The 44,717-nt window shown below is 68.5% G+C and carries 38 protein-coding genes and 1 pseudogene; 38 read left to right on the top strand and 1 reads right to left on the bottom strand.

The genetic code is table 11. The features are described from left to right. Nucleotides 1-220: 220 nt before the first annotated feature. The 36 genes and pseudogenes from VKA86_17155 to VKA86_16980 all read left to right on the top strand — a co-directional run bounded on the left by VKA86_17155 (nucleotide 221) and on the right by VKA86_16980 (nucleotide 41,313). Nucleotides 221-2,020: a tetratricopeptide repeat protein gene (locus VKA86_17155; GenBank protein ID HKK72934.1), complete on the top strand. Its 1,800-nt coding sequence runs from the start codon at nucleotides 221-223 to the stop codon at nucleotides 2,018-2,020. Then, entirely contained in the window at nucleotides 2,007-2,735 is a 729-nt protein-coding gene (locus VKA86_17150; protein ID HKK72933.1) for a hypothetical protein, read from the top strand. The genes VKA86_17155 and VKA86_17150 overlap by 14 nt, the downstream gene beginning before the upstream one ends. A gap of 53 nt (nucleotides 2,736-2,788) precedes the next feature. Continuing rightward, complete coding sequence (locus tag VKA86_17145; protein HKK72932.1) at nucleotides 2,789-3,454, top strand: sigma-70 family RNA polymerase sigma factor; 666 nt, start codon at nucleotides 2,789-2,791, stop codon at nucleotides 3,452-3,454. Between the two features lie 14 nt (nucleotides 3,455-3,468). Next, nucleotides 3,469-4,263: a zf-HC2 domain-containing protein gene (locus VKA86_17140; protein ID HKK72931.1), complete on the top strand. Its 795-nt coding sequence runs from the start codon at nucleotides 3,469-3,471 to the stop codon at nucleotides 4,261-4,263. Between the two features lie 29 nt (nucleotides 4,264-4,292). After that, nucleotides 4,293-5,336: a DUF4837 family protein gene (locus tag VKA86_17135; GenBank protein ID HKK72930.1), complete on the top strand. Its 1,044-nt coding sequence runs from the start codon at nucleotides 4,293-4,295 to the stop codon at nucleotides 5,334-5,336. Then, nucleotides 5,333-6,415, top strand: a complete 1,083-nt coding sequence (gene aroB / locus VKA86_17130; protein ID HKK72929.1) for a 3-dehydroquinate synthase — start codon at nucleotides 5,333-5,335, stop codon at nucleotides 6,413-6,415. Before VKA86_17135 ends, aroB begins: the two co-directional genes overlap by 4 nt. Before the next feature lie 37 nt (nucleotides 6,416-6,452). Continuing rightward, a complete protein-coding gene (locus VKA86_17125; GenBank protein ID HKK72928.1) occupies nucleotides 6,453-7,736 on the top strand; it encodes a tetratricopeptide repeat protein in 1,284 nt (427 codons plus the stop codon). Nucleotides 7,737-7,853: 117 nt separating this feature from the next. Continuing rightward, on the top strand, nucleotides 7,854-8,312 hold the full coding sequence (locus VKA86_17120) for a type II 3-dehydroquinate dehydratase (protein ID HKK72927.1): 459 nt from the start codon (nucleotides 7,854-7,856) through the stop codon (nucleotides 8,310-8,312). 102 nt (nucleotides 8,313-8,414) lie between these two features. Then, complete coding sequence (gene efp, locus VKA86_17115) at nucleotides 8,415-8,972, top strand: elongation factor P (protein ID HKK72926.1); 558 nt, start codon at nucleotides 8,415-8,417, stop codon at nucleotides 8,970-8,972. Nucleotides 8,973-9,106: 134 nt separating this feature from the next. Continuing rightward, nucleotides 9,107-9,559: an acetyl-CoA carboxylase biotin carboxyl carrier protein gene (accB, locus tag VKA86_17110; protein HKK72925.1), complete on the top strand. Its 453-nt coding sequence runs from the start codon at nucleotides 9,107-9,109 to the stop codon at nucleotides 9,557-9,559. Nucleotides 9,560-9,741: 182 nt separating this feature from the next. Beyond that, a complete protein-coding gene (locus VKA86_17105; protein HKK72924.1) occupies nucleotides 9,742-10,920 on the top strand; it encodes a type IV pilus twitching motility protein PilT in 1,179 nt (392 codons plus the stop codon). 143 nt (nucleotides 10,921-11,063) lie between these two features. After that, on the top strand, nucleotides 11,064-12,437 hold the full coding sequence (gene accC, locus VKA86_17100) for an acetyl-CoA carboxylase biotin carboxylase subunit (GenBank protein HKK72923.1): 1,374 nt from the start codon (nucleotides 11,064-11,066) through the stop codon (nucleotides 12,435-12,437). A 247-nt stretch (nucleotides 12,438-12,684) separates the two neighbouring features. Beyond that, nucleotides 12,685-15,180, top strand: coding sequence for a DNA translocase FtsK 4TM domain-containing protein (locus tag VKA86_17095; protein ID HKK72922.1), 2,496 nt, complete (start codon nucleotides 12,685-12,687; stop codon nucleotides 15,178-15,180). Continuing rightward, nucleotides 15,177-16,613: a 30S ribosomal protein S12 methylthiotransferase RimO gene (rimO, locus tag VKA86_17090; protein ID HKK72921.1), complete on the top strand. Its 1,437-nt coding sequence runs from the start codon at nucleotides 15,177-15,179 to the stop codon at nucleotides 16,611-16,613. Before VKA86_17095 ends, rimO begins: the two co-directional genes overlap by 4 nt. Then, the gene (locus VKA86_17085; GenBank protein ID HKK72920.1) at nucleotides 16,610-17,260 is read left to right on the top strand and encodes a hypothetical protein; all 651 of its coding nucleotides are present in this window, start codon (nucleotides 16,610-16,612) and stop codon (nucleotides 17,258-17,260) included. Before rimO ends, VKA86_17085 begins: the two co-directional genes overlap by 4 nt. Before the next feature lie 23 nt (nucleotides 17,261-17,283). Beyond that, nucleotides 17,284-18,195: a hypothetical protein gene (locus VKA86_17080; protein HKK72919.1), complete on the top strand. Its 912-nt coding sequence runs from the start codon at nucleotides 17,284-17,286 to the stop codon at nucleotides 18,193-18,195. Further along, a complete protein-coding gene (bamD, locus tag VKA86_17075; GenBank protein HKK72918.1) occupies nucleotides 18,185-18,946 on the top strand; it encodes an outer membrane protein assembly factor BamD in 762 nt (253 codons plus the stop codon). Before VKA86_17080 ends, bamD begins: the two co-directional genes overlap by 11 nt. After that, nucleotides 18,943-19,539: a nicotinate (nicotinamide) nucleotide adenylyltransferase gene (gene nadD, locus VKA86_17070; protein ID HKK72917.1), complete on the top strand. Its 597-nt coding sequence runs from the start codon at nucleotides 18,943-18,945 to the stop codon at nucleotides 19,537-19,539. The genes bamD and nadD overlap by 4 nt, the downstream gene beginning before the upstream one ends. Then, nucleotides 19,536-22,271, top strand: coding sequence for a DNA polymerase I (gene polA / locus VKA86_17065; GenBank protein ID HKK72916.1), 2,736 nt, complete (start codon nucleotides 19,536-19,538; stop codon nucleotides 22,269-22,271). The genes nadD and polA overlap by 4 nt, the downstream gene beginning before the upstream one ends. Before the next feature lie 9 nt (nucleotides 22,272-22,280). Beyond that, nucleotides 22,281-22,925 (top strand): dephospho-CoA kinase, encoded by a 645-nt coding sequence (coaE, locus tag VKA86_17060; protein ID HKK72915.1) that lies wholly within the window; start codon nucleotides 22,281-22,283, stop codon nucleotides 22,923-22,925. A gap of 57 nt (nucleotides 22,926-22,982) precedes the next feature. After that, nucleotides 22,983-24,072 (top strand): peptide chain release factor 2 gene (gene prfB, locus VKA86_17055; GenBank protein HKK72914.1). Its coding sequence is split into 2 segments (ribosomal slippage): nucleotides 22,983-23,024 and nucleotides 23,026-24,072, totalling 1,089 coding nucleotides; the frame shifts between segments, so codons are not numbered across the junction. Nucleotides 24,073-24,148: 76 nt separating this feature from the next. After that, nucleotides 24,149-25,630 (top strand): lysine--tRNA ligase, encoded by a 1,482-nt coding sequence (lysS, locus tag VKA86_17050; GenBank protein HKK72913.1) that lies wholly within the window; start codon nucleotides 24,149-24,151, stop codon nucleotides 25,628-25,630. Between the two features lie 30 nt (nucleotides 25,631-25,660). Further along, entirely contained in the window at nucleotides 25,661-26,911 is a 1,251-nt protein-coding gene (locus VKA86_17045; protein ID HKK72912.1) for an ABC transporter permease, read from the top strand. A 25-nt stretch (nucleotides 26,912-26,936) separates the two neighbouring features. After that, nucleotides 26,937-27,158 (top strand): annotated as a pseudogene (locus VKA86_17040) (ATP-binding cassette domain-containing protein). Nucleotides 27,159-27,275: 117 nt separating this feature from the next. Then, on the top strand, nucleotides 27,276-27,866 hold the full coding sequence (locus VKA86_17035) for an ATP-binding cassette domain-containing protein (GenBank protein HKK72911.1): 591 nt from the start codon (nucleotides 27,276-27,278) through the stop codon (nucleotides 27,864-27,866). Beyond that, nucleotides 27,863-28,405: a UvrB/UvrC motif-containing protein gene (locus tag VKA86_17030; protein HKK72910.1), complete on the top strand. Its 543-nt coding sequence runs from the start codon at nucleotides 27,863-27,865 to the stop codon at nucleotides 28,403-28,405. The genes VKA86_17035 and VKA86_17030 overlap by 4 nt, the downstream gene beginning before the upstream one ends. After that, on the top strand, nucleotides 28,402-29,478 hold the full coding sequence (locus tag VKA86_17025) for an ATP--guanido phosphotransferase (GenBank protein HKK72909.1): 1,077 nt from the start codon (nucleotides 28,402-28,404) through the stop codon (nucleotides 29,476-29,478). The genes VKA86_17030 and VKA86_17025 overlap by 4 nt, the downstream gene beginning before the upstream one ends. Continuing rightward, the gene (locus tag VKA86_17020) at nucleotides 29,475-31,967 is read left to right on the top strand and encodes an ATP-dependent Clp protease ATP-binding subunit (protein HKK72908.1); all 2,493 of its coding nucleotides are present in this window, start codon (nucleotides 29,475-29,477) and stop codon (nucleotides 31,965-31,967) included. The genes VKA86_17025 and VKA86_17020 overlap by 4 nt, the downstream gene beginning before the upstream one ends. Before the next feature lie 255 nt (nucleotides 31,968-32,222). Next, nucleotides 32,223-34,556 (top strand): outer membrane protein assembly factor BamA, encoded by a 2,334-nt coding sequence (bamA, locus tag VKA86_17015; protein HKK72907.1) that lies wholly within the window; start codon nucleotides 32,223-32,225, stop codon nucleotides 34,554-34,556. Between the two features lie 68 nt (nucleotides 34,557-34,624). Further along, nucleotides 34,625-35,203, top strand: a complete 579-nt coding sequence (locus VKA86_17010) for an OmpH family outer membrane protein (protein HKK72906.1) — start codon at nucleotides 34,625-34,627, stop codon at nucleotides 35,201-35,203. A gap of 93 nt (nucleotides 35,204-35,296) precedes the next feature. Continuing rightward, nucleotides 35,297-36,322: a UDP-3-O-(3-hydroxymyristoyl)glucosamine N-acyltransferase gene (lpxD, locus tag VKA86_17005; GenBank protein HKK72905.1), complete on the top strand. Its 1,026-nt coding sequence runs from the start codon at nucleotides 35,297-35,299 to the stop codon at nucleotides 36,320-36,322. After that, nucleotides 36,323-37,636, top strand: a complete 1,314-nt coding sequence (locus tag VKA86_17000; GenBank protein HKK72904.1) for a bifunctional UDP-3-O-[3-hydroxymyristoyl] N-acetylglucosamine deacetylase/3-hydroxyacyl-ACP dehydratase — start codon at nucleotides 36,323-36,325, stop codon at nucleotides 37,634-37,636. Nucleotides 37,637-37,653: 17 nt separating this feature from the next. Further along, the gene (gene lpxA / locus VKA86_16995; protein ID HKK72903.1) at nucleotides 37,654-38,463 is read left to right on the top strand and encodes an acyl-ACP--UDP-N-acetylglucosamine O-acyltransferase; all 810 of its coding nucleotides are present in this window, start codon (nucleotides 37,654-37,656) and stop codon (nucleotides 38,461-38,463) included. Nucleotides 38,464-38,471: 8 nt separating this feature from the next. Beyond that, nucleotides 38,472-39,605: a lipid-A-disaccharide synthase gene (gene lpxB / locus VKA86_16990; GenBank protein HKK72902.1), complete on the top strand. Its 1,134-nt coding sequence runs from the start codon at nucleotides 38,472-38,474 to the stop codon at nucleotides 39,603-39,605. Between the two features lie 14 nt (nucleotides 39,606-39,619). Further along, nucleotides 39,620-40,297 (top strand): DUF374 domain-containing protein, encoded by a 678-nt coding sequence (locus tag VKA86_16985; protein HKK72901.1) that lies wholly within the window; start codon nucleotides 39,620-39,622, stop codon nucleotides 40,295-40,297. Continuing rightward, the gene (locus VKA86_16980; protein ID HKK72900.1) at nucleotides 40,294-41,313 is read left to right on the top strand and encodes a tetraacyldisaccharide 4'-kinase; all 1,020 of its coding nucleotides are present in this window, start codon (nucleotides 40,294-40,296) and stop codon (nucleotides 41,311-41,313) included. The genes VKA86_16985 and VKA86_16980 overlap by 4 nt, the downstream gene beginning before the upstream one ends. A gap of 77 nt (nucleotides 41,314-41,390) precedes the next feature. Here VKA86_16980 and VKA86_16975 read toward each other — a convergent pair whose 3' ends face one another. After that, nucleotides 41,391-42,008, bottom strand: a complete 618-nt coding sequence (locus VKA86_16975; GenBank protein HKK72899.1) for a hypothetical protein — start codon at nucleotides 42,006-42,008, stop codon at nucleotides 41,391-41,393. Between the two features lie 277 nt (nucleotides 42,009-42,285). On the opposite strand from VKA86_16975, the gene nadB reads away from it, so the two are divergent. Both nadB and VKA86_16965 read left to right on the top strand, forming a co-directional pair. Continuing rightward, nucleotides 42,286-43,926, top strand: coding sequence for an L-aspartate oxidase (gene nadB, locus VKA86_16970; protein ID HKK72898.1), 1,641 nt, complete (start codon nucleotides 42,286-42,288; stop codon nucleotides 43,924-43,926). After that, on the top strand, nucleotides 43,923-44,675 hold the full coding sequence (locus tag VKA86_16965) for a methyltransferase domain-containing protein (protein HKK72897.1): 753 nt from the start codon (nucleotides 43,923-43,925) through the stop codon (nucleotides 44,673-44,675). The genes nadB and VKA86_16965 overlap by 4 nt, the downstream gene beginning before the upstream one ends. Nucleotides 44,676-44,717: the final 42 nt, after the last annotated feature.

The following is a 44,717-nucleotide window of genomic DNA, read 5'->3' as shown; positions in this document are numbered from 1 at the left end:
ACTACGAGCGGAGGATCGAGACACGGGAACTGCCGGTGAACCGCCGACACGAGCTGAAGTACGCGTTCTGAGGGCCGAAACGAGCGGGGCGAGCCGATGGGCCCGCCCCGCTGGGGAATGCACAATCTCGGAGGCACAATGTTCCGATTACCGGGATCGCTCGCCTGTCCCTATCTTGGGCCCCGCGGCACTCCCCTTCGCCCACGATCCGAGGACGCGCATGACCGCACTTCTGCGCAAGACCCTGCGTGGCCGTCTGCCCGCGGGAGCGGGGGCAATGGTCCTGGCGCTGTCTGCGTGCGCGTCCACGTCGACGACCGATGTTCCGCGGACACCGACCGCGCCCAGCCAGGCCACGCTCGACGTCCCCGACCCGGTTCTGCCGGAGGACGTGGCGATCGCCCTGCTCGTGGGCAGTGCACTGCTCGAGTCCGGAGACGCGCGCAGCGCGCTGGAGTACTACCGCCGCGCCCATCGTCTGCTCCCCGAGGACCCCGAGCTGGCACGTCGCTACGTCGACGTGGCGCTGCGCGCCGGCCGCGCCGAGGCCGCACTGACGACGCTCGAGGACCTCGTGGATCGCTTCCCCGAAGACGCGGGTCTGGCGCGGCAGCGGGCCCAGCTGCTGGCCATGACCGGCCGGACGGAGCAGGCACTGACGGCCGCGGAGGAACTCGTCGAGCGTTTCCCCGGCGACGACTTCGGCGCGGAGCTGCGGGTCGAGCTCCTCCAGCAGGCCGGACGGCCACAGGAGGCCCTGGCCGCCGTCGACGCCATGATCGAGCGGGAGCCAGAGGTGGCCGCGTGGAGGATCCGCCGTGGCGATGTCCTGCTCGAGCTGGAACGCCCCGAGGAGACCGAAGCCGCCTGGCGCCGGGCTCTGGAACTCGAGCCGGATTCGGTCGAGGCGATCGATCGCCTCTCGGAGTTGCTGCGTCTGCAGGGGCGGGACGAGGAGCTGTTGACCATGCTCCAGGACCTCGTCGACCGCGACGCACTCGGACCGACCCAACAGGCGCGCCTGGCCGATCTCTATCTGGCCCGCGGAGACCGCGAGCGCACGGTGGAGCTCCTCCTGCCGATGGCTCGGCGCGGGGTGCTGGAACCACGAGCACGCATGATCGTCGCCGACCTGCTCGCTTCGCTCGACCGGCGGGAGGAGGCGATCGCGGTCCTCGAACCGCTGGTGGAGAATCCCGAGGTGGATCCGGCGCGGGTGCGGCGCACGATCGGCGAACTGTACATGGAGCTCGACGACTACGAGCGCGCCGTCGAGGAGCTGCGTCGGGCAGCGGAGGCGGCTCCGGAAGACGGAGGCGCGCACGTGAGCCTCCTGCTGGCCATGTCGCAGGCCGATCCGGGCCTGCTCTCCGGGCGTGCCGACGAGCGGGAGATCGCCGCATTCGAACGCTGGCTCGATCGCACCGCCGACGCCGTGTCCGGGGACAGCGTGCGCCAGAACTACCTCCTGGGGGCCCTTCTGCGGAGGGCAGGGAGCACCGAGCGGGCCCAGCCCTGGCTTCAGCGGGCGGCGGAGCTGGATCAGGAGAACTTCCAGGTGCTCTACGACCTGGCCGTGGTGCAGGAGTCCAACCGCGACTTCGAGGGCGCACGCGCGACGCTGGAGCGCCTCCTGGAGCTGGAACCCGACGACGCTCACCTGAAGAATTTCTACGGCTATCTCCTGGCCGACCAGGGCTGGGAACTGGAGCGCGCGGAACGTCTGATCCGGGAAGCGGTCGCCGAGGAGCCCGACAACGGTGCCTACGTCGACAGCCTGGGATGGGTCCTGTACCGGCAGGGGCACTACGAGGAGGCTCTCGATCGTCTGATCAAGGCCGTCAACCTCCTCGGGGACGATCCGGTCGTCCTCGAGCACGTGGGCGAATGCCTGGCGGCGCTCGGCCGCCACGAAGAGGCGCTGCGCAGCTTCGAGCGGGCGCGCGTGGCCGGCGGCGACACCGAACGCCTCGAGGAGCGGATCGAGGCCATGCGCGAGGCGATGCGTGAGCAGCCCTGACCGTCGCCGATACGTGGTGTTCGCCGTGGCTGCGGCCCTGATCGTCACCGCGGGTTGCGCGACGACGCGCGGGGGCGGAGAGGTCGCCCCACCGCCCCTGTCGGGCACGCGCACGGGGGGCGTCGAGCTCCGGGGCACCGCGCGCGGTCCGTTGCCGGGCATGGGCCCCGAGGCCCGGGTCCACGCCTTCCTGCGCAACGACGCGTCCGCCCGTGTCGAGATCCGCTACCGGCCCGAGGGCAGGGCTCCCGTCCACGAGGTCCTCGTCTGGACCGCGGACACGGCTCTTCTGTTCGATCGTCGCACGGGGCGATTCACCGACATGGGGGAGCGCCCGGGTCGATTCGAGGCCCAGGGCGGGTCGTTCGAGGTCGGAGATCTGGTATGGATCCTGACCGGCCGCACGGTCGGGAACCGAGCGCGCCCCTGGGAGCGCGCCGGCGACGAGATCCGGCGGCGTGGCGAACGGCGCGGATGGAGGCGGGCACGGTCCCGACCGCTGGAATGGGCCGAACTGGTCTGGCGGGTCGACGACGAGGTCCGTACGATCCGAACGGTGGTCGAGGCCCACGAGGGTCCCGGGCCTGATGCTCTGCCACGGCGCCTACGGATCGGAGCACCTGGTGTCGAGGCTCCGATCGTGGTGGACTGGTCCGAGATCCGGACCGTCGCCGCCCTGGGCGATTCGATCCTCGATCCCCTGTGGGAACCCTGACGCACCCACGGTGTAGACCTCCGGGAGTACGGTTGCCCCGGAGGGAGTCCACCATGGGTCTGGCCGAGAAGGTCACGATGCTCGACCCCGATCGTCGGCCGGTCGATCGCACCGAGCTGAGCGACGAAGACCTGATGCTGCGCGTGCAGGCCGGTGAGAAGGCCTGTTACGACATCCTGGTCCGTCGCTACAAGACGCGCCTGTACAACTACCTGCTGCGCTTGGTGAGCGACGGGGACCTGGCCGAAGAACTGGCCCAGGATGCCTTCGTGCGCGCCTATGTGCATGCCGACAAGTACCGGACCATTGCCCGGTTCTCGACCTGGCTCTACACGATCGCCACGAATCTGGTCCGCAACCGCTACCGTCAGAAGAAGCGCCGTCCCCCGGTGCTGTCGATGTTCTTCAATCACGGCGACGGCGACGAGGAAGTGGTGCAGGAGATCGCCGACGAGGCGCCCGATCCCGAGCAGGTCGCCGTCGGCGAGGACCTCGAGCGGATCATTCGCGAGGTCACCGAGCAGATCCCCGAGCGCTACCGGATCCCCTTCGTGCTGCGCGAGGTCAATCAGCTCAGCTACGAGGAAATCCGGGCGGTCACCGGCCTCAAACTGGGGACCGTGCGCAGTCGTATCAATCGTGCTCGGAACCACTTCCGTAAGTTGATCGAACCGATGCTCGAAGACGGTCCAGCCACCCCTGACGGCGAAACCCGCTGAACGAGGACACCACGATGAGCTTCCTTCCTCCTTCTCGTTCCCGTGACTGCCGGCGCGCCCGCACATGGATCTCGCGCGCCCTGGATGACGATCTCGGAGAGACCGAGCGCGTTCGACTCGGCGAGCACATCGGCGCCTGTCCCGAATGTCGGCGTCATCAAGAGGTGCTCGAGCAGGGACGGCAGTGGATGCTGGCGGCTGAAGCCGAACCCTCGGAGAACTTCGAGTGGAAAGTACAGTTGGGGATCCAGAAGGCTCTGCGGGAGCGGGCGGCCGAGGCCACGGATACGGCCATCGTGGGTGAGCGTTGGAGCTTCTGGCGTCCGGCAGTCGCCAGTGCGCTGGCGGTGACGGTCCTCGTGGTCGGAATGGGCGCCTGGTTGCTGCCCGGTGACGGAACGGGCACCATCGGCGATGGTAGGGACGTCGAGGCGCCGGTCGGCGCGACCTCGCTGGTCGGAGCGCGGACGGTGGGCGAAGAGGAACCGGATCTGAGCGGAGCGGTCCGCACGAATCCCTTCGAGATCGACGTCACCGACGGTGACTTCGGCATCCGCACGGTGGGCGGCCCCGGGTTCCGGGACGACCTCTACGCTCCGGTGCGCGAAGGTCGGCGCGGCCTGTGGCCGACGCTGCCGTCGTCGATGCAGACGACGATCATGCAGCACCTGTTCTGGAACAGCCGGGCGGGGGCGGCGCAGGAAGGCGGCGTTCAGCGCTTGAACATGCCGATGCGGCGGTCCACACTGCCGACGTCGGGCGACGTCCGGGACTCCATCGCGACCGGTTCCGCCGGCGAGCGCCGCTGATCCATCCCAACGTTCCTCGGGAGGGCCCTGTGCGCTTGCGTGTTTCCCGGGTGCTCCTCGCCGCCGTCCTGGCCCTGGGGCTGGGCGGGTGTGGAGATTCGTCCCCGGTCCTGAATGCAGTCGGAAGCTATTCCGACGTGGCCATCCTCACCGATCTCGACCTCTTCAATCCCGTTGCGTTCCAGCTGAAGCAGGCCCTCGAGGTCGATGCGAACACGGGGATCCGCCGGGAACCGATGCTGCGTGTCGACATCTTCGACTTCGACGCGAAGGACGACGCGCGGCTCTACAAGAACGTCATCGTGATCGGGTACCTGAAGGGCAAGGACGGCGCGTCCCGGGAGATCCGCCGACGGCTCGGGGGGACCCAGATGAAGGTCATGGAGTCGCGTCACCTCTTCTTCGCCGCTCGCGAAGACGTCTACGCCAACAACCAGAACGTTCTGTTCCTGGCCGGATCCGACCGCAGTTTCATGCAGAGCGCGATCAACCAGGAGGCCCCGGCCCTGCGCGGCCAGATCGAGGAGATGAACCGCGAGCGCGTGATGGAGTACATGCTGGGCCTCGGACGCAACGCCGAGGCCGAGCGGTCCCTGCGCGAGAACGCCGGCATCCGCATGACCGTGCCCGAGGGCTACCGGATCAACGGGATCAAACAGAATGCCGAGGGTGACCTGGGCATGGTCGAGGTCCTCCACGAGAACCCCACGCGTGGCGTGGTGGTGTTCTGGAAGACCCTCGAGGATCCCGAGGCCTTCGACATGGAGGATCCCGAGGCGCTGCTGGCGCTGCGTCGCCGCTGGGGCACCTTCCTCGACGAGGCGCTCCAGGATCTCTACGGCTACACGTGGTCGACCGAGATGTTCCGCGGAGAGCCCCGACCGCAGCTCGCCGGGATGTACGAGGTCCTGTCGGCCCAGGTGGGCGGCCCCTTCCGGACCCTGTTCCTGCTCGACGAACCGTCGCGTCGGCTGTTCGGGATCAACTGGTTCACCTACAATCCGCAGGGCGACAAGCATCCGTACCTGCGAGAAGCGCGTGCGGTGGCGGGCACCTTCGTTCCGCGATCATGAGAAGTGACTCGAAGGTACGGCTGCAACCTCCTTATCCTGTTAGACTTCGGGAAACGTTCGGTGAGGCGTTCAGGGCCCTGCGCGACGACCGGTCGGAGGCGGTCGGTCTGGTCGTCGTCGACCGGCGGGTCGTCGATCGGCACCCACGGGCCCTGGCGGGACTCGACGCCGAAGCCCGGCGCCGGACGGTCGTGCTCAACGGTGGGGAGTCGGTCAAGACGCTGCGCTCCTTCGAGCGTCTCCATCGAGCTGCAGCCGAGTTCGGTATGGATCGCCAATCGCTGGTCGTCGCCGTGGGCGGGGGAACGATCGGTGACCTGACCGGGTTCTTCGCTTCGACGTGGATGCGGGGCGTTCCCTGGTGTCCGATCGCGACCACGAGTCTGGCCATGGCCGACAGCGCGATCGGCGGGAAGACGGCGGTGAACCTGGCGGGGGCGAAGAACGTGGTCGGCACGTTCCACCAACCCGTCGGCGTCTACGGGGTCCTCGAGGCGCTCGAGACGCTTCCCCGCCGGCACACGCGGTCCGGGCTCGCCGAGGTGCTGAAGGCGGGGGTGATCGCGGATGCAGCCTTGTTCACCCGGACGTCGGAGGCGGCCGCGGCGCTACGATCCCTGGATCGCACGGCCTGGCTGGAGGTCCTGGAGGGCGCGAATCGGGTGAAGGCAGACGTGGTCGCGGGCGATCCGCGCGAGTCCGGCGGGCGCGCGGTCCTGAACTTCGGCCACACCGTGGGCCATGCCCTCGAGGTTGCCCACCGACCGCGCCTGACGCACGGCGAGGCGGTCGGGCTGGGCATGATAAGTGCTTCCTGGGTCTCGGAACGCCTCGACGTTGCCCCGGGTGGGACGACCGGCCGCATCGTGGAGGCACTCGGACGGCTCGGACTGCCTCGGAAGGTCCGTGCGATCGACGAGCCAAAGTTCTGGCGCGCAATGCGTTACGACAAGAAGTCGAACGGCGGCGAGGTCAGGCTCGTGTTGACGCACGGAATCGGCTCGGCTACGGTCGGCCACCGCGTGGAGCGGAAGATCCTGCAGCAGTCTCTGACCGTCCTCGGCGAGGGGCCACCGTAGGGGCGGCCGAGGCCGGACCGGCAACGGGGACGGAACCGTGAACGATCGCCAGTCGCTCGAGAACGAACTGCAGCGCCTGCAGCAACGGCAGGTCGAGCAGCCGGAAGGGCGTGTCTTCGCTCCTCTGGCCGACTGCCTGCGCAAGCTCGGCCGCCTCCAGGAGGCCCTCGGGGTCTGCCATACGGGCCTGGCCCGGCATCCGCGCTACTCCAGCGCCTACGTCATCCTCGGCAAGATCCACCTGGAGCGCGGCGACGACGAAGCCGCGCGCGAAGCCTTCGATCGCGTCCTGGAGTTCGACCCCCAGAACCTGCTCGCCCTGCGGCAACTCGCCGAACTCGACGAGTCTCGCGGGGACCTGGTGGCCGCCGCGGAGCGCTGGGAACTCGTCTGCGGGCTCGAGATCGATCCCGCGACGGCCGAACGACGCCTCGAGGCCCTGCGGTCGCAATTGGCCGGCGTCGGCGACCAGCCGGCGGTCGAGACGACCGACGAACCGGCCGGGGACGAGGTCGTCCCGGACGTGGCCGAGGTTCCGGAGGATTCCGACGCACTCGAAGTTGCCGACGTACCGGAAGTCTACGACGCGTCGGACGACGAGCCGATGGAGAGCACGCCGGTCGGCACGGCCGGAATCGAGATTCCCGAACTCGTCGAGGCTTCCGAAGTCGACGATCCGATGACGGAGAGTCGCTGGGGCGAAGATCCGACGGGCGAGAATTCGGAGATCGACCTTCACGACGAGGACGATCCGCCACAGGACGAAGGTGACGCTCCCGAGGACGACGCCGAGGCCACCGCGTCCGCCCCGGCGGTCGAGGTGGGTCCGTCGGAGACCGCGGTTCCGGAGGACGAGGTCGATGTGGCCCCCGAGGCCGTGGAGGTCGCCGCGCGTCCGCGCCCCGTCGACGACAGCGAGATTCCCACGACCGAGATCGCGACCATGACCCTGGCCGAGATCTACGCGGAGCAGGGGTTCCGCGAGAAGGCGTTGGACATCCTCCGACAGGTGGTCGAGCGCCATCCCGACGCCGAGCGCGTCGTGTCCCGCATCGCCGAGCTCGAGGCCGACGACTCCCGTGCCCCGGAGGCGACCGCGGTGGAAGCCGACGACGGCGTCGACGACGAGATCGCACGGACACTCGCGCCCGAGCCGCTCACCCTGAGCGCCACCCCCTCGGAGATCGACGACGACGAGCCCGAGGTCTCGCCGTCGCCGCCGCTCGAGGCCCCGCCCTCGGCCGGGTCGGAGCAGGAACGCGAGCGCGAGCGGTTCGAGCACTTCCGCAATTGGCTGGACCGGATCCGCGTCGACGACTGACGACGTCCGCCCTCTGCTGTATGCTGCGCGGCGAGCGGGCCGGAACGGTCCGCGGGTCGACGTGTTTCCGTGCGGGGAACCCCGGTCGATCGGAGCCCGACGCGGAAGGAGATCGGCGTGAACGTCCTGATCCTGCACGGCCCGAACCTGAACCTGCTCGGCAGCCGGCAGCCGGAGATCTACGGGGATCTGCGGCTCACGGACCTGGAATCGAGACTCGTGCACGTGGGGGTCGAGCTCGGGGTCGAGGTCGATGGCTACCAGAGCAACCACGAAGGTGAGCTGATCGATCGGATCCACGGTAGCAACCACATCGACGGATTCGTGGTCAACGCGGGTGGCCTGACCCACAGCAGCGTGAGTCTGCGCGACGCCTTCCTGGCGATGGACCGGCCCCTGGTCGAAGTCCACGCCTCGAATCTCGCCCGCCGCGAGGACTTCCGGCAGCGGAGTCTGCTGTCGGACATCGCCGTGGGCACGGTCGCCGGTTTCGGGATCGAGAGCTACGAACTCGGCCTGCGCGGTCTGGTCCACGTCCTGCGCGATCGCCGGGAAAGCGGCGGACCGCAGGCCTAGGCACCGCCCTTGCCCCGGCCCGCACTCCATGTACACTTTCGCGGTTCCCGGCCCGGCGTCGTCCGTGGCCGACCACTCCTCGCGTCCAGGGATCCAAGAGGCATGGCCGACACGAGCGACTTCCGCACCGGTTTCACCATGGAGATCGACGGCAATCTCGTCTCCATCGTCGAGTTCCAGCACGTGAAGCCCGGAAAGGGCGGTGCCTTCGTCCGCACCAAGCTGAAGTACGTCGAGTCGGGGAAGGTGGTCGACAAGACCTTCCGCGCCGGCGAGAAGGTCGAAGAGGTCCGGCTGGAGAACCACGAGTACCAGTACCTCTTCAACGACGGCGACATGTACACCTTCATGCACACCGAGACCTTCGAGCAGATCGGCCTGCCGAAGGAAGCCCTCACCGATGCCATTCCCTACCTGAAGGAGAACGACACGGTGACGATGCTCATGCGCGGGGAAAAGCCGATCACCGTGGAGGTCGCCAACCACGTCGAGCTCGAGGTCGCGAAGGCCGATCCCGGCGTGAAGGGCGACACGGCCCAGGGCGGGACGAAGCCGGCCGAGCTGGAGACGGGCCTGGTGGTGCAGGTGCCGCTCTTCGTCGAAGAGGGCGACGTCCTGCGGATCGACACGAGGACGGGCAAGTACCTCACGCGTGTCTGAGCCCTCGGGCTGCTTTGGATGTTGCCCCGAGGGCCCGGGTCCGCGATAGTGCGACCCGAGGCCGGGGCCCCGCGGGCCGCCGAAACCGCATCGAGGACGCGCTCCGAGCGCGCGCCGTCAGCCGGGGAGTGGTGATGGAGCTGGACAAGATTCGCGAGCTGGTGCAACTGGTCGAGGACAGCCAGATCCAGGAGCTCGAGCTCTCCCACCGGGGAGAGACGATCCGGATCGCCAAGGCCGCGACGGCGGTCCCGGCGGCTCCGATGCCCACCCCGGTCGTCCCGGCCGCCGCGCCGGCACCGGAGGCCCCGCCGAGCGAGCCCGAGCCGGCCGCGCCGAGCGCGACGGGGCGCGAGGTCGTCAGCCCCATCGTCGGCACCTTCTACCGGTCGCCGTCGCCGGAGGCCTCGAGCTTCGTCGAGGTCGGACAGCGGGTCGGCGCCGGGGACGTCCTCTGCATCGTCGAGGCCATGAAGGTCATGAACGAGATCGAAGCCGAGTTCGCGGGCATCGTGCGCGAGATCCTCGCCGAGAACGGTCAGCCCGTGGAGTTCGGGCAGGCCCTGTTCGTGGTCGAGCCGGACTGAGCCCCGATGTTTCCGAAGAGCGTCGGGCCGGGAGCGGCCGGGCGCGCCGTGTGACGACGGTCCGGATTGGACCGTCGTTTGCTCGTTCTGCCTCCCGGAGTGACGTGCCCCCGCGGCGCGGAGCGACGCGCAATCCTGCGCTGCGATCGCACTCCACGCGGACCCGGAGGGGAGCGATCACCGTGGCGATCCAGATCAAGAGCATCCTGCAACGCATGATCGAGCTCGAGGCCAGCGATCTCCACCTGAAGGTCGGGGTGGCGCCGACGGCCCGGGTCCACGGCCGGCTCGTGCGGCTCGAGTTCGAGGCCCCGGGGCCGAAGGACATGGCCGAGGTGGTCGAGCACATCCTGACGCCCGCCCAGCGCGACGAGTTCGAGACCACACGCGAGGTCGACTTCGCCTTCGGCGTTCCCGGCCTGGCCCGATTCCGCGCGAACTTCTACGTGCAACGGGGCTCGGTGGCGATGGTCTTCCGCCAGGTCCCCGTCGAGATCAAGGCGCTCGAGGAACTCGACCTGCCGCCGATCGTGCGCGACATCGCGCTCTACCCGCGCGGGCTGGTCTTCGTGACGGGAACGGTCGGGTCGGGGAAGTCGACCACGCTCGCGGGCATGATCGACACCATCAACACCGAACTCACGAGCAACATCATCACGATCGAGGATCCGATCGAGTTCCTGCACCGCGACAAGCGCAGCCAGATCAACCAGCGCGAAGTCGGCACCGACACCTCGAGCTACACGAAGGCGCTGAAGCACGTACTGCGGCAGGATCCCGACGTGATCCTGATCGGCGAGATCCGCGACAACGAGACCATGAAGACGGCCCTGACGGCGGCCGACACCGGCCACCTCGTCTTCAGCACGCTGCACACCATGGATGCGACCCAGACCATGCACCGCATCCTCAGCTTCTTCCCGCCGCACCAGCACCAGGAGATCCGCTATCTCCTGAGCAACACGCTGCGGGCCATCGTCAGCCAACGTCTGATCCCTCGCATCGGGGGTCGGGGTCGCGTGCCCGCGGTCGAGTGCATGATCAACACGAGCACGATCCAGGAGTACATCCGGGAGCCCGAGAAGACCCACATGATCCAGGACGCGATCGCCGAGGGTCACGTGACCTACCGGATGCAGACCTTCGATCAGTCCCTCATGTCCCTCTTCCGCAGCGGCGAGGTCAGCCTCGAGGAAGCCATGCGGGCGTCGACCAATCCCCACGAGTTCAGTCTGCGGGTGAAGGGGATCCAGGGTGCCAGCGACGGCCGATGGGACACCTTCGAGAAGGGTGGCGAGAAGGCCGCCGCGACCGACCCCGGGGGTCCCACTCCCGTACAGGGCGACTATCTGGAACTCTGAGTCCGCGCGGAACCATCGAGCCCGTACCGGACCGTCCGTCGACCGTTCCCTTGCCGGCGGCCGCGAATTCGGGCATCGTGAGCGCTTCGTTCCGTGCGCCCGGCGGCCGGAGATGCCGCACCGACCCGTGACGGGGGACATCGATGATTCGCAAGGTACTGGTGGCCAACCGCGGCGAGATCGCTCTGCGCATCATGCGCGCCTGCCGTGAGCTGGGGATCGAGACCGTAGCCGTGCACTCGACGGCCGACCTCGAGGCCCTGCACGTCAAGTTCGCCGACGAGTCGGTCTGCGTGGGAGAGCCCCTGGCCACGGCCAGCTACCTGAACGTCCCACGGCTGGTCGCCGCTGCCGAGATCACGGGCGCCGATGCCGTGCACCCCGGCTACGGATTCCTGGCCGAGAACGCCGAATTCGCCGAGATCATCGGCAGCTGCGACATCAAGTGGCTGGGTCCGGCGCCGGAGATCATCAACCGCATGGGAGACAAGGACCAGGCCCGTCGCACGGCGATGGAGGCGGGGGTGCCGGTCGTGCCGGGCAGCAAGGGGATCTGCACGACCGTCGACGACGCAGCGCAGGTGGCGGCCGAGATCGGCTACCCGGTCATGCTGAAAGCGGTCGCCGGTGGTGGGGGCAAGGGCATGCGTCCGGCGATGAACGAGGTCGATCTGCGCCGCGCGTTCCCCATGGCCAGCGCCGAGGCGGCGGCGGCCTTCCGCAACGGCGCGATGTACGTCGAGAAGCTGATCCTCCGTCCCCGGCACGTCGAGATCCAGGTCCTGGCCGACGAGCACGGGAACGTCGTGCACCTGGGAGAGCGCGACTGCTCGGTGCAGCGTCGTCATCAGAAGCTGATCGAGGAATCGCCTTCGCCCGCCGTCGACCCGGATCTGCGTCAGCGCATGGGCGACGCGGCCGTGAAGCTCTGCCACCACGTGGGCTACACCTCGGCGGGCACCGTCGAATTCCTGCTCGACGAGGATCGGTCGTTCTACTTCATGGAGATGAACACCCGGATCCAGGTCGAGCATCCCGTGACCGAGATGGTCACCGGCATCGACCTGATCAAGGAACAACTCCGGGTGGGTTCGGGTGAATCGCTGCGGTTCACGCAGGAGCAGGTGAAGATCCAGGGCCACGCGATCGAGTGCCGGATCAACGCCGAGGATCCCCGCCGGGACTTCGCACCCTCACCCGGCCGGATCACCATGTTCCACCCTCCGGGTGGACCCGGTGTCCGCTTGGACACGCACATCTACGGCGACTACGTGGTGGGCCCGCACTACGATTCCCTGTTGGCGAAGTTGATCTGTCACGGCGCCGACCGGACCGAGGCCATCGCCCGCATGCACCGGGCCCTGGGAGAACTGGTCGTGGAAGGGCTGCCGACGAGTATCGAGCTGCACCGGGCCGTGCTGGAGGATCCCGTGTTCGTGCGGGGCGAGGCGACCACGCGTTACCTCGACGACCGCATGGGCGACCTGGCGGCCCAACTCGCCGCCGAATCGGCCTGAACCGACGCGTCCGGACGTTGACCCCGGCCCCGCCTGGCCCTACTGTGCGGCGTGTCCTGCTCCGGGAGGATCCGGAGCCGGCCGACGTCCGGTGGTCCGGCGCTCCCCGGGGCGTCCCGTCCACGCCGCGCGAGCCCCGGCGCGGTCGCGTCCGGCCGTGGCGGCACTCCGACCCGCGGGTCGCACGACCCGTCCCCGCGCGACCAGATCGACTCCGTTCGCCTTCCGCGTGAGGGGGCCTCTGCGCATGGGCCGACGCGCCAAGTCCACCCGACCACGTCTGCTCGACGTCGTCCTCACCGCCCTGTTGAGTCTGTTCCTCGCCGTGGTCGCGGCGACGGTCTCCGGCGTGGTGGCCGCGGGGGCGGACGGCCGTCTGCCGGTGGGTCCGGTCGGGGACTGGATCGGTACCACCGTGCGCGATGGCGTGGGCCCGTTCCTGCTCTGGCTGCTGCCACTCCTGCCGTGGGCCTGGATCCCACTGCGGCGTGCGGCGTCGAAGCGGCAGGCCGTCGTCCGCGGTGGCTGGGCCGTGGTCTTCGTCCTGGCGGTCTCGTCGCTGCTGGCCCACGACCACCTCGATCGTCTCGGGGTGCCGCCGGGAGCGGGCGGCCGGATCGGGGAGTGGGCGGAAGGTCTGTTGGCCTCGGTGGTCGGTCCCGTGGGCAGCTTTCTCGTCCTGGCCAGCCTCGGATCGTGGCTGGTGTTGCGCCCGATGCCGCCGCTGCGCCTTCCGCTGCCGGCGATCGACGGACTCGCCGCGCGGGTGAACGCCGCGTTCGCGCCCCTGCTGGGTGCGACCACCGACGCGTTCCGCGGACTCGGTGAGGGCATGAGCGCGCTCGGGAATCGCCTGCTCGACGCGCGCGACGCCTGGCGCGAGGAGCGTGCGCAGGCGCGCCAGGCCCGAGCGGTCCACGATCGGGACGCGGGACGTGTCGACGACACCGCGCGGACCGACGCCGAGGAACTCGAGGAGGCCGACGAAGACTACGAATACGAATACGAGGACGACGAATACGAAGACGAGGACGGTGAATACGAAGACGAGGACGGTGAATACGAGGACGACGCCGAGGTGGACGAGTTCGTCGCCGACGCCACCGACGTCGAGCCGGTTCCGGACGCCATCGAACCCGCGCCCGCCCGGGTCGTCGAGGCCGGGGTGGCACCGCCTCCGTCGTGGGCGCGGCAGGGCGCCGATGCGAGCGAGGAGTTCCGCCTGAGTCGCGACCCCACCGAACTCCTCGACGAGGACGACCCCGAGCTCGCCGTGCCGAAGCGACGCCGCCGTCGAGGCGACTACCCGCTGCCGTCGCTCGATCTGCTCGAAGAGGTGAAGAAGGAGCAGCGCGGTTTCAGTCGCGACGTCCTGCAGATGAACGCGCGCCTGTTGCTGGAGACCCTGGGCAATTTCGGGATCGACGGGCAGATCAACGAGATCCGTCCGGGCCCGGTGGTGACCACCTTCGAGTTCGAGCCGGCGCCCGGCGTGAAGGTCAGTCAGATCGTGTCGAGGGGCGACGACCTGGCCCTGGCCATGCGGGCCACGCGCATCCGCATCGAGGCCCCGATTCCGGGCAAGGCGGCGGTCGGCATCGAGATCCCGAACCCCTACCCGCAGATGGTCGGCCTGCGGCAGGTGATCAGTTCGCTCGGGAGCGATCCGAACGACGTGCCGCTGGAGATCGCCTTCGGCAAGGACACCGAGGGCGAGCCCTTCGCGGCGGACCTGGCCGACATGCCGCATCTGCTCGTGGCCGGAGCCACCGGCAGCGGCAAGAGCGTGTGCATCAACGCGATCATCTGCAACCTGCTGCTGCGGAACGGACCCGATCGCGTCCGCATGCTGATGATCGATCCGAAGATGCTCGAGCTGTCGGTGTACAACGGCATTCCGCATCTCATGCATCCGGTGATCACGCAGGCGAGCGACGCCCTGAAGGCCGTCAAGTACATGGTGGCCGAGATGGAGACGCGCTACGCGCGGCTGTCCCGCCACGGAGTGCGCAACATCGCGGCGTTCAACGAGAAGGTCCGCGCCGGCAAGGCCGTCGACGAGAAGACCAACGAGAAGATCAAGGAGCCCTTGCCCTACGTGGTCTTCGTGATCGACGAGCTGGCCGACCTCATGATGCAGCTCGGCAGCGACCTCGAGACGCCGGTGGCCCGGCTGGCGCAGATGGCGCGCGCGGTGGGGATCCATCTCGTGCTGGCCACGCAGCGGCCCTCGGTGAACGTGATCACGGGCGTGATCAAGGCGAACTTCCCCAGCCGGATCGGATTCCGGGTGATCAGCAAGGTCGACAGCCGCACGATCCTGGACGGCCAGGGCGCCGAGCAGCTGCTGGGCAAGGGCGATATGCTATTCTTGATGGCCGGTCGGGCGCAGCCGGTGCGCGTGCACGGCGCCTTCGTCTCGATGGACGAGTGCGAGAGCGTGGTCGAGCACTGGCGGCAGTTCGGCGACGACGCCGGGGAGCCGATCGATCTCGACCAGGGCAAGGGCGCCGGTGGAGGGATCGACCTGGGAGAGGACGACCTCCTCGAGCAGGCCCGCGCGTTGGTCGTGGCCACGCAGATGGGGTCGACCACCATGTTGCAGCGCCGCCTGCGGGTCGGCTACACCCGCGCCGCCCGGCTCATGGACATGCTCGAGGCGGCCGGCGTGGTCGGGCCCTTCGAGGGCAGCAAGGCGCGAAAGGTGCTCGTCGACAAGGACGAGCTGGAGGCGGAGAATTGACCGGACCGCAGGAGCGGGGGGCGACGCCCTCGCCTGCGGCCGAGCGCACGGTCTACCTCGACACGCTCGGCTGCGAGAAGAACACGGTGGACAGCGAAGGCGCGCTGGGACTGCTGCTCCAGCGCGGTTTCCGTGTGGTGGACACGCCCGACGACGCGTCGCTGGTCGTCCTGAACACCTGCGGCTTCCTCGACACCGCCCGCCGCGAGTCCCTCGATCGTCTCCAGGAGCTGGCCGCGGCCAAGCACGACGGCCAGAAGCTCGTGGCCATGGGGTGCCTGGTCCAGGGAGAGACCCACGACCTTCGCCGGTCGGTTCCGGGGGTCGACGCCGTGCTCGGCGTGGGTAGCTACCACCAGCTCGGCGATCTGTTCGAGGGGGGGGAAGCCGGACCCCTCGGCTCTCCCGACGAGGCGCCCTACGCAGGCTACGGCACGCGCGTGCTCATGACGCCCTCGCACGTGGCGCACGTGAAGCTCGCCGAGGGCTGCAACCAGAGCTGCAGCTTCTGCAAGATTCCGGCATTGCGCGGCCGCCAGCGCAGTCGCCCCGTCCCGTCGGTGCTCGAGGAGGTCCACGGCCTCGTCGCCCAGGGCGTGCGCGAGGTGATCCTGATCGCGCAGAACAGCTCGGCCTACGGCATCGATCTGCCCGGCCGACCGCGCCTCGCCGACCTGTGCCGGGCCCTGGCCACGGTGCCGCAGCTTCGCTGGATCCGGATCATGTACGCCTACCCGCCCATGTTCACGGTGAAGCAGGCGCGCGAGGTCTACGACATCGAGAAGGTGGTCGACTACCTCGACCTGCCGATCCAGCACGCGAGTCCGCGTGTCCTCGAGCGCATGAACCGCGGCTACGACCCCGATCGCCTGCGGCGGCAGATCGACGAACTGCGATCGATCCGGCCGGATCTCATGCTGCGGACCACGGCGCTGTTGGGCTTCCCCGGCGAGACGGAGGAGGACGTGGTCGCGCTCATGGACTTCCTCGACGAGGTCCGCTTCGATCATCTCGCGACCTTCGTCTACAGTCACGAGCAGCGGACGAGCGCGTTCCACCTGGACGACGACGTCGACCCCGAGGACAAGGAGGACCGGCGGGCCCGGGTCGAGGCGTTGCAGTGGGACCTGGGACTCGAGGTCAAGCGCGCCCGGCTCGACCGGGAGGTCGAGGTGATGATCGACGAGGTCCACGCCGACACCGACGAGGCCGGACTGGAGGCCGTCCCCTTCGAGGACGGAGCGGACCCGCGGGGAGCGTGGACCGGGCCGGTTGCCTTCGGACGCAGTGAGGGCTTCTGTTACGAGATCGACGGCGGGATCTGGATGCCGGGCGAGGACCTGAGCCCGGGCGACGTCGTGCGGGCGCGGCTGGTCGGCTGCGGCCCCTTCGACTTCCTGGCCGAGCGCACGACCCTGGAGGGAGACGCATGACGACCCGTGACCTCGCGATCCGTGGCCTCGTGATCGGGGCACTCCTGGCGGTCGCCCCCGTCGCCGTCCACGCGCAGCCCAGCGACGGACACGTGGCCGAGGACCTACTCGGCCGGATCGTCGCGCCGATCGAGTCGGCTCTGCAGCAGTCGAGCGCGGCCGGCGTGGTCATGCGCCGTCCGCCGGGGACGGACGGTTCGGATCTCGAGCTCCTGCAGGACCGGATCGGGAACTTCCTGCACGAGCGCGGATACCACGTCTGGACGGTCGGCGCGCAGGCCGATGCTCCGGACGAGGGTGTCGTCCTGGACTTCGTGGTCGAGGCCGCGGGCTTCGACTATCCGAGCGAGCGCACCGGCTTCCTCGGCCTGGGTCAGAAGAAGGTCCTGCGTCGCGGGGCCCTCGGGATCCGCGGCCGCTTGGAGGACCCCGCCGACGGTCGCTGGTTGTGGCGCGGCTCCCCGCGTTTCGTGGCCGAGCACTGGGTCGATGCCGATCGATCCGAGGAGCTCGCGGCCGATCGCCCGGACTGGATGTCCGGTGCACCCCTCGAGACCCTCGAGGACGATTCCCGCTGGTGGGAGCGCGGCCTGATGGCCGGACTGCTCGCGGCGGTGGTCGTCCTCTACGCCGACGGGACCCAGTAGTGTTCGGGACCACTTCCATCCGCATGGCGATCGCAGTGGGGTCCGCTGCGGCTCTGCTCGCCGTCTCCGGTTGCGGGGGAGGGCAGGACTTCGAGTCCGAATTCGACGCACTGATCGAAGCGGAGCAGTGGGAGGAGATCCTCGCACGGGTGGAGGTGCACCATGCCGAGGGTGTCCGGGACGGCATGCTGGACTTCGCAGAAGGCCTGGCGCTCCTGCACCAGAACGCGGACGCCGCCGCCGAAGCGCCGTTGGATCGCGCCGTCGCCGACGATCCCTCGAGAGCGCCACGGATCGCCGCCGCGTATGCCGAGCTGGCGCGGGCCGACCGGGAGGCGGAATGGAACGAGCGTGCCCGTCGACGGATGGCCCGGGCAGTCCACTTCGATCCGGACACCGAGGCGGGACCGTTGACGGCGGATGCCGCCGACTGGTTCTACCGCGAGGCCAAGGACTACGCGTCGGCCCTCCCTCTGTACCGCAGATTGGCGGAGGAACTCCCCGAGCCGGTGGACGAGCATCCGTTGTACGTGTATCGCTACGGCTACTGCCTCGAAGAAGCCGAACGTGACGACGAAGCGCTCGAGGTCTACGGTGAGTTCTTGCGCCGCTTCCCCGCCGAGCGAACCTTCATGCGCTTCGTGCAGTGGCGTGCGATGAGTCTGCGGGTCGAGCGGGCCGAAGCGCTGCTGGGCACCGCTCAGCCCGAGGCTGCACTGGACGAGCTGGCCTTCTGCCTCGCTTCGGACTGGCACCTCGAGCTGCAGCAGCAGGCACGGTTCGTGGCCGCGCGCGCCGAGGAGGCGCGTGGGGATCTGCAGGCGGCACGGGAGTACTACGAGCTGGTGGTCGACACCGGATCGCGCTTCGGCGGGGACGTGGTTCGACGCGCCTCGCGACGCCTCGAAGAGCTGGGAGAACTGGGTGTCCACTAGGATCGGGATCTTCGTCGCGGCGGTCCTCCTCACCGGAGCGATCGGCTGCAGCCACCCCGGCAGCGGGTTGCCGGTGGGTAGCTACGAGAGGGGAATCGCCGAGTACGAAGGCGAACGCTACCTCGACGCGGTGCAGACCCTGCGTCTGTACGTGCGTCGGAATCCCACCGATCCTCGCGTCGACGAGGCCCAGTACCACATCGGTCTGGCCCGCTTCGAGAACGATGAGTACGCCGTCGCCGCGGTCGAGTTCGAGATCCTGCGCAACGACTATCCGAACAGCGAGTTGATCGAGGACGCCTGGATCATGGAAGGCATGTGCTACGTCGAGCAGGTGCCGTCGATCCATCACGAGCAGTCGGTCACGCGGCGCGCCCTCGACCACTTCCTCCGCTATCTCCAGGAGTTCCCCGACGGGGAAAGGAGCGCGGACGCGCGGGAGCAGGTCGACGCCCTCCGACTGCATCTCGATCGCAAGTGGTTGTCGAACATCCGTCTCTACGAGCGTCTGGGACGCACCGAGGCGGCGCTGGTCGAGGCCGAGGCCATGCTCGACGATCGGCCCGACAGCCAGTTGCGACCCGAGGTCCTCATGCTCGCCGCCGATCTCCACGCCGAGCTCGACCAGCTCGGCGAGGCACGACGCCTGTGGCGACGGATCCTCGACGACCACGGCTCGCACGAACTCGCGCCGCAGGCGCAGTCGAAGCTCGCGCGGATGCGCGACGGGGTCGACGAGGACGCGGGGTGAGCCCGCGCGTCGTCGGCGTCTACGGCGGAAGCTTCGATCCGGTGCACCGCGCGCACGTGGAGATCGCGCGGCGCGCCCGTGATCAGGTTCCCTGCGACGAGGTCTGGTTCGTTCCCGCTGCCGTGGCGGTCCAGAAGCCGCACGGCCCGATGGCGGGTGCGCAGGACCGTGTCGACATGCTCGAGGCCGCCATCGCGGGTGAGCCCGGACTGGCGATCTCCGACGTCGATCTGGGACACCCCGGCCGGCGCGCCCTCGACACCGTGCTGGAACTCGACCGACGCGAGCCCGGCGTGCGCTGGCGCTGGATCATGGGGCAGGACTCCTTCGACGCGCTCGACACCTGGTATCGTCCCGAAGACCTGGCGCGGCACGCTCCCTTCGTCGTGCAACCGCGGCCGGGATCCTCGGGGACGCGGCTGGAGAGCTTCGCCGGCGAGCCGGTGACGTGGCTGACGGGTCCCGAGCTCGACGTGGCGTCGACGGGCCTGCGCGAGGCGCTGCAACGCGGGGAGCGCCCCGAGGCGATTCCGGCGGCAGTCCTGGGGATCATCGAACGGCGCGGGCTCTATCGGCAGGAAGACGAACGATGAAGATCGTGCTCATCGACGGCTCGGCCCTGATCTACCGAAGCCATTTCGCCATGCATCGGCAGCCGCTGACGACCTCGCACGGTGAGATCACGACCGCGAGCTTCGGCACCGCGAACGCCGTCGTGCGCCTGTTCGAGGACTTCGGGGCCGACCGTGTGGTCTGTGCCTTCGACGTGAAGGCACCCACGTTCCGCCACGAGATGTACGAGCCGTACAAGGCGCACCGGCCACCCACGCCCCCGGACCTGGCCGCCCAGATCCCTCGGGTGCGCGAACTGCTCGAGGCCATGGAGGTGCCGATCGTCGAGAAGGAGGGTTACGAGGCCGACGATGTTATCGGTACGCTCGCCCGGCGAGGCGCCGACCGCGGACACGACATGTGGATCTATTCGGGCGACAAGGATTTCTACCCGCTGGTCCGTCCGGGCGTGTCGATTCTCAAGCCGTCCCCTCGCGCGAACGTCGAGGACGAGCCGATCGACGAGGGCACGGTGCGACGGAAGAAAGGGGTCCGGCCGGCCCAGTATCGCGACGTGCTCGCTCTGGTGGGCGACAAGAGCGACAACGTGCCCGGTGTTCCCGGGATCGGAGAGAAGACGGCGGTCAAGTTGATCTCGAACTTCGAGAGCATCGACCGTCTGCTGGAGCGGCTGGACGACAAGCGGGTCACTCCGCGTCAGCGCAAGGCGATCGAGGAGAACCGAGAGCAACTCCTGTTGAGCCGTCGACTGGTCACCATCGACCAGGACGTCGACGTCGACATCGATCTGGGAGAAGCGGGGCGTCCCGACCCCTGGACCGAGGATTTCCGGAGGATCTGCCGCGAGTTGGAGTTCCGGCAGCTGCTCGAGCGGTTCGAGCACGAGGTGACCGACGACGACGGGGGCAATCCCGGCGACGATCTGCGCTACGCGGTGATCGAGAGCGTCGCCGCCCTGAGCGCGCGGCTCGAGGGCCTTCCGCGTGACCGCGCGTGGTGCATCGACACCGAGACCACCTCGCTCGATCCCATGCGCGCCGAGCTGGTCGGTCTGTCGCTGTCGGTGCGCGAGGGAGAGGCCTGGTACGTCCCCGTGGCGCCGCCGTCGATGGCGGAGGCGGACGACCTCTTCGCCGCCGACAGCGCGAGCGGCCTGCCGTGGAACGAGGTGCGCGACACCCTGCGACCGTTCTTCGAGGAGCCGCGGATCGCGAAGGTGGGTCAGAATCTCAAGTACGATCAGATCGTCCTGCTGAACCACGGTCTGGAACTGCGGGGCGTCGAGTTCGACACCATGATCGCCAGCTACCTGCTGGCGCCGGAGCGTCGTCAGCACAACATGGACGTGCTGGCGGACGAAGAACTGGGACTGCGCACGGTTCCGTACAAGCAGCTCTTCGACGGTCTGGACACACGGGATCTCCGGCGTGTGCCACTCGACCGCCTGGCCCACTACGCCTGCGAGGACGCCGACGTAACGCGCCGGCTGTACGAGCACTTCCGGCCGCAACTCGTGGCCGAGGAGCTCGACCAGGTGATGAACGACCTCGAGATTCCGCTGTCGCAGGTGCTCCTGCGAATGGAGCGCCACGGCGTGCGTCTGGACCTCGAGCTGCTCGACGGTCTGCAGAAGGAATGGAAGGCCGAGCTCGACGAACTCGTGACGTCGATCCACGGAATGGCGGGCGAGGCCTTCAATCTGAACAGCCCCAAGCAGCTGCAGGTCGTCCTCTTCGAGCGCCTGGGGTTGAAACCCACGAAGAAGACGTCGACCGGGTACTCGACCGACGTGGAGGTCCTCACCGCCCTGGCCGCCGAGCACGAGCTTCCGGCGAAGCTGCTCGAGTACCGGCAGCTGTCGAAGCTGCTGTCGACCTACGTCCAGACGCTCCCGAAGCTGGTGCACCCCGAGACCGGATGCGTGCACACCAGCTTCAATCAGGCGGTGGCAGCCACGGGGCGGCTGAGCAGCACCGACCCGAATCTCCAGAACATTCCGATCCGCACCGAGGCGGGCCGGCGCATCCGCGAGGCCTTCGTTCCTCGCGAGAAGGGCTGGTCGTTGTTGGCCGCGGACTACAGCCAGATCGAGCTGCGGCTCATGGCGCACTTCGCCGGGGACGAAGCCTTGATCGAGTCGTTCCGGGCTGGCGAGGACATTCATGCGCGGACGGCAGCCCTGGTCAACGGGGTCGGCATCGATGGCGTCAGCGGCGAGATGCGGCGCGCGGCCAAGGCCATCAACTTCGGGATCCTCTACGGAATGGGTGCGCGCGCGCTCGGACAGTCGATCGGCGTGACGCAGAAGGAGGCCAAGGCCTTCATCGACGCCTACTTCGAACGGCTCCCGAAGGTCCACGCCTGGATCGACGCGACGGTCGAACGGGCCACGGCCGAGCGCGAGGTCCGCACCATGTTCGGTCGACGGCGCCGACTGCCCGAGCTCGCGAGCAAGGACCCGCGACAGCGCTCCTTCGGAGAGCGGATCGCGGTGAACACGCCGATCCAGGGTTCGGCCGCCGACCTGATCAAGAAGGCCATGATCGACCTCGACGCGCGGATCGACCGCGAGGGCCTGCCCGCCCGCATGCTCCTGCAGGTCCACGACGAGCTCGTGCTCGAGGTCCGGGACGACGCCCGGGAGTCCGTCCGTGCCGTGGTGGTCGAGGAGATGGAAGGGGTCGCCGATCTGGCGGTTCCCCTGTCCGTCGACGCCCATTTCGGTGCGACCTGGGCCGAGGCCCACGCCTGAGGGGTGCCGATGGACGTCCGACACACCCCCGTCGTGGTCCTGGCCGGAGGCACCGGTACCGGCAAGAGCACCCTGGGTCGTGCCCTGGCCGCCGAGGGCGCGGCCGTGGTCGATGCCGACGTCGTGGGCCACGAGATGCTCCGCCGCCGCGACGTGCGGAACGCGGTGGTGGACACGTTCGGGCCCGACGTGCTCGACGACGAAGGCGCTGTCGACCGCCGCCGCCTGGGTGCGATCGTCTTCTCCGATCCGGCGCGTCTCGCCGCTCTGAACCGGCTGGTCCACCCGCCGTTGGTGGCGGAAATCGAGCGGAGGATCGATCGTCTGCGGCGGGATCCGGCGATCGGAGCGATCGTGATCGACGCGGCTCTGTGGCCCCAGTTCGAGCCGCGGCCGTCGGTCGACCTCGTGGTCATGACGACGGCGCCGCGCCCGGTGCGCCGGCAGCGGATCGTGGAGCGGGACGGAATCGATTCCGCGGCGGCCGAGCGCCGGCTGGAACGCCAGGAAGCGCTCGAAGCTTTCCTCGACGACGCCGATGCGGTATTGGATACGGCTCGGCCTCGTTCCGAGACCCGACAGGCGCTCTTCGATCTGCTCGACCAGCGGTTCGGGCCCGGATGGCGTCGGCCGCGTCCGTCGACCGGGGTCTGAGCAATCCCGGCGCCCACAGCTGCTGCGACGACCCGAACGACCCGGCGGAGGTCCCCCGTGTACGAACTCGACGACCTGAAACAGCGCACCACTCATCTGAAGGAGGGTCTTTGACCTCGCCTCAAAGATGAGCGAACTCGAGCGGCTCGAGAAGACCATGACCGAGGCCGGCTTCTGGGACGACCAGGAGAAGGCCCAGGAGACCATCGCCGCCGCCAACCGGATCAAGGCCTGGACCGAGCCGCTGGCCGAGCTCGACACGAAGCTCGAGGAGGCCGAGGTCTACACGGTGATGGCCGACGAGGACGAGGACGCGGCTACCGAGGCCACGCGCTCGACCGAGGCCGCGGGCCGGCTGCTCGACCGCCTCGAGACCAACTACATGCTGGGCGGCCCGGACGACGACAAGGGCGCGATCCTGGAGCTGAACCCCGGGGCCGGCGGCGTCGACAGCATGGACTGGGCCGAGATGCTCATGCGCATGTACCTGCGCTTCCTCGAGCGCGAGGGCTGGGACCACAAGGTCACCGACCTGCAGCCCGCCGAGGAGGCCGGGATCAAGCACGTGTCGATCGAGATCCGCGCGCCCTACGCCTACGGCTACCTCAAGGGCGAGAGCGGCGTGCACCGCCTGGTGCGGATCAGTCCCTTCGACGCCCAGTCGCGACGGCAGACCAGCTTCGCCAGCTGCTTCGTGTACCCCCTCGTCGAGACGAACATCGAGATCGAGATCGACGAGAAGGACCTGCGCGTCGACACCTACCGGGCCAGCGGCGCCGGCGGGCAGCACGTGAACAAGACCGACAGCGCCATCCGCATCACGCACGAGCCCACGGGCATCGTCGTGCAGTGCCAGAACGAGCGCAGCCAGCACCGCAACCGCGAGGCGGCCATGAACATGCTCCGTGCGCGGCTGTACCAGCAGAAGCTCGAGGAGGAGCAGGCCAAGCGCGACGAGCTGAGCAGCAGCAAGATGAAGATCGACTTCGGAAGCCAGATCCGCAGTTACGTACTGCATCCGTACACCAAGGTGAAGGACCACCGCACCGAGGTCGAGACCGGCGACTCGCAGCGCGTGCTCGACGGCGACATCGAGCTGTTCGTGCAGAGCTTCCTGCGCGCGGCCGGCTCCACCACGAAGTCCTGATGATCCGTTTCCCCCGACCGGCCGGCGCCGGTCCCGAGCAGTGGCCGCCCGTGGCCACGGTTCCCGGAGAGTGACGATGGACCCGCAGCACCGCCTGATCCAGGAACGCGTGTCGAAGATCGAGAAGTGGGAGGCGCTCGGCGAGCAGCCCTACCCGCCGTCGTTCACGCGCAGCCACCGGCTGGGCGACGTGGTCGACGCCGGCGAGGCGATGGTGGCCGAGAACGCCGAGGTCCGCCTCGCCGGCCGCATGATCAGCAAGCGCCGTCACGGCAAGATGGGCTTCGCGCATCTCGACGACCAGTCGGGCTCGCTGCAGATCTGGGTGCGCAAGGACCTCGTGGGCGAAGACGCCTACGAGAAGTTCAAGCTGATCGAGGTCGGCGACTTCTGCGGCGTCGAGGGCCGCATGATGCGTACGAAGACGGGCGAGCTGACCTGCGAGGTCACGTCGCTGCAGCTGCTGTCGAAGTCGCTGCGGCCGCTGCCGGAGAAGTGGCACGGCCTGCAGGACCCGGAGCTGCGCTACCGCCAGCGATACGTCGACCTGATCATGAACCGCGACGTGCGCGCGTCCTTCGAGGCCCGCGCGCGCATCATCCGGGAGCTGCGCCAGCAGCTCATCGACGAGGACTTCCTCGAGGTCGAGACCCCGGTCCTGCAGCCCATGTACGGCGGGGCCACCGCGCGCCCCTTCGTGACCACGCACAATGCGCTCGGCGGCGCCGAGCTCTACCTGCGCATCGCCGACGAGCTGTACCTCAAGCGCCTCATGGTGGGCGGCTACGACCGCGTGTTCGAGATCGCCAAGAACTTCCGCAACGAGGGGATCGACCGCACGCACAATCCCGAGTTCACCATGATGGAGTGCTACGCGGCCTACTGGGACTACGAGGACATGATGGGCCTGGTGGAGCGGGTCTTCGCGCGGCTGGTGGAGGCGCTCACCGAGGACGGCACGATCGGCTACGGCGACCACACCATCGACTTCCGCAACGGTTTCCGGCGGGCGCGTTTCCTCGATCTGCTGACCGAGCACACCGGCGTCGACTTCCGACCTCTCGACCGCGACGCGGTGGCGGCCGAGGCCGAGCGGCTGGACGTCGAGGTCGACGAGGGCATGGGCAAGGGCAAGCTGCTCGACGAGATCTTCTCGGAGAAGGTCGAGCCGCACCTGATCCAGCCGACCTTCGTGTGCGACCATCCGGTCGAGCTGTCGCCGCTGGCCAAGCGCCATCGCGACGATCCCGAGCTGGTCGAACGCTTCGAGCCCTTCGTGGCGGGCTTCGAGGTCGGCAACTCCTTCACGGAGCTGAACGATCCCCGCGACCAGCGTGCGCGCTTCGAGGAACAGGTCCGCCTGCGCGAGGCCGGCGACGCCGAGGCGCAGCAGCTCGACGAGGACTTCCTGCGCGCGCTCGAGTACGGCATGCCGCCCACGGGCGGCCTCGGGATCGGCATCGATCGTCTGGTGATGCTGTTCACCGATTCCCACTCGATTCGCGACGTGCTCCTGTTCCCGCAGCTGCGCCCCGAAGGTCGGGGCGACGATGCCTGAGCCCCGCACCCCGCACGCCGGAAGGACGTCGTGAGTCTCGTCGGGATCGTCTCCGATCGTTTCCTGCGCAGCCGCGGTTCGCGCCTGCTGTCGCTGATCGCGCTGTTCGCCGGCCTGGGCGTGATGCTCGGCGTTGCGGTCTTGTGCGTGACCCTTGCGGTCATGAACGGTTTCCGTGATCAGATCCAACTGAAGTTCGTCGAGAACATGCCCATGGTCACCGTGCTGTCGCCCCGCGGCTTCGACGATCTCGACGCGACGGTGCGGACACTCGAACAGCGCGACGACGTCCTGGGCGCCGCGCCCTACATCCGCAGCGAACTGGTGATCACCCACGAGCGCCTGCCCGGGCGATCGGTGAACCGTGGGGCGGTGCTGTGGGGCATCGATCCCGAGCGTCAGTCCGAGGTGACGCGCTTCGACGAGGTCGTCGAGCCGCCGTTCACCGGCTTCGGGACCGATCACCTGATCCACGGGGGAGCCGATGTCCCCGGCATCGTCCTCGGCGCCGAACTCGCTGCCGGGCTCCGCGCCCTCGTCGGCGACGTGGTCGCGGTGCACGCACCGCGCAAGGTCGGCGCCGGTCCGGCCGACTACGAAACGACCACCCGCGAATGCCTGGTGGTGGGAATCCTCGATTCGGGCATGTACGAGTTCGACGTGGCCTTCGCGTACGTGCACCTCGACGTGGCGCAGGACATGTTCGCCCGCGAGGGAGGCGCCGACGGAATCGGATTGCGGGTGACCGACATGATGAGGGCACCGCGGATCGCCGACCGGATCGAAGAGGAACTCGCCGACCAGGGCTTCTATGCGAACGACTGGATCCGCCTGAACGGGCAGTTGTTCGAGTGGATCCGTTTCGAGAAGGCCCTCATGTTCCTGCTGCTGACCTTCCTGATCCTCATCGCGAGCTTCAACGTGGTGGCCATTCTCATCACCCTGGTGCGTGATCGCGCGCGGGACATCGCGATCCTGGCCGCCCTGGGGACACGGCGCCGTCAGGTCGTGGGGATCTTCCTCCGTCTGGGCCTGGTGATCGGGGCCGTGGGAACGGTGGCCGGGATCCTGCTCGGTCTGGCGGCGATCGTGGCCCTGGACCGCTACGGCTTCCCCCTGCCGGGCGAGGTGCTGTTCGTCGACACCCTGCCGGTGCACCCGCACGTGGCCGATTTCGTGCTCGTGGCGGGCGTCTCCATGCTCCTGACCTTCCTGGCCACGCTCCTGCCGAGCTGGCTGGCCACGCGGGTCCTGCCGGTGGAGGTGCTGCGCAATGAGTGAGACCTCGACGTCCGCGGTGGGCCCGGTGTGGTTGCGCGCCCACGGGCTCGACAAGGTGTACCGTTCCCGACACCGGCGCGTGGAGGTCCTGCGTGGGGCCGCGCTCGAGGTGCGCGCGGGTGAGAGCGTGGCGATCACCGGTGTCTCGGGTTCGGGCAAGAGTACGCTGCTGAACCTGCTCGGGTCGCTCGACCGGCCCGACGAGGGCTCGATCGCCTGGGGCGACACCCAGGACACCGATCTGACCAACCGTCCCGCGGTGGCCCGTCGGCAGGCGCTGATCGCCATCGGTGTGGGCCTGGCGGCCCTGGCCGCCGCGCAGGCGCTCGCGCTCTACGTGGTGGGGCGGCCGCTCTTCGAGCCCATGGCGTCGGCGGTGGTGGCGATCGTCGCGCTCGGGGCGGGAGTGGGCACACGGATCCTCATGCCGTCGCCGGCCGAGGCACGCCGGAGCCATCTGCGGAACCAGGAGATCGGTTTCGTCTTCCAGCAGCACCACCTCCTGGGGGATTTCACGGCGCTGGAGAACGTCCTCATGCCCGCTCGTGTCCTGGGACTCCCCGAGAGGGAGGCCCACGAGAGGGCCCGAAACCTGCTCGTCCGCGTGGGACTCGAAGCCCGTCTCGACCATCTGCCCGGGGAGATGTCGGGGGGAGAGCAGCAGCGGGTGGCCGTGGCGCGGGCGATGATCAACCGTCCCCGTCTCCTGCTGCTCGACGAGCCCGGGGGCAACCTTGACCGTCAAAGAGCTGATGATCTGCACGAGTTGCTGCTGCGGCTCGCCCGGGAGGACGGAATCGCGGTGGTGGCGGTCACCCACGACGAGTCCCTTGCCCGACGGGCCGATCGGTGGTTGCGTCTCCGGGAAGGGCGTCTCGTCGACGCCCGCGACGGGTCGGTGACGGAGGACACCGTCGCCGGACCCGACGGCCCGGCCGGAGAGGAAGACGTTTGACCCGAGACTGCGAGTTCTGCGGAAGCCCCGCCCAGTGGCAGTTCACCGAGGTGGTGGGCGGCACGAAGCACACGGTGTACGTGTGCGCGGATTGCGCGCGCGGGCAGGGGATCGTGGGCCAATCGACCATCGTGCCCACGACGGAGACCGAATCGGAACCGCAGCCCCCGGAGATGCCCTCGATCTCGATCCACGTGACCTCGCAGGTCGATCCGGGTGCGGTGCCCACGGCTCCGCGCCGGTGCCCCGGCTGCGGGGTCTCGCTCGTCGAGATCCGCAAGACCGGTCGCGTGGGGTGTCCGGCCTGCTACGCCACCTTCCGCGACCACCTCGAGCCGCTGCTGCAGCGGGTGCACGGCACCGTGCGGCACCGGGCCACTCCGGCCGCGGCGGCCGAGGAACGCGAGATGCGTGAGATGCAGCGTCTCGAGCGCGAATTGAGGAAGGCGATCGCCGAGGAGGACTTCGAGGCCGCGGCGCGTCTGCGCGACCGAATCGAGTCCCGTCGACGGTCTCCCGGATCGGAGGACGCCCCGTGAGCGAGCTGCGTGCACTGGCGGACCGCGCCGCGCCCTGGCTGCTCGAGTCCGGGGCACCCGACGCGGACATCGTCCTGAGCAGCCGCGTACGGCTGGCCCGGAACGTCACCGGATGGCGCTTCCCCCATGCCGTCGACGCCGACGAACTCTGCCGGCTGCGCGAGGACCTGGTCGAATCCGTCCGACGGGCGACGCCGGAGGCCTGCACCCGGGTGCACTGCATGGAGGACCTCGAGGAGATCGAGCGGCGATTCCTGCTGGAACGTCACCTGATCTCGAGCGATCTCGTACGTCACGTGCTGGGGCGTGGTCTCCTGGCGACCGAGGACGAATCCCTGGGCATGATGCTGAACGAGGAGGACCATGTCCGGCTGCAGGTCTTCGCCGCGGGACTCGGGCCCGAGCGGGCGTTGGAACGCGCCGTGGCCGGTCTGCGTTCGATCTCCGAGGACGTCGCCTTCGCCGAGGACGACGCGTTGGGCTACCTGACCGCCTGTCCCACCAACGTGGGCACGGGGCTGCGGGCTTCGATCCTGGTGCATCTGCCGGCGCTGGCGATCACCGAGGACGCCGACCGGGTCCTGAACGGGCTCCGCCGGCTGAATTACACCGTCCGGGGCTTCTACGGGGAGGGGAGCGGCGTCATGGGGGCGCTGTTCCAGGTCTCGAACACCGTGACCCTGGGACGGACGGAGGACGAGATCGTCGAGGAACTCCTCGTCCACGTCCGGAAAGTCATCGAATGTGAACGCGAGGCCCGGACCGCGCTGATGGAGCGCGACCGGGTCCGGATCGAGGACCGCGTCTGGAGAGCCTGGGCCTTGTTGACCCAGGCGCGGTTGCTCACCACGAGGGAGGCCTTCGAGTTGCTGAGCGACCTTCGGCTCGGGTGTGGACTCGGAATCCTGCCTCCGCTGGACCCCTCGGTGTCGAACCATCTGCTGACGTGTGTGCAGAGCGCACACCTGCAGGTGGCGGCCGGTCAGGCCATGGAGGCACCGGAGCGAGACGAAGCGCGGGCGCGTTTCGTTCGAGAGCAGCTCGGACGAGCTGAAGAGAGGAACGACGAGTGATGAACGACCGCTTCACGGAACGGGTTCGCAAGGTGCTCTTCCTGGCCCGCGACGAGGCCGGCCGGATGCAGCACGACTACATCGGGACCGAGCATCTCCTGCTCGGCATCATTCGTGAGGGCGAAGGAATCGCCGCGCAGGCCCTGCAGCGTCTCGGGATCGATTTCGATCAGATCCAACAGGCGGTGGAGGACATGGTCACGACCCAGAGTGGGACGCTGACCATCGGCGAGATTCCGTTCACGCCCCGAGCCAAGCGCGTGCTGGAGCTCTCGATCGACGAGGCCCGCATGCACAACCACAACTACGTGGGTACCGAGCACCTGCTGCTCGCCCTGATCCGCGAGGGCGAGGGGGTGGCCGCGCGCGTCCTGCAGGACCTGGGCGCCGACCACGAGAAGGTGCGCAAGGAGATCATGAAGCTGCTGGGCAGCAGTGCGAAGGGTGCTCCCGGCGAGGCGGGCGAGGCCTCCAAGAAGAAGAAGGAGACGCCGGTCCTCGACCAGTTCGGCCGGAATCTCACGCAGCTCGCACGCGACCAGCGACTCGACCCGACGATCGGCCGAGATCGTGAGATCGATCGCGTGATCCAGATCCTGTCGCGGCGCAAGAAGAACAACCCCGTGCTGATCGGCGAACCGGGCGTGGGCAAGACGGCGATCGCCGAGGGCCTCGCGCAACGGATCGTCGACGACCGTGCGCCGTCGCTGCTCCACGGCAAGGAGATCATCACCCTCGACCTGGCCAGTGTGGTGGCCGGGACCAAGTATCGCGGGCAGTTCGAGGAACGCCTGAAGGCGATCATGAACGAGATCCGCGAGGACGAGGACATCATCCTCTTCATCGACGAGCTCCACACCATCGTCGGGGCCGGCGGGGCCGAGGGTGCGATCGACGCGAGCAACATGTTCAAGCCGTCGCTCGCCCGCGGCGAGATCCAGTGCATCGGCGCGACCACGCTCGACGAGTACCGGAAGTTCATCGAGAAGGACGGCGCCCTCGAGCGGCGCTTCCAGCCGGTGATGGTCAACCCGCCGAGCGAGGAGGAGACCGTCGAGATCCTCTTCGGTCTGCGCGACAAGTACGAAGCGCACCACCGGGTCAAGTACAGCGACGACGCCATTCGTTCCGCGGTCTACCTGTCGGTTCGCTACATCAGCGGGCGCAGCCTGCCGGACAAGGCCATCGACGTGATCGACGAGGCCGGCAGCCGGGCGCGACTGTTCAGCAGCGCGGTGCCGAAGGACCTGCGCGAACTCGAGAAGCAGATCGACGAGGCGGCCCGCCAGAAGGAAGCCGCGATCCAGAACCAGGAATTCGAGAAGGCCGCCAAGTTCCGCGACCAGGAGAAGGAACTGCGTGCGAAGCTGGCCGACGAACGCCGGGCCTGGGCCGAGAGCCGCCAGGAGACCGAGGCCACGGTCGAGGGCAAGGAGATCAGCCGGGTGATCGCCGACATGACCGGCATCCCGGTGACCGAGGTCCAGGAGGAGGAGAGCGAGAAGCTCATCCGCATGGAAGAGGAGTTGCAGAAGGTCGTGATCGGCCAGAACGAGGCGATCGCGGCGGTGAGCAAGGCGATCCGACGCAACCGCGCCGGACTTCGCGATCCGCGGCGCCCGATCGGTTCGTTCATCTTCGCCGGCCCCACCGGCGTGGGGAAGACCGAGGTGGCGCGTCAGCTCACGCAGTTCCTCTTCGACGACATCAACAACCTGGTGCGTATCGACATGAGCGAGTACATGGAGAAGTTCTCCATCAGCCGACTCGTGGGTGCACCTCCGGGGTACGTCGGCTACGACGAGGGTGGCCTGCTCACCGAGAAGGTGCGGCGCAATCCGTACTCGGTGATCCTTCTGGACGAGATCGAGAAGGCGCATCCGGACGTGTTCAACCTGTTGCTGCAGGTGCTCGAGGACGGGGTGCTGACCGACAGCTTCGGTCGCAACGTCGACTTCAAGAACACCATCCTGATCATGACGAGCAACGTCGGCAGCCGTAAGGGTGTCGAGAGCAAGGCCATGGGCTTCGAAGCCGACGACGAGAAGCAGAAGGCCAGCCGGCTGAGGTCGTACATCCAGGAGGACATGCGAAAGACCTTCAGCCCGGAGTTCCTGAACCGTATCGACGACGTCATCCTGTTCGACGCGCTCGATCGGACGCACATGCACCAGATCCTCGACATCATGTTGCAGGACATGAACACGCGGCTGGCCAACCTCCAGGTGACCTTCGAGTACACGCAGGACGCGAAGGATCGGTTGGTCGAGGTCGGTTTCGATCCCGAGCACGGCGCGCGGCCGCTGCGCCGCGCGATCCAGCGCTACGTCGAGGATCCGCTCAGTGACAAACTCCTGCGCGGCGAGATCCGTTCGGGGGGCTACCTGCGGATCGACGTCGCTGGTGACCGCCTGGGCTTCGAGGTCCTCGACGAGGGCCGCGACCCGAGCGAGTCCGCGAGCGAGTCGTCGACGCCCAGCCAGAACTGATCCCGCGATCCGGGACGGCACACGGGCCGGGCCCCCTGCGGGGTCCGGCCCGTCGCGTTCCGGGGAGTCCGGCGGTTGACCGCCCGCAGGCCTCGGCGTACCTTGCGCCACGGCGCGTCCGGCCCCTGGGGAACCGATGTCCCCGACGCGCGTACGATCGCCCGACCCACCGGCTGCCCGTCCCGCGGGGGCGTTCCCGACCCGCATCAGGCCGACGAGACGAACTGCATGCTCTGCACCGAAATCCGATTCCGAATGCCTGCGTACGGCCTCCGCTCCGGGGTGATCGTCGCACTCGTGTGCTGGTTGTCGCTCTTCGACGCAGGGGTGGCGGCGGCCCAGCAGTCCCCGGCCCTGGGCCGGATCCAGGTCGTGGGCACCCAGACGGTGCGCGCCGAGCAGGTGGTCGCTTGGAGCGGCCTGGACGTCGGCGAGTCGGTCTCGCGCGAGGTCGTGGCCGGCGCGATCCGCTCGCTCTACGCCACGGGCAAGTTCCGCGACGTCTTCGTGTACCAGAACCGGGTCCGTCAGGGCGTCGTCGAGTTGATCCTCAACTTGAGCGAGTACCCGCGCCTGTCCGAGATCCGCTTCGAGGGCAACGACGAACTCGACACGTCGGAACTGAGCAGCGAGATCGATCTCCGGGTTGGCAACTTCCTCGCCCCGGCGGCGGTCCGACAAGCGATCGAGGCCGTCCGTGACAAGTATCGCTCCGAGGGTTACTACCGCGCCGAGATCGACGTCGACGAGGACCTCCTGAAGCTCGCCGGCAGCCAGCCGCTCGTCTTCCTCATCACCGAGAACCCGAAGGTGCAGGTGCGACGCATCGTCTTCGAGGGGAACGAGAATCTCGACGACGAGACCCTTCGCGACGTCATGGACACCAAGGTCGACAACTGGTGGCGCAGCGGAACCTTCAAGCTGCCGGAGTTCGAGCAGGATCTCGAGTCCGTGGTCCAGCGTTACGCCGACGCCGGGCACCTGGACGCAACCGTGGTCGATCACGAGATCCAGTTCCTCGAGGCCGAGGAGAACCACGTCGAGATCCGGATCACGGTGGACGAGGGGCCACGGTACCGTGTAGGGGAGATCGCCTTCGAGGGTAACGACGTGTTTCCCGAGGAACGGCTGCAACAGCTGATCGTACTCGACCCGGGTGAGGTGTTCAGCGCCGAGGAGTTCCAGGAGAGCCAACGCAACATCCAGTCCCTGTACTGGGACGACGGCTACATCTACAGCACGTTGTCGCCGCAGCGGAACGTTCGCGAGGGCAACGTCGTCGACGTCGATTTCGTGGTGCGCGAGGGAGAGCAGGCGCGGATCCGTCGTGTGATCATCTCCGGCAACGACAAGACCCGCGAAGAGGTGATCCGCCGCGAGATGCGGATCCTGCCCGGCGATCTGTTCTCGAACGAGGCGCTGCGCAACAGCCAGGGGGACCTGTTCCGACTGGGCTACTTCGAGGACGTACAGGTCGATTTCGAACAGACGCCCGAGCCGGAGAAGATCGATCTGGTCTTCGACGTCAAGGAGAAGCAGACGGGGCAGTTCACCATGGGCGTGGGCTTCTCGGCCGAGACCGAGGCGAGCGGCTTCTTCAACATCGGCGAGAACAACTTCCTTGGTCGCGGGCAGAGCCTTCAGTTCGCCTGGCAGTTCGGCAATCGCCGGAATTTCCTCAACCTGAGCTTCACCGAGCCCTGGTTCCGCGGAACGCCGACCCTGGTGGGTGTGGACGTGTTCAGCCGCTTCACCAATCGGGTGCGCGACTTCTACGAGACGAAGGTCCGCGGCTTCGCGCTGCGGATGGGCCGTCCGATCCCCGGAACGCGCTTCACCACCGCCTCGGTGCGTTACTCCTTGAACGAGACCGAGCTCCGGAACTTCGCCGACTCCTACACCAACGCTCTCGACGAGCTCGAGCGCGACCTCGGCGGACAGGGGCTGGAGTTCCAGCGTCTCGATCAGCGCGACTGGCCCGAGATCGAGAGCCAGATCACGCTCAGTCTCCTGCGCAACAGTCAGAACAATCCCTTCTTCCCCACGGCGGGGAGCAGGGCGTTGCTGCGCTACGAGTTGAGCGGGGGACCACTCGGGGGCGACGTCGCCTACTCCCGCATCAGCACGAATTACGACTGGTACCAGGCGCTGCCGCTCAAGCTGGCCTTCCACGCCGGGGTCTCGTCGGGCTTCATCACCAGTGCCGCGCCGGACTACGTGCGGTTCCGCCTCGGCGGCAACCGGTCCTTCCAGCTACGCGGCTACAACGACCTCGAGGTCGTCCCGCGTGACAACCTGCCGGCCCTGCCCTTCGTCGGCGGCCGTTTCTACACGACCTTCACCAGCGAGATCGCCTACCAGCTCACGAACGCCGTGCACTTCCTGGCCTTCGTGGACCAGGGCGACACCTGGAACAGCTTCGAGGAGGCCGACGTCACCAACCTGCGCACGGGCGCGGGATTCGGTGTCCGGCTCGAAGTGCCCCTGGTGGGCCGGATCGGTCTCGACTACGGTTACGGCTTCGACAAGAGCGGTCTGGGCGAGGATCCCGGCTGGACGGCACACTTCAACTTCGGTCAGTTCTTCTGATCCCCGACCCGGATCCGAGCCGGGAGGGGAGCCGATCGACACCCGATGTCGGTAGGAGGCGAGCGAGCATGCGTGGAAACCAGTCCGTCCCGAACCCCGGTCGCGTGATTCGGCGGTCCCTGGCCGCGGTCCTCCTGGCCGTCCTCGTGGCGGCACCGGGCGTGGGGCGTGCCCAGGAGGGGACCAAGATCGGCGTCATCGACAGCCAGCGGATCTTCTCGGAGTACCAGGAGGCGCGCGACGCCGATGCCGTGTTCCAGGAGGAAATGCGGGCCTGGCAGCAGGAGATCGGAGAGCTGGAGCGCGAGCTCATGGACCTGCAGGAGCAGATCCGGACGCAGGCCCCGTTGCGCTCGAAGGAGAGCCTCGATGCCCTGCAGAGCGAATACGAGCAGAAGCTGGCGACCTACGAGCAGCGCAAGCAGGAGATCCTGGACCCGGAGCAGGGGCAGGCCGTGACGCGCAATGCCGAACTGAGCGCCCCGATCAACGAGCAGATCACGACCGTGGTCGAGCGGTTGGGCGCGGAGGGCGATTTCGACATCATCATCGACCGCGCCACCATCAACGTGGTCTACATGAGCGAAGGCATCGACCTGACCGAACGGGTCCTCGAGGAGCTCGAGCAGGGGAGCGAGGACGAGTGACGTCACCCCGCGACGCCCGGTTTGTGGATTGACAGCCGTCGGAGCCGGCGGCACCATCGGCGACCTGGCGCGCGGAGACGCCCTCAACCGATCATGCAGATCGATCTCAAGACGCTGGCGGAGCGTGTCGGGGGTCGCCTCGACGGACCCGCGGACCTGATGGTCCGGGGCCTCGCGGGGATTCGCGACGCGGAGGCCGGGGACTGCACCTTCGTCGCCGATCCGCGGTACCAGCGAGACCTGGCGTCGACGCGAGCCTCGGCCGTGATCCTCGGCGATGGCCTGGAATGCTCACTTCCCGCGATCCGCGTGGCCGACGCTGCCGTGGCCTTCGCGAGGGCCCTGGCGGAATTCGCGCCGAAACGAGAGGACCTCTTCCCGCCCGGTATCGACACGCGGGCCTTCGTGGACCCGGACGCTCGTCTCGGTGAGGACGTCCACATCGGGCCCTTCGCCGTGGTCGGCCCAGGGTGTAGGGTGGGAGACCGCGCCGTGATCGGCGCGGGATCGGTGTTGATGGCCGGGGTGACCCTGGGCGGCGACGCGCTCCTGTACCCACGGGTCGTGATCCGCGAGCACTGTCGGGTGGGCGACCGGGTGATCGTGCACGCGGGGGCGGTGATCGGATCCGACGGCTTCGGATACGCGCGCGAGGGAGCGGCCGTGCACAAGATCCCCCAGATCGGCAACGTGGTGATCGAGGAGGACGTCGAAATCGGCGCCAACGCCTGCATCGACCGCGCGACCACCGGCGAGACCGTGATCGGTGCCGGATCGAAGCTCGACAATCTGGTACAGGTGGGGCACAACGTGCAGATCGGTCGGCGGACCGCGATCTCGGCGCAGACGGGGATCTCGGGCAGCTGCTCGATCGGGGACGATGTGATCTTCGGCGGCCAGGCCGGAGTGGCCGACCACCTCCGGATCGGCGATCGCGTGCGGGTGGCCGCGAAGGCCGGCGTCAGTGGGTCCGTGGCCGACGAGGCCACGGTCGCGGGGTACCCCGCGCGCGACCACTCCGACTGGAAGCGGATACAAGCCCGCCTCTCGCGCCTGTCGCAGTACGCCGAGGAGATCTCCCGGCTGAAGCGTCGCGTGGACGACCTGGAGAACGCCTAGGTGCTGCGCCAACAGAGAACTCTTCGGGACGCGGTGACCTTCGAGGGCGTCGGGATCCACACCGGCCAGGCTTCGACGGTCCGCTTCCTTCCCGCCGAGCCGAACTCCGGCGTGTCGTTCCGCGTGACCCAGGACGGGCGCACGGTGGACATCCCCGCGCACGTGTCCCAGGTGCCGGAGAACGTCCCCTTCGCCCGGAACACCACGCTGGTCCGCGACGGTGTGAGCATCTCGACGGTCGAGCACGTACTCGCGACCGTCTACGGGCTGCAGATCGACAACTGCATCCTCGAGCTCGACGGCACCGAGCCTCCCGAGCCGCAGGACGGTAGCTGCAAGGAATTCGTCGACGGAATCCTCGCGACGGGGATCGTCGACCAGGGTGTGCCGGCGCACGCGCTCGAGATCCGCAACCCGGTGCAGTGGAGCAAGGAGGGAATCGGCATCACGGCCATTCCCTACGACGGCTTCCGCGTGAGCTTCACGATCCAGTATCCGAACCCGGTCATCGGCACCCAGTACGCCAGCTTCGATCTCACACCCGAGGTCTTCGCCCGGGAGATCGCGCCGTCACGGACCTTCGCGTTGAAGAGCGAAGTCAACCACCTCCGCTCGCAGGGCCTGATCCAGGGCGGAACCCTGAGCAACGCCCTCGTCGTCGGCGAGGACGAGATCCTCAACGACGAGCCCCTGCGTTTCCCCGACGAGTTCGTGCGGCACAAGATCCTGGACCTGATCGGCGATCTCAGTCTGCTGGGCACGCCGATCAAGGGGCACGTGATCAGCCTGAAGAGCGGTCACGGGCCGAACGTGAACTTCGTGCGGCGGGTCAGCGCCCTCGAAGCCGGTACGAAGCGGATCTACCGGAGCAAGAAGCCCGAGTACTGGGACATCCGCGCGATCATGGACATCCTCCCGCATCGCTACCCCTTCCTGCTCGTCGACCGCATCCTCGAGGTGCAGCCGGGGGAGAAGGTGCGAGGACTCAAGAACGTCTCGATCAACGAGCCCTTCTTCCAGGGTCATTTCCCCGGTCACCCGATCATGCCAGGGGTGCTCGTGGTGGAAGCCATGGCCCAGTGTGGGGGCGTGCTCATGATGAGCCTGCTCGAACAGCCCGAGACGAAGCTCGTGTACTTCAGCTCGATCGACAAATGCCGTTTCCGCAAACCGGTGTTGCCGGGCGACCAGGTCGAGTTCGAACTCGAAATGCTCAAGTTCCGGCGGCACACCTGCAAGATGCAGGGTGTGGCGCGGGTCGCGGGCGAGGTCGTGGCCGAGGCCGAACTGCTGGCCGCGGTCGTGGATCGTTGACCGAGGAGATGGATTCGATGCCGAAGAATCCCATGCGCGGTTCGCAGACGGCGTTGTTGGGCGAAATCCACCCGACGGCCCTGGTCCATCCCGAAGCCCGTCTCGGGCGCGGGGTGATCGTGGGCCCCTACAGCATCATCGGTCCCGACGTGGTCGTCGGGGACCAGACCGAGATCGGCAGCAACGTCGTGCTCGAGAACCGGGTGGTGATCGGTGCACGCAATCGCATCTATCACGGCGCGGTGATCGGGACGGCCCCGCAGGACCTCAAGTACGAGGGTGCCGACTCCATGGTCGTCATCGGCGACGACAACACCATCCGCGAGTACGTGACCGTCAACCTCGCCACCGAGGAGGACGAGACCACGTCGATCGGGAGCGGCTGTCTCCTCATGGCCTATGCGCACGTGGCCCACAATTCCCAGCTCGGTGATCACGTGATCATGGCGAACTCGGTGAATCTCGCCGGGCACGTGCACGTGGACGACTTCGCGATCATCGGAGGCATGACCGCCGTCCACCAGTTCGTGAACATCGGAGCCCACAGCTTCATCGGCGGCCTCAGTCGCATCTCCAAGGACGTGCCGCCCTTCGTGAAGGTGGCGGGGGTGCCGCCGATTCCCGCGGGTGTGAACACCATCGGTCTGGAACGCCGCGGCTTCGACGCAGGGCAGGTGGCCCGCGTGAAGGAGGCCTACCGCTTCCTCTACCGGCGGGGACTCCGCCGTGAGGAAGCGTTGGAACAGATCCTGGCCGGCGGACGCGACACCATCAGCGACATGTTCGAGGACTTCTTCGCGCGCGCGCATCGCGGAATCGTGCGCTGAGTCCGAGTGTGACGCGGCCCAGTATCTTCCTGTCGGCCGGCGAGGCGAGCGGGGACCTCTACGTGTCCCGGGTGGCCCGGGCCCTCCGGGCACGCGACGAGGGTCTTCGCCTGGTCGGGGTGGTGGGCCCGCACGGTCGCGCGGCCGGAGTCGAGCCCTGGGCGCGCTCCGAGGACCTGGCGGTCATGGGATTCGGCGAGGTCGTCCGCCACCTTCCCCGCCTGTTCCGCCTGGCACGAGAGCTCGAAGCGCGCGCCGCGGCCGAGGGCGTCGACCTCTTCCTGCCGGTGGACTACCCGGGCTTCCACGTTCGCCTCGCGGGCAGACTGCGCCGGCGCGGGATTCCGACGCTCGACTTCATCCCTCCCAAGACCTGGTCCTGGGCACGGTGGAGGCTCGGCCGCCTGCGTGCGAGCGTCGAGCGCTGCGCGGTGATCTTTCCCTTCGAAGTCGACCACTACCGCGGGGCCGGGATCGACGCCGTGTTCGTGGGCCATCCACTCGTCGACGCCCACGCCGATGCTCTGGCGTCGGACCCGCCGGAGCGTCGAGGCCTGCTGGTCGCCCCGGGGAGCCGTCCTCAGGAACTCACGCGTCTCGCGCCGATCCTCGCCGAGGGAGTCCGGCGGCTGGGCGACCGTGCCGACCGCGCGATCGACGTGCGGGTGAGCCGGGCTTCCGGCGTCGAGACCGAGTGGCTGCGGCCGCTGCTCGACGTGGGGGCGCGACCCGTCGAGGGCACGCTCTTCGACGAGCTGCGACGCAGCGAGGCGGCGGTGGTGTGCAGCGGAACGGCGACGGTCGAAGCCGCCCTGGCCGAGACCCCGCATCTGATCGTGTACCGGACGGGTGGGCTCTCGTACCGGATCGCCCGACGCCTGGCGACGGTCGAGCACATCGGAATGGCCAACATCGTGCTCGGCCGGAGGGCGTTTCCCGAGCTTCTCCAGGACGCATTGACACCGGGGGCGATTGCCGATCGTCTGGACGCACTGTTCCTTGACCCCGACGAGTCGGTGCGCGCGCAGCAGCGAAGCGACGCCCGGGAACTGCGACGCCGACTGGGCGAGCCCGGCTGCTTCGATCGCGTCGCCGCGCTCGCGCTCGAGCGCCTCGGCACCACCGCGAACGGGACGGACTGAACGTGCGACCACCCGTGTCCCCACCTCGCCTCGCCGGGCTCGTGGCCCTGGGCGACGCGTTCCTGTGTCGAGTGGTGCGCTGGCGGGTGGACGACTCGTCCGGCGTGCTCGAGTGCGCACGTGCCGGGCAGCCCATGATCTTCGCCTGTCGACACGGTGAGCTCTGGCCCCTGTTGTGGGTGGTCCGGGACCTCGACGTGTCGGTCCTCACGAGCCGCTCGGGCGACGGCGAACTCCTGGCCCGGATCCTGGAGCGTCAGGGCTTCGCGACCCTGCGCGGGAGCTCCTCCTCGCGCGCGATCACAGCGGGCCGCGGTGCGCTGCGCGTGCTGAGGCAGGGCGGCCGGCTGGGCCTGGCCGTCGACGGTCCGCGCGGACCGCGGGGCATGGTCCAGAACGGCGTCCTGCGCGTCGCGCAGCGGGCGGACGTGCCGATCGTGGCACTCCGGCGGACGGGGGGGCGCCCCTGGGTGGCCCCTGGGAGCTGGGACCGCTTCGAGATCCCGCGGCCGGGCGACCGGCTGTCGCTCCGCGTCTCGGCTCCGCTTCACGTGGGTCCCGCGGAGGCCGGGATCGAGGCCGCCGGGGAGCGGCTCGCGGAGCTTCTCGGGGGAACGCGGCCCGCCTCCGGCCCGAAGGCCGACCCCGGGGGAACCGCGGCCTGGTCGCGGGCCGGGGCCGACGCGGGATGATCGTCGTCGATCGCCGGGCTCCCGTCGTCCGGGCCCTCGATGCGCTCGATCATGCACCCGATTCCTTCTGGGCCGGGTTCCTGAGCCCTGTCGGGCAGCTGTACGCGGTGGCGGCGGCGGTCCATCGTGGGATCCGCGGCGAGCGTCCACTCCCGCCGACGCCTCCGAGCGTGGCCGTGGGAAACCTGCGCGTGGGGGGGACCGGCAAGACCCCCGTCGTCGAGGATCTCGGCTCGCGTCTTCGGGACCGCGGACTGCGCGTGGCGGTCCTCAGCCGCGGCTACGGCGCGGCTGGAGGCGGAGACGAGCCGGCGTGGCTCGGCGAGCGCGGCCTGGACGTCCACCTCGGGGCCGATCGGCGGCGCTCCCACGCCGCGGCGAGCCGCGGCGGAGCGGATATCGTGTTGCTCGACGACGGCTTCCAGACCCGGGCGCGCGCCTCGCGGCGCCTTGCCATCGTTCTCGAGCGGGATCTGATCCGATCCCCGCGGCCGCTTCCCTCGGGACCCGCACGGGAGGGGGTGAAGGCGCTGACGCGGGCCGACGCGATCCTCGTCCGACGTCCGACCGGTTCGACCACTGCCCTGCCCAACGAGCACGCCGACCGGCCCTGCGTGGGATTCCGGCTCGAGCCCACGGGATGGATCGACCCCGGTGGGGAACGGGCGGACGCGACACCGGTGCCCTTCGCGACGCCCGTCGTCGGTCTCAGCGGTCTCGCGCGTCCTCGGAGTTTCGAGGCGACGCTCGCGGCGCTGGAGGTACCGATGCTCGGTGTCTGGCGGGCACGGGACCACTGGAGGCCGACCGCCCGGGAGATCGCCGAGGTCGTGGACTGGGCGCATGACCTGGGCGCCCGCGCGATCCTGTGTCCCGAGAAGAACCGGGAACGGATCGTGGCCCATGATCCGGGCCTCCCGGTGTACGCACTCACCGCCGCGATCGCGTGGGATTCGCCCGACCCGCTGGCCGCGCTGGGGATCCTGCCCGGCGTGGTGGGCACCGTCGACGCGTGACCCCCGGAACGACGAAGGGGCGACACCGAAGTGCCGCCCCTCCTCGCGTCGGGCTGCGACGGAAGTCGTCGGTCGGATCAGTTGTCGTCGACGATCACGCCGATGAACTCGACGATGGCGAAGCCGGAGAACTGGACCTCGCGCTCGTCGCCACTGTCGTGGCCGGTGAAGGTGATCCGGGCGCCGGCCGTGAACGGCGGGGTGGAGCCGTCACCGCCGTAGGCATCGACGAGATTCTGGAAGTACGGGTCTTCCTTCATGGCGAAGGGCACGACCATGACGTTGAACTCGACCTGCGAGTCCTTCGGGATCATCACGTCGTACTGTGCGGAGTAGTCGAAGCGCCGCAGGTTCGCGAGCTGCTCCCCCGAAGTCGACCCGGTCACGGGGACCCACTCGACCTGGACTCCGGTCACGACGAAGTCTCCGAAGGGCTCGAGGCTCTCGGCCGTGATCAGGTCGTCGTACGACCGGTTCTGCAGGCGGACGAGCACGTGGCCCGGCGGAACGATGTCGTCGGCCGATGGGAAGAGCTTGTCCTGGCCGGCGTCGTAGATCCCGCAGACGAAGATCCCGTTCTCGGCCACGGACGCGACCTCGACGACCGAACGCGCGTCGTCGATGTCGTCTCCGCACCCCGAGCTCAGGACGAGGAGGCCGATGGTGGCCACGATGATCGAGCGCTTGACGAACACGGAACGCCTCCCGGGCATTGGATTCGAGCGGCCGCGGCGGACGGGCCGGCGCGACGCGTTGCTGGATCGCAAGGCACATGCCAAGGGTCGGAGTGCGTGAATCCACTGCATTCCAACGACTTGCGGCGCAGCTTGCGCCGATGACCGGAACGCCTCGTGCCTCAGCCTGCCGCGTCGCGGCGCGCAGTGCCGCAACCTGCAATGCCTCGAGTCGTTCGTCGCATCCGCGGGGCCTTTGGCCTACCATGTCGGGCCGACTCCTCCGACCGGACCGGCCATGAAGACCGAAGTTCTCGTCATCGGAAGCGGAATCGCGGGTCTGCGGGCCGCCCTGGCCCTCGCCCGTGCCGTCGACGTACTCCTGGTGACCAAGAAACGGATCTCCGAGAGCAACACCAACTACGCCCAGGGCGGGATCGCCTCGGTGCTCGATCGCACGGACTCCTTCGGGGATCATCTGGCCGACACCCTCGAGGCGGGCGCGGGAATCTGCCGTGACGACGTCGTCCGGGCCGTGGTGCAGCGGGGCCCGGCGATGATCGACGATCTGGTCGCCCACGGGATCGATTTCTCGCGCGAGCGCGACGGGTCGTATCGCCTGGGCCGCGAGGGTGGCCACTCCCACCGACGAATCGTCCATGCGGGCGACTTCACCGGCCGCGAGATCGAATCCGGCCTCGTGGCCCGCGTGCGGAGCCATCCGCGCATCCGACTCGCCGAGGACCACATGGCCGTGGACCTGCTCCGCGCGGGAGGGGACCGCGTGGTCGGGGCACGCGTGCTCGACCGGCACGACGGTCGCCAGTTCGACGTGCAGGCCCGTGCGGTCCTCCTCGCCAGCGGCGGCTGCGGGAAGGTGTACCGCTACACCTCGAATCCGGACATCGCGACCGGCGACGGTCTGGCCATGGCCTGGCGAGCGGGCGCGACACTCGCCGATCTGGAATTCGTGCAGTTCCACCCGACGTCGTTGTTCCATCCGCGCGCAACGAACTTCCTGATCAGCGAGGCGGTGCGCGGCGAGGGCGCGGTGTTGCGCAACCTCGACGGCGAAGCCTTCATGGGCCGCTACCACGAGCGCGCGGATCTCGCGCCACGGGACGTCGTGGCGCGCTGTATCGATCAGGAGTGCAAGAGCCGAGCGGAGACCCACGTGCTGCTCGACACGACGATCTTCGACCGGGACTTCGTCGAAGAACGCTTTCCCACGATCTCCGCCCGCTGCCGTGAGGTCGGGCTCGACATGACGCGGGAACCTCTGCCCGTGGTGCCGGCCGCGCACTACCAGTGTGGCGGGATCGTCGTCGACGGGGCGGCGCGGAGTGACCTCACGGGCCTGTACGTGATCGGAGAGGCCGCCTGCACCGGACTGCACGGAGCGAACCGCCTGGCGAGCAACAGTCTGCTCGAGGCCCTGGTGCTGGCGCACGCGGCCAGTGAAGACCTCCTGGGCCGTTGGGAGGAGATCGGCGAACCGCCGCGTGCCGACCCCTTGGAGTTCGGCAACGGACGCGATCCCATGAACCCCACCGCTCTGAAGCACGACTGGGAGGTCGCCCGGAAGACCATGTGGGACTACGTCGGCATCGTCCGTGAGCAAGAGCGCCTGACGGTGGCCCGGGACCGCCTCGCGACCCTGGCCCGCGACGCCGAGCACTACGCGGCGCTGCACTCCATGGAGCCCGATCTGGCCGAACTCCGGAATCTGACGCTGCTCGGCGAGTTGATCATCCGGTCGGCGGGATTCCGCCGCGAGAGCCGTGGCCTGCACGCGATGCTCGAGTATCCGCAGCGTGACGACGCCTTCGCCGGCGACACGCTCCAGCGGATCGATTGCGACGAGCCCTGGCTGCTTCCCCTGGACCCGCGGGGCTTCGGGGTCCGCGAGTGGGCGGCCGCGACGGAGGCGCAGGAGTGAACTGGTTCGAGGAGTCCTTCGGCGAGAGGTACCTGCGTCTGTACGCGCATCGTGACCGCGAAGAGGCGCGCCGCGCGATCGACACGCTGTTCCCGGCCCACACGCTGGCCGGCCGGCGGGTGCTTGACCTCGCCTGTGGCCCCGGGCGCTACCTCCGTGTCCTCTACGAGCGAGGGGCGCGGGCGGTCGGGATCGATCTGAGTCCGGTACTGCTCGCCGAGGCCGCGCGTGTCTTCGAAGCGCTGGACTCCGTGCCCCGGCTCGTCCGCGGTGACATGCGCCGGCTCCCGTTCGCCGATCGTTGCTTCGAATCCACGCTGTCCATGTTCACCAGCTTCGGATACTTCGAGTCCTTCGACGCCCACGCGGAACTCGCGCGTGAGATGGCGCGTGTGACCTCGGCGGTGATCGTGCTCGACGTCCCGAATCCCGTCGTCCTGCGGCGCGATCTGGTTCCGCGGAGTGAACGTCGAGCCGATGACATGCGTGTGGTCGAGCGTCGCCGGGTCGACGACGATCCGCCGCGTGTGGTGAAGACCATCGAACTGTCGGCGCCGGACGGCGACGAAGTGGTGGAGCGCTACGAGGAGAGGGTGATGCTGTTCGGGGTCGACGAGCTGACGTCGATGTTCTCCGAGGCCGGCTTCGCTCTGGAGGACCTCACCGGCGACTACGATGGCGCACCCTTCGACCTCGAGAGCAGCGGGCGGAGCATCCTGCGCCTGCGACGCAGCGGGAGATCGTCATGAGTGCGCCGACGATCCGCTCGGAGTTCCTGGAAACGATCCCGG

It is taken from the genome of Candidatus Krumholzibacteriia bacterium (genome assembly GCA_035268685.1).
GTDB lineage: Bacteria > Krumholzibacteriota > Krumholzibacteriia > JAJRXK01 > JAJRXK01 > JAJRXK01.
This window is presented reverse-complemented; position numbering and strand designations above follow the sequence as displayed.

Bases quoted from the DNA above. Each gene is read 5' to 3' on its own strand.
- accC (HKK72923.1), top strand. From the start codon at position 11,064: ATGATTCGCAAGGTACTGGTGGCCAACCGCGGCGAGATCGCTCTGCGC.
- efp (HKK72926.1), top strand. From the start codon at position 8,415: ATGGCCGACACGAGCGACTTCCGCACCGGTTTCACCATGGAGATCGAC.
- VKA86_17155 (HKK72934.1), top strand. From the start codon at position 221: ATGACCGCACTTCTGCGCAAGACCCTGCGTGGCCGTCTGCCCGCGGGA.
- nadB (HKK72898.1), top strand. From the start codon at position 42,286: ATGAAGACCGAAGTTCTCGTCATCGGAAGCGGAATCGCGGGTCTGCGG.
- VKA86_17145 (HKK72932.1), top strand. From the start codon at position 2,789: ATGGGTCTGGCCGAGAAGGTCACGATGCTCGACCCCGATCGTCGGCCG.
- VKA86_17140 (HKK72931.1), top strand. From the start codon at position 3,469: ATGAGCTTCCTTCCTCCTTCTCGTTCCCGTGACTGCCGGCGCGCCCGC.
- VKA86_17080 (HKK72919.1), top strand. From the start codon at position 17,284: ATGGCGATCGCAGTGGGGTCCGCTGCGGCTCTGCTCGCCGTCTCCGGT.
- lpxA (HKK72903.1), top strand. From the start codon at position 37,654: ATGCCGAAGAATCCCATGCGCGGTTCGCAGACGGCGTTGTTGGGCGAA.
- polA (HKK72916.1), top strand. From the start codon at position 19,536: ATGAAGATCGTGCTCATCGACGGCTCGGCCCTGATCTACCGAAGCCAT.
- VKA86_17035 (HKK72911.1), top strand. From the start codon at position 27,276: ATGGCGTCGGCGGTGGTGGCGATCGTCGCGCTCGGGGCGGGAGTGGGC.
- aroB (HKK72929.1), top strand. From the start codon at position 5,333: ATGAGAAGTGACTCGAAGGTACGGCTGCAACCTCCTTATCCTGTTAGA.
- lysS (HKK72913.1), top strand. From the start codon at position 24,149: ATGGACCCGCAGCACCGCCTGATCCAGGAACGCGTGTCGAAGATCGAG.
- coaE (HKK72915.1), top strand. From the start codon at position 22,281: ATGGACGTCCGACACACCCCCGTCGTGGTCCTGGCCGGAGGCACCGGT.
- lpxD (HKK72905.1), top strand. From the start codon at position 35,297: ATGCAGATCGATCTCAAGACGCTGGCGGAGCGTGTCGGGGGTCGCCTC.
- accB (HKK72925.1), top strand. From the start codon at position 9,107: ATGGAGCTGGACAAGATTCGCGAGCTGGTGCAACTGGTCGAGGACAGC.
- VKA86_17010 (HKK72906.1), top strand. From the start codon at position 34,625: ATGCGTGGAAACCAGTCCGTCCCGAACCCCGGTCGCGTGATTCGGCGG.
- VKA86_17095 (HKK72922.1), top strand. From the start codon at position 12,685: ATGGGCCGACGCGCCAAGTCCACCCGACCACGTCTGCTCGACGTCGTC.
- VKA86_17085 (HKK72920.1), top strand. From the start codon at position 16,610: ATGACGACCCGTGACCTCGCGATCCGTGGCCTCGTGATCGGGGCACTC.
- bamA (HKK72907.1), top strand. From the start codon at position 32,223: ATGCCTGCGTACGGCCTCCGCTCCGGGGTGATCGTCGCACTCGTGTGC.
- VKA86_16980 (HKK72900.1), top strand. From the start codon at position 40,294: ATGATCGTCGTCGATCGCCGGGCTCCCGTCGTCCGGGCCCTCGATGCG.